The following is a 48,269-nucleotide window of genomic DNA, read 5'->3' as shown; positions in this document are numbered from 1 at the left end:
AACGAGGGCATGCCCCGCCGCTACGCCGACTACCTGCCGTCGGACGGGTTCACCACGCTGAACACGATCTCCACCATCGGTGCGTTCGTCCTCGGTGCCTCGACACTGCCGTTCATCTGGAACGTCTTCAAGAGCTACCGGTACGGCGAGGTCGTCACGGTCGACGACCCGTGGGGTTACGGCAACTCGCTGGAGTGGGCCACCACCTGCCCGCCGCCGCGCCACAACTTCACCGAACTGCCGCGGATCCGGTCCGAGCGCCCCGCGTTCGAGCTGCACTACCCGCACATGGTCGAGCGGATGCGCGCCGAGGCGCACGTCGGCCCCGGCCACGGCAGCAAGAGCGCCGTCCTCGAGGACGCGCACCAGTAGAACGCGCCCAGCCGCTCCGTGCGGCCGGTGCAGGAAGGCCCCGCCCGTCGACCGGGCGGGGCCTTTCGCGTGTGGAAACCCTACTTGGCACAATGGACGGCGAAATCCGTGGCAGCTGCCACGGGATGGAGGGAGATTCTCGGTGGGTTCGGATGCACAGTCGGCGACGACGGTTCTCGTGACCGTGACGGGCCGGGACCGCCCGGGCGTCACCTCGGTCCTGCTCGCCGCGCTCGCGCGCCATCACGTGAGCCTGCTCGACGTCGAGCAAGTCGTCATCCGCGGGAGGCTGACGCTCGGAGTGCTCGTCGAGTGCCCGTCGGATCCGGAGGCGCTGCAGGAGGCTCTCGAGGGCGCCATGGCGACCGTCGGCATGAACGTGGACGTCGAGATCGGCGCCGGTGCGGCCGAGCGGCCCGCGCCGTCCACGCACGCTGTCGTGGTGCTCGGCAGCCCCGTCACCGCCCGTTCGTTCAGCCGGATCGCGAGCGAACTCGCGAAGCAGGGCGCGAACATCGACTCGATCCGCGGGATCGCGGACTACCCGGTCACCGGCCTCGAACTGATGGTGACGGCATCAGACACGAGCGAGGAGACCAACGGGCGCCTGCGCACGGGCCTCTCCGAGCTCGCGATGGCCGAGGCCGTCGACATCGCCGTCGAGCGCGCGGGTCTCGCGCGGCGCGCCAAGCGGCTCGTCGTCTTCGACGTCGACTCCACCCTCGTCCAGGGCGAGGTCATCGAGATGCTCGCGGCCCACGCCGGCGTCGAGGACAAGGTCCGTGAGGTCACCGAGTCCGCGATGCGCGGCGAGATCGACTTCACCGAGTCGTTGCACCAGCGTGTCGCCACCCTCGCCGGGCTCGACGCCTCCGTGATCGACGAGGTCGCCGAGAAGCTCGAACTGACCCCGGGTGCCCGCACCACCATCCGCACCCTCCGCCGCCTCGGCTACCACTGCGGTGTCGTGTCGGGCGGTTTCCGTCAGGTGATCGAGGGACTGGCCCACGAACTCGAACTCGACTTCGTTCAGGCGAACACGCTGGAGATCGTCGACGGCAAGCTCACCGGTCGCGTCGTCGGCGACGTCGTCGACCGGGCGGCGAAGGCGGTCGCGCTGCGTCGCTTCGCCGACCAGGTCGGTGTGCCGATGGAGCAGACCGTCGCGGTCGGCGACGGTGCCAACGACATCGACATGCTCAACGCTGCCGGGCTCGGCGTCGCGTTCAACGCCAAGCCGGCGTTGCGGGAGGTCGCCGACACGGCGCTCTCGCACCCGTTCCTCGACGCGGTGCTCTTCATCCTGGGCGTGACGCGGCACGAGGTCGAGGCCGCGGACGCCGTCGACGGGCTGGTGCGCCGGGTTCCGCTCTGATGCTGCCCGACCCCGGATTCGCCGCCAGGCATGCAGTCCTTGCGGCGGGGTACGGCCACCGGCCCGACCCCGAGGATCCCGCTCAGGTGCTCGCGATGCCGATCGTGCTGCACATTCCGAAGGTCGACCCGCCGGCCCGGACCGCGGTGCTCGAAGCCGCTGCCGCGGCGACGGTCGCGCTGTGCCTGGACCCCCGGGTCGGCGTCGATGCCGACGGTGAGGCCGGTCCCTGGCAACGCGACTACCTGGCGTGGACGGACGCCCGGATCCGCAAGGTGGCGCGTCGGGCGCGGGGAGCGCAGTGGCTCGCCGTCCAGGACGTCGACGGCGTCACCGTCACCGTCGACGGCGCGCAGGCGCGGGCCTTCGTGCCGAGACCGGTCGGTGCGCTCGATCAGCGGGTCCGCAAGCTGCAGATCGGCGGCACCGACCTCGAACACGACGTTCCCGGAGAGGGCGATCCCGAGGTTCCGGTGCTCTGGCTGAACGCCGCACTCGGCATGACTGTAGGGAAGGCTGCCGCTCAGGTCGGGCACGCGGCGATGATGCTGGCCGGCGCGATGACGGTCGAGCAGGCCGCGTCATGGGCCGCCGACGGCTACCGCTGCGCGGTCCGTGACGCCGGCCCCGAGCAATGGACCGTCGCGACCGCGAAGGTCGCCGAGGGCACCGCGGTCGCGGTCCGTGACGCCGGGTTCACCGAGGTCGCGCCCGGGTCGATGACGGTCGTCGCGGTGGCGCCCGCCGGACGCTGACGGTCGGGCTCGCCGCGCACGTCGTCCCCCGAACGTCGGACATCCGCCGGTCCCGACACGCATCCGGGTCCGGGTGCACGGGATCGGCTTTCGTGAGAGAAGATGACTGCCGTGTCCGAACCTGATCCTGATCTGCTCATCGATTTCGACGACGTCCTGATCCGCCGGGGTGGCGTGACCCTGGTGGGTCCGGTGACATGGAAGGTGGAGCTCGACGAGAAGTGGGTGGTACTCGGCCCCAACGGCGCAGGAAAGACCTCGCTGCTGCGGATCGCGGCCGGGGAGGTGTTCCCCACGTCGGGTCACGCGAACCTGCTCGGCGAGACGCTCGGCCGGGTGGACGTCAACGAGCTGAAGCCGCGGATCGGGCTGTCGTCGTCGGCGCTCGCGAACCGCGTCCCGTCGGACGAGCTGGTGAAGGACCTCGTGGTGTCCGCCGGATACGCCGTGCTCGGTCGCTGGCGCGAGCGCTACGAGGACATGGACACCGAGCGCGCGGTCGAGATCCTCGAGAGCATCGGCGCCGAGCACCTCGCCGACCGGACCTACGGCACCCTCTCCGAGGGTGAGCGCAAGCGTGTCCTCATCGCCCGCGCCCTGATGACCGACCCGGAGTTGCTGCTCCTCGACGAGCCGGCGGCCGGACTCGATCTCGGCGGTCGTGAGGAACTCGTCGCCCGGCTCGCCGATCTCGCGGCGGACCCGGACGCACCCGCGACGGTCCTGATCACGCACCACGTCGAGGAGATTCCGCCGGGATTCACGCACGCGCTGCTCCTGAAGGAGGGCGAGGTCGTTGCGCAGGGCCTCGTCGACGACGTCATCACCGCCGAGAACCTCACGACGGCGTTCAGCCAGTCGATCTCGCTGGACCGCGTCGACGGGCGATTCTTCGCCCGCCGGACGCGCCTTCCGGGTCAGCACCGCCGCTGACCCACCACGACTCACCGGCTGAAGGTGGCCTTCGTGCGGTGGACGCGAACGAAGGCGACCGTGCCGCTCCCGTCAGTGGGAGGGGCGGTGTGGGCAGATCGTGAGGACGCGTAAGTTGCGTGACATGGATCTCAGCGAACTGCCCACCGACGTCCCGGTCAAGGACGCATCGACCGTCATCCTTCTGCGCGACGGCGCATCGGGTCCGGAGGTGTTCCTGCTCCGCCGCGTCGTGAGCATGGAGTTCGCGGGTGGAATGACCGTGTTCCCCGGTGGTGGCGTCGACCCCCAGGACGCGACCGCGGACGTCTCGTGGGCCGGCCCGTCGGTGTCGTGGTGGGCCGAGCGATTCGGTGTGGACGAGGCTCGGGCGAAGGCGCTGGTCTGCGCGGCGGTGCGCGAGACGTTCGAGGAGTGCGGCGTGCTGCTCGCAGGCCCGACCGCGGACACCGTCGTCGCGGACACCGCGCAGTACGCGGACGCCCGCAAGGACCTCGAGGCCCGGCAGCTGTCGTTCAGCGAGTTCCTCCGCCGCGAGGGTCTGGTGCTGCGCGCGGATCTGCTCCGCCCGTGGGCGAACTGGATCACCCCCGTGGGCGAGAGCCGTCGGTACGACACCCGGTTCTTCGTCGCCGCGGCACCGGCGGGTCAGGTCGCCGACGGCGAGACGTCCGAGGCGGCGTCGGTGGCGTGGCGGTCGCCTGCTGAGGCGCTGACGGACTGGCGTGGTGGCTACACGATCCTCCTGCCGCCGACGTGGACGCAGTTGAGCTCGCTCGCCGAGTTCGGCTCGGTGGCGGACGTTCTCGCCGCCGAACCGGATATCCCCGTCATCCTGCCGACGCTGTACCAGGAGGACGGACAGTTGCGGGTCCGGTTCCCGGGACAGGAGCCGTACTACGAAGCCGTGGTGCATCCGTGGAGCAAGAGGTAGCGCCTCGCTGACCGCCCCGGGCCGCCCGGTAACCTTCGGGTCATGGCTGAGTTCGTAACCCTCGAAGTGTCCGACGGCATCGGCACCATCCGTCTTGCCCGTCCTCCGATGAACGCCCTGAACCGTCAGCTTCAGGAGGAGCTGCGGGCGGCGGCCCGCGAGGCCACCGTCAACGACGAGATTGCGGCCGTCATCGTGTACGGCGGCGAGAAGGTGTTTGCCGCCGGTGCGGACATCAAGGAGATGGCGGACATGACGTTCGCCGAGATGGCGCCCATCGCCGGTGAACTCCAGTCCGCACTCGGCGCGATCGCCGACATCCCGAAGCCGACGGTCGCGGCGATCACCGGATACGCCCTCGGCGGCGGGCTGGAGATCGCCCTCGGTGCCGACCGCCGCATCGCCGGTGACAACGCGAAGCTCGGTGTCCCCGAGGTGCTGCTGGGCGTCATTCCGGGTGGCGGTGGCACACAGCGGCTGGCGCGGCTCGTCGGCCCCGCGAAGGCCAAGGACATGGTGTTCACCGGCCGTTTCGTCGGCGCCGAGGAGGCGCTGGCCATCGGTCTGATCGACGAGATGGTCGCACCCGACGAGGTGTACAACGCCGCCCGTGCGTGGGCGTCGAAGTTCGTCGGCGGCGCGGCGCGTGCGCTGGCCGCTGCGAAGGCCTCGATCGACCAGGGTCTCGACACCGATCTGAACACCGGCCTGAAGATCGAGGCGGCCCAGTTCGCGGCTCTGTTCGCCACCGAGGACCGCACCATCGGGATGGCCTCGTTCATCGAGAACGGGCCTGGCAAGGCCAAGTTCGTCGGTAAGTGACGTCGGATGTCCCGGGTGGCGCGTAGTCGCGTCACCCGGGATATTTTTATCCAGAACTAGAACTTGTTCCTTGCTTACCGCAGGGTAGGCTCTCCTCCATGACTGCAAGCCCCAACAACGGCGTCGATCCCGCACCGAACCCGCACGCCACGGCCGAAGAGGTCGAAGCTGCGCTCAAGGACACCAAGCTCGCCCAGGTCCTCTACCACGACTGGGAAGCGGAAACGTACGACGAGAAGTGGTCCATCTCGTACGACGAGCGGTGCATCGACTACGCCCGCGGCCGCTTCGACGCAGTCGTCGGAACCGACCAGGCGCTGCCGTACGAGCGCGCGCTCGAACTGGGCTGCGGCACCGGCTTCTTCCTGCTCAACCTGATGCAGGGCGGCGTGGCGAAGACCGGTTCCGTCACCGACCTGTCGCCGGGCATGGTCAAGGTCGCGCTGCGCAACGCCGAGGGCCTGGGTCTGCCGGTCGACGGCCGCGTCGCGGACGCCGAGCGCATCCCCTACGACGACGACACCTTCGACCTCGTTGTCGGGCACGCTGTGCTGCACCACATCCCCGACGTCGAGCAGTCGCTGCGCGAGGTCATCCGCGTGCTCAAGCCGGGCGGCCGTTTCGTGTTCGCCGGTGAGCCGACCACCGTCGGCGACTTCTACGCCCGCTGGCTCAGCCGGGCCACCTGGTACGCCACCACCAACATCACCAAGCTCGGTCCGCTGCGCGGCTGGCGTCGCCCGCAGGCCGAGCTGGACGAGTCCTCTCGTGCCGCAGCGCTCGAGGCCGTCGTGGACATCCACACCTTCGATCCGGCGGACCTGGAGAAGATGGCCCGTTCGGCCGGTGCGGTGCAGGTGCACGCCGCCAGCGAGGAGTTCACCGCGGCGATGCTCGGCTGGCCGGTGCGCACCTTCGAGGCCGCGGTGCCCGAGGGCAAGCTCGGCTGGAACTGGGGCAAGTTCGCGTTCGGCGGCTGGAAGGCGCTGAGCTGGGTCGACGAGAACGTCATGAAGCGCTTCGTGCCCAAGGGTTTCTTCTACAACGCGATGATCACCGGCGTGAAGCCCGAGCCCAAGGAAGCCTGATCCTCGAGTGGGTTACGAGTTCACCACGGAGGACGTCCGCTATCTGAGTCACGCTGCGGCGGATCTCACCGAGGTGGACCGACTGGATCTCTCCCCGAGCACGCACCTGGCCGACATCGGCCGGGTGCGTGCCCGTTTCGGCGACCGGTCGGGCGCGCTCGTCGAGACGGTCCTGTTGCGGCGTCGGGCGGAGGGCAAGCTCGCCGAGCGCGACTGGCTGCTGACCGATGATGCGCTGCAGCAGGCCACCCCGACCGTCGTGGCGCGGCACCGCGCCGCACGGCTCGCAGGTCGGGACGTCCACGACGTCACCTGTTCCGTCGGCGCGGACCTGTCCGCGCTCGTCGGGGTTGCGGGGGCGGTGCTCGGCAGCGACCTCGATCCGGTTCGAACGGCGATGGCGGCCCGGAACGTTCCGGGTGCCACGGTGATTCGGGCCGATGCGCTGGTTCCGTGCAGTCGGGGAACCGTCGTCCTGGCGGATCCCGCGCGTCGATCCGGAGGCAAACGCAGGCACGATCCGGCCGCGTTGATGCCGCCGCTGCCGGATCTGCTGGAGGTGTACGCCGGGCGCGACATCGCGGTCAAGTGCGCGCCGGGTCTGGACTACGACAAGCTCGGCTGGGGCGGCGAGGTCGAGATCGTTTCGCTGTCGGGCGGTGTGCGGGAGGCGTGCCTGTGGTCGCCCGGGCTCGCCGACGCCGGTGTGCGACGTCGCGCGACCGTCCTCGACGCCGACGGCGGTGGGTGGGAGATCACCGACGCCGAACCCGACGACATCCCGGAACGTGAGCCGGGGGAGTGGATAGTCGACCCCGACGGTGCGGTGGTGCGCGCCGGGTTGGTGCGGCACTACGCGGCACGCCACGGACTGTGGCAGCTCGATCCGCGAATCGCGTACCTCACCGGTGACGCGGTACCGGACGGTGTGCGCGGGTTCCGGATCCTCGCACAGCTCAAGTACTCCGAGAAGGCGCTCAAGCAGGAACTCGCGCGACTCGACTGCGGTGTCGCGGAGATCCTGGTCCGCGGGCTCGATGTCGACCCGGCAGTACTGCGTCCGCGGTTGAAGCTGCGCGGCAGCCGGTCGTTGAGCGTCGTCCTGACCCGCATCGGCCGCACCCCGACCGCCTTCGTCTGCGAGCCCGGCACCCGGGCCTGACAGTCCGCCGCTGTCACCGGCTGAACGTGGCGTTCATGCGGTTCAGCGGGATCAATGCCACGTTCAGTCGACGGCTGGGTGAGCCACGAGTTCGGCTGAACGTGGCGTTCGTGCGGTTGGACGAGATGAACGCCACGTTCAGCCATTGGCGGTAGGGCGGGGAGTGGGTCAGGCGGCGCGGGGGAGGGTGCGGCGGGTGAGCGCTGCGCGGTAGCGGTCGAGGACGACGTCGACGAGCAGCGGATGGTCGCCGATGACGTCGGCGCGCAGCGCGTCCGGCGCGGCCTCGTCCGCCTGGCGGTCGAGACGGTCGGTCAGCAGGCCCGGTGCGAGGAACCACGGGGCGACGACGATCTGCCGCGCACCCGACGCACGGAGACGCGAGACCGCCTGCGGCAGTGACGGTTCGGTGGTGGCGAAGCAGACCTCGACGCCCGCCCAGCCGGTACCGGCGAACAGACGCGGTGCGATGGCGGTGGTCCGTGAGTTCGCCGCGGTGTCGGACGATCCGACGGCCGCGAGGACGACGCCGACATCCGAACCCGCGGCACCGGTCGCCGCGACGCGGTCCCAGACCGCGTGGACGAGGCGGTCGTCGTCCCCGAGCACGTCCGCCTGGACGAGGTCGAGTCCCGGGTGGCGCGAGCGGGCCGCGGCGAGCAGTCCCGGCAGGTCGACCCGGGCATGAAAGGCGCTGCCGAGCAACATGGGTACGACGATCGCCGACGAGTGACCTTCCGCGGCGACGGTGTCGAGCACCTGATCGACGGACGGTGCGGAGAGGTCGAGGAAACAGAGCCGGACGTCGAGGTCCGGCCGGGTCCGACGAACCGCCGCAGCGGCAGCCGCGACCACCCGCGCGGAGCGGGGATCGCGACTGCCGTGCGCGACGAGAACGAGCGGAACGGAGTGCACGAGACTAGACGGGCTGGCCCAGCTCGATGGCGGCAATGGCGTCGCCGACGAGGCCGGCTGCCAGAGTGTTGCCGCCGGCCGGGTCGATCAGCAGGAAGCTGCCGGTGTGCCGGTTGACGCGGTAGTCGTCCGCGACGATCGGGTCCGCGACGCGCACCGAGATCTTGCCGATCTCGTTGAGCTCGAGGGTTTCCGGGCTCTGCTCGGTGGTGAGCTCCTGCTCGTCGAAGCGCTCGACGATGGCGCCCACGATCGCCTGCGTGGTGCGGGTGCCGTGCTTGAGCTGCAGGCGCGCACCGGGACGCAGCGGCTTCTCGGCCAGCCAGCACACGGTCGCCTCGAAGTCACCGATCGGCTCCGGAGCGTCCTGCGGGGAGGCGATGGTGTCGCCGCGGGAGATGTCGACGTCGTCCTCGAGCAGAAGCGTGACACTGCGACCCGCATGCGCGGAGTCGAGTTCGCCGTCGGCGGTGTCGATCCGGGTGACGGTGGTGCGGATGCCGGACGGCAGCACGACGACCTCGTCACCGGGACGGACCTCGCCCGCGGCGACCTGACCGGCGTAGCCGCGGTAGTCGGGGAACTCGGCGGTGCGCGGCCGAATCACGTACTGCACGGGGAAACGCAGACCGACGCGGTGCGGTTCGGCGTCCACGGGCACCGACTCGAGGTGCTCGATCAACGTCGGGCCGTCGTAGTACGGCGTGTTCTCGGAACGCACCGCGACGTTGTCGCCGTGCAGCGCCGACACGGGGATCTCCAACACGTCCTCGGACGCCCAGCCGAGCGACGAGGTGAGCGCGTTGAACTCGCGGGAGATGTCCGCGAACACCGTCGCGGGATCCTCGACGAGGTCGATCTTGTTGACCGCGAGAACCAGCTTCGGCACGCCGAGCAGGGCGAGCACGGCGGCGTGCTTGCGGGTCTGCGAGATGACACCCTTGCGGGCATCGACCAGCAGGATCACCAGCTGCGCGGTCGACGCGCCGGACACCGTGTTGCGGGTGTACTGCACGTGGCCGGGGGTGTCGGCGAGCACGAAACTGCGCTTCGGCGTGGCGAAGTAGCGGTACGCGACGTCGATGGTGATGCCCTGCTCGCGCTCGGCACGGAGGCCGTCGACGAGAAGCGAGAGGTCGGGGGTGTCGAGACCCTTGTCGACCGACGCGCGGGTGACGGCGTCGATCTGGTCTGCGAGAACGGACTTGGTGTCGTACAGCAGCCGGCCCACCAGGGTGGACTTGCCGTCGTCGACGCTGCCGGCCGTCGCCAGGCGCAGCAGATCACTCATCAGAAGTAGCCCTCTCGCTTGCGGTCTTCCATGGCCGCTTCGGAAACTCGGTCGTCGCCTCGGGTCGCGCCGCGCTCGGTGAGGCGGGACGCCGCGACCTCGGCCAGGATGGCGTCGTTGTCGGCGGCCTCGGACAGCACGGCGCCGGTGGTGGAGCCGTCGCCGACGGTGCGGTACCGCACCGACAGGGTTTGCACCTGCTCGTCCTCGCGCGGGCCGCCCCACACGCCGGACGTCATCCACATGCCGTCGCGCTGGTACACCTCGCGCTGGTGGGCGTAGTAGATGCTGGCCAGCTCGATGTTGTCGCGGGCGATGTAGCGCCAGATGTCGAGCTCGGTGAAGTTGCTCAGCGGGAACACCCGCACCTGCTCACCGGGAGAGTGCTTGCCGTTGTACAGGTTCCACAGTTCGGGACGCTGCTTCTTCGGATCCCAGCGACCGAAGGCGTCACGAAGCGAGAAGATGCGCTCCTTGGCGCGGGAGCGCTCCTCGTCACGTCGGCCGCCGCCGAAGATGGCGTCGAAGCGGTGCTCGGCGATCGCGTCGAGCAGCGGCACCGTCTGCAGCGGGTTGCGGACCCCGTCCGGGCGCTCGGTGAGCCGACCGTCGGCGAGGTAGTCCTCGACGTTGGCGACGTGCAGCCGCAGGTTGTACTTTTCGACGACGTGGTCGCGGAAGGCGAGCACCTCGGGCAGGTTGTGCCCGGTGTCGACGTGCAGCAGTGCGAACGGGATCGGCGCGGGCCAGAACGCCTTGATCGCCAGGTGCAGCAGGACGGTGGAGTCCTTGCCTCCGGAGAACAGGATCACCGGCCGCTCGAACTCGCCCGCGACCTCACGGAAGATGTGAATGGCCTCGCTCTCGAGCGCGGCGAGCGTGTCGAAGTCGGCGCCGTCGAGGACGGGACGGATGTCGGTCAGTTCAGCAGTCATGAGGCGTGCAACCCGCATTCTGTCTTGGAGTTGCCGGCCCATCGTCCGCTGCGCGGATCGGAGCCGGGTGCTGGCTTGGAGGTGCACGGTGCGCACCCGATGGACGGATAGCCCTCGTCGACAAGCGGATTGACGAGAATGCCGTGCTTGTCGATGTAGTTCTGCATGTCCTCGTCCGACCATGCTGCGATCGGGTTGATCTTGACCAGGCCGAACGCCTCGTCGAACGAGATCAGGGGCGCGTTGGCGCGGGTGGGCGCCTCGACGCGGCGGATACCGGTGACCCACGCCTTGTAGCCGGCGAGGGACTTCTTGAGCGGCACCACCTTCCGGAGGCGGCAGCACTCGCCGGGATCGCGGGCGAACAGGTCCTTGCCGAGCAGTGCGTCCTGTTCGGCGACCGAGTGCTCGGACTTCGCGTTGATCACGTTCACGCCGTAGACGGCCTCGACGGCGTCGCGGGTGCCGATGGTCTCGGCGAAGTGGTAGCCGGTGTCGAGGAACAACACGTCGACGCCGGGATGCACCTGCGCGGCGAGGTGGACGAGCACGCCGTCCTGCATGTTCGACGCGACGATGTAGTTGCTGCGCTGATTCCCCGTCGCTCCGCTCGCCGACCCGAAGGTGTCCTCGGTCCAGCGCAGCAGTTCCTCGGCCGACGCGCCGTCGAGCTCCGCTGCACCGCGGGCCGCGATCTCGCGCAGCTCCGCCTCGGTGACGGTGGAAAGGTCGAGACCCGAACTCATCGCAGATCCTCCTCGTCTGCCCGCACTGCCCATTCGGCGAACCGCTCACCCTCGTTGCGGTGCTTGACGAACTGGCGGGTCACCCGCTCGATGTAGTCGCCCAGTTCCTCGCTGGTGACCTTGTGCTGACGCAGCTTGCGACCGAACCCGGAGTCGAGGCCGAGGCTGCCGCCGAGATGCACCTGGAAGCCCTCGATCTGGTTGCCCTCGCCGTCGTCGACGAGCTGACCCTTGAAGCCGATGTCGGCGATCTGGGACCGGCCGCACGAGTTGGGGCAGCCGTTGATGTTCACCGTGATCGGCACGTCGAGGTCGTCGTTGACGTCCGCGAGCCGCTGCTCGAGTTCCGGCGCGAGCACCTGGGACCGCTTGCGGGTCTCGGTGAACGACAGCTTGCAGTACTCGATACCGCTGCAGGCGAGCAGGTTTCGGCGCCAGTGCGACGGACGGCCGTGCAGGCCGAGCGGCTTCAGCTCCTCGATCAGCCACTCGACCTTGTCGTCCGGGACGTCGAGGACGATCAGCTTCTGGTACGGCGTGAAGCGGACACGGTCGGAACCGACTGCGGCCACGGCGTCGGCAACCTTCTGCAGGATGGTGCCCGACACGCGGCCGGCGATGGGGGAGAAGCCGATCGCGTTCAGGCCGTTGCGGAGCTTCTGCACACCGATGTGATCGATGGGGCGCGCGGGCTTCTCGGGCGCGGGGCCGTCGATCAGCTTCCGCTTGAGGTACTCGGTCTCGAGCACCTCGCGGAACTTCTCGATGCCCCAGTCCTTGACGAGGAACTTCAGCCGGGCCTTGGTGCGCAGGCGGCGGTAGCCGTAGTCGCGGAAGATCGAGACGACCGCCTCCCACACGTCGGGGACCTCGTCGAGCGGCACCCACACGCCGACCCGCTGCGCGAGCATCGGGTTGGTGGACAGGCCGCCGCCGACCCAGAGATCGAGGCCGGGGCCGTGCTCGGGGTGATTGACGCCGACGAAGGCGATGTCGTTGATCTCGTGCACGACGTCCTGCTGACCGGAGATCGCGGACTTGAACTTGCGCGGCAGGTTCGAGTACTGCGGGTCGCCGATGTAGCGGCGGACGATCTCGTCGATCGCGGGCGTCGGGTCGATGATCTCGTCCAACGACTCACCGGCGAGGGGCGAGCCGAGAACGACGCGCGGGCAGTCGCCGCACGCCTCGGTGGTCTTGAGGCCGACGGCCTCGAGGCGCTTCCAGATCTCGGGGACGTTCTCGATCTCGATCCAGTGGTACTGGACGTTCTCGCGGTCCGACAGGTCCGCGGTGTCGCGGCCGAACTCGGTGGAGAGCTCGCCGATGGTCCGCAGCTGCGCGACGTTCAGCGCGCCGGCGTCGCAGCGGACACGCATCATGAAGTAACGGGCCTCGAGCAGGTCGATGTTCTCGTCGCCGGTGTAGGTGCCGTCGTAACCCTGCTCACGCTGGGTGTAGAGACCCCACCAGCGCATCCGGCCACGCAGGTCGGCCTTGTCGATGCTGTCGAAACCCTGCTTCGAGTAGATGTTCTCGATGCGGGCGCGGACGTTGAGGGGGTTGTCGTCCTTCTTGGTCTGCTCGTTCGCGTTGAGCGGCTCGCGGTACCCGAGGGCCCACTGGCCCTCGGAACGGCGCTTGACCGGGCGCGGTGCGCGCGCACGCGGTGCGGCGTCCGCCGCGGGAGGTGACGAGTCGACTGTCTGCGACATCAGGGGGCGCTCCAAGATCTTCTTCCGGATGGATCTTTATGGGCGCCGGTCTACGGAGGGCATGGCTGTCGAGGGGAGGGCTGTCCCCGCGTGCCCACATTCGAGACCGGCCGGGACTGGCGGGCTGCTGAGAATGCGTCTACGCAGAACAGGACAGACAGCAACAGCTACAGACACGCTTGAGATCGACATGGCGGCGAGCCACGAGCACAATCCCAAGTCCGGTCACGCCGACGATTGTGCCAGATCACATCCGCGATGCCGACACCTGCACGGATATTTCCCCCGAAATGCGGGGAAATGCGCAGACCAGTGGCCGGTGTGGGATGGATCACTTTCGGCTCGGTGGGACACTGGAGCCGTGAGTACTCGCGTGACCGACCGCACCGCCACTGTCTTCACGCTGCCCGACGCGGCACTGGACGGACTCGGCACCCGGCCGTTCGGCGTGTACATCCACGTCCCGTTCTGTGCCACGCGCTGCGGGTACTGCGACTTCAACACCTACACCGCAGGCGAGCTGGGTACCTCGGCGTCGCCGCAGTCGTGGCTGGAGGGTCTGCGCCGGGAACTGGACGCCGGCGCGGCGATGCTGGGACGCGACGGTCGGACCGTGCCCGCTACCGAGACGGTGTTCGTCGGCGGCGGAACGCCGTCGCTGCTCGGTGGTGACGGACTGTCGAACGTGCTCGCCGCCGTCCGGTCGAGCTTCGGGCTCGCGGCCGGGGCCGAGGTGACCACCGAGTCGAACCCCGAGTCCACGTCGCCCGAGTTCTTCGAGGCGATCCGCGGTGCGGGCTACACCCGGGTGTCCCTGGGCATGCAGTCCGCGGCGCAGCACGTGCTCCGCGTTCTCGACCGCACCCACACCCCTGGCCGGGCCGTCGCGGCGGCGAAGGAGGCCCGTGCCGCGGGCTTCGGGCACGTGAACCTCGACATGATCTACGGCACCCCCGGCGAACGCGACGAGGACCTCGACGCCACCCTCGACGCGGTGCTCTCCGCCGAGGTCGATCACGTCTCGGCGTACTCGCTGATCGTCGAGGACGGCACCGCGCTGGCTCGCAAGGTGCGGCGCGGGGAGCTGCCCGCACCCGACGACGACGTACTCGCCGCGCGTTACGAGCGGATCGACGCGCGGCTCGCGGAGGCCGGAATGGGCTGGTACGAGGTATCGAACTGGTCGAAGCCCGGCGCGGAGTGCCGCCACAACCTGGGTTACTGGGACGGCGGAGACTGGTGGGGTGCGGGACCGGGCGCGCACAGCCACGTCGGAGGCGTGCGTTGGTGGAACGTCAAGCACCCCGCCCGCTACGCCGACGAGTTGGCGGCGGGCGCGTTGCCGGTCGCGGACAGCGAGACGCTGACCGCCGAGGACCGGCACATGGAGCGAGTGATGCTGGTGCTGCGGCTGCGGACCGGACTGCCTCTCGCCGACCTGCAACCCGACGAGGTCGCGGCCGCCGAGCGGGTCGTCGACGAGGGATTGCTGCGCCGCGACGGCGACCGGGTCGTGCTCACCGACCGCGGCCGCCTGCTCGCCGACGGCGTCATTCGCGACATCCTGAGCTGAGTCGCCGAACCGGTGGTTTCCGGGATCGGTACTCGGCCGATGGTCCGGCAACCGCCCGTTCGGTGTGTGCCCGCGCCGATTCGCCTGGAATCGGCGTTGTCGCAGGTGAAGCGTTAAACCTGTGTTCCGTTGAGCGCGTCGTAGTCGAACAGCCGGGCATGCAGGACGGCCCGGTTGCGCAGCGCCGACCGGACGGCGTGGTGCACGCCGTCCTCGAGATAGATGACGCCGTGCCACAGCACCGCGTGCGGGAAGAGATCGCCGTAGAACGTGGAGTCCTCGGACAGCAACCGGTCCAGTTCGAGGACCTTGGTGGTCGTGACGATCTCGTCGAGGCGGACCTGGCGCGGCGGAATCTTGGACCAGTCGCGCATCGAGAGACCGTGGTCCGGGTAGGGCTTGCCGTCCCGGACACCCTTGAAAATCATCTGTGCACCCCGTCGGATGGTTCGGTCGGTGCGGTGGGCACCGACTGCGGTCGAGCGCCACCACAGTAAGGGCTGCACGGGCAGGGGTCACGAGACGACTAGAATGCGGGGGCACCCGACGGCAATGTGGGGGACCCGGTGGCTCGGGGCGAGCAGCTATGGAGGTGGCCGGCATGTCGAGTACCGACGAACGACGCTTCGAGGTCCTGCGCGCGATCGTCGCCGACTACGTCTCCACCCAGGAGCCCATCGGCTCGAAGGCGCTCGTCGAGCGCCACAATCTCGGGGTGTCCAGCGCCACGATCCGCAACGACATGGCGGTGCTGGAGGCCGAGGGATACATCACCCAGCCGCACACCAGCTCGGGCCGGGTGCCGACGGACAAGGGCTACCGGGAGTTCGTCGACCGGATCGCCGAGGTGAAGCCGCTCTCCCCGGCCGAGCGGCGCGCCATCCTCGACTTCCTCGAATCGGGTGTCGACCTCGACGACGTCCTGCGTCGCGGCACCCGACTGCTGGCGCAGCTCACCCGGCAGGTCGCGGTCGTGCAGTATCCGACGTTGTCGGCGTCGTCGGTGCGGCACCTGGAAGTGGTGGCCCTGACGCCGGCGCGACTGCTGCTCGTGCTGATCACCGATTCCGGTCGCGTCGACCAGCGGATCGTCGAACTCGGCGACGTGATCGGTGACGACGAGCTGTCGCGGTTGCGTGCGCTGCTCGGCGGTGCGTTGGAGGGCAAGCGGCTCGCGGACGCGTCGGTGGCGGTGTCGGAGTTGGCGGAGGGCGCTCCGGAGTCGTTGCGGGACGCGGTGGTTCGCACGTCGACGGTGCTCATCGAGACGCTCGTCGAGCACCCCGAGGAGCGACTGGTCCTCGGCGGCACCGCGAACCTGACCCGTAATGCGGCGGACTTCCCGGGCTCGTTGCGCTCGGTGCTCGAAGCCCTCGAGGAGCAGGTGGTCGTCCTCAAGCTGCTGGCCGCTACCGGTGCGCCGGGGTCGGTGACCGTACGGATCGGTGAGGAGACGCAGGTCGAGCAGATCCGCGGCACCTCGGTCATCACCACCGGGTACGGCGCGGGCGGCGCCGTCTTCGGTGGAATGGGTGTGCTCGGGCCCACCCGCATGGACTACCCGGGAACAATCGCGTCGGTCGCCGCCGTTGCCCGGTACATCGGAGAGGTGTTGGCCGAGCGGTGACGCGCGCCCGTCGCCGGGCGTGGGGTGGTCGTCGGACCCGAAATTCCGACGTGATGAACTTCTTTTCGAGTGGACAGACAACGAGGACGAGAGACGTAACGTGGCACGGGACTATTACGGACTGCTGGGTGTTTCGCCGAAGGCGACCGATCAGGAGATCAAGCGGGCGTACCGCAAGCTCGCCCGCGAGCTGCACCCCGACGTCAACCCCGACGAGGCCGCGCAGGCCCGCTTCAAGGACATCTCGACCGCGTACGAGGTGCTGTCCGATCCGGAGAAGCGTCGCATCGTCGACCTCGGCGGTGATCCGCTGCAGCAGGGTGGCGGCGGAGCGGGCGGCTTCGGCGGTGCCGGCTTCGGGGGCGGCCTCGGCGACGTATTCGAGGCGTTCTTCGGCGCGGCAGGCGGCACTCAGCGGCGTGGTCCGCGCGGTCGCGTGCAGCCCGGCGCGGATTCGCTGCTGCGCACGAAGCTGACGCTGGAAGAATGCGCGACCGGTGTCACCAAGCACATCACCGTGGACACCGCGATCCTGTGCGACCTGTGCACCGGCTCCGGAACCAACGGCGATTCCAAGCCCGTCACCTGTGGGACCTGTCAGGGTGCCGGTGAGGTGCAGTCGGTGCAGCGGTCCTTCCTCGGTCAGGTGATGACCTCGCGTCCGTGCCCGACGTGCCGCGGCGCGGGCGAGACCATCCCCGACCCGTGCCACAAGTGCGGCGGCGACGGCCGCGTCCGTGCGCGCCGCGACATCGCGGTCAAGGTGCCGGTCGGTGTCGGCAACGGCATGCGGATCCGGCTGTCCGCGCAGGGCGAGGTCGGGCCCGGCGGCGGCCCGGCAGGCGACCTGTACGTCGAGGTGATCGAGCAGCAGCACGATGTGTTCGTTCGCGACGGTGACGACCTGCACTGCACGATCCGGGTGCCGATGGTCGACGCGGCGCTCGGCACGACCGTCACCCTGGACACGATCATCGACGGCCCCACCGAGGTCACCGTCGACGCGGGCACGCAGCCGGGTTCGGTGGCGGTGCTGCGCGGCCACGGCATGCCGAAGCTGCGGTCCGGCGTCCGCGGTGACGTACACGCCCACCTCGAGGTCGTGGTCCCGACGAAGCTCGACTCCAAGCAGACCGCGGCCCTCCGGGAACTCAAGGACCTGCGCGATCGGGATCTCGCCGAGGTCGTCAGCAGCAGCACTCAGCAGAGCGGCGGCCTGTTCTCGCGACTGCGCGACGCGTTCAGCGGACGCTGACGAGGGACCGTCATGGCTGCGACCCTGTTCTACCTCGACCCGCTTCCGGCTGTCGGAGCGGTTGCCGTCCTCGACGGCAAGGAGGGCAGGCACGCCGCGACGGTGCGCCGCATCCGTGTCGGTGAGCACCTGGTGCTCGCCGACGGGCGTGGCGGTATCGCCCGCGCCGAGGTGGTCGAGGTGGGCAAGGACCGCCTGGACCTGACAGTCACCGCCCGCGACGAGCTGCCCGCAGCGAGTCCGGCAGTGACCCTCGTGCAGGCCCTGCCGAAGGCGGAGCGGTCCGAGCTCGCCGTCGAGCTGGCCACCGAGGCCGGCATCGACGAGATCGTGCCCTGGCAGTCCTCCCGCTGCGTCGCGAAGTGGCAGGGCCCCAAGGCGGTCAAGGGTGTGGCGCGCTGGCAGGCCGTCGCGGTCGCGGCGGCGAAACAGTCACGGCGAGCACATATTCCGCATGTCGCCGATCTGCACCGCAGTGCGCGGGTGCTCGCCCGGGTGCGGGAGATCGTGGCGTCGGGCGGTGTGGTTCTGGTGCTGCACGAGGCCGCGACTGCGGAGCTCGCGGCGCTGGATCTGCGGACGGTGCCGGAGATCGCGCTCGTCGTCGGCCCCGAGGGCGGCCTCGCCGACGACGAGGTCGCTGCGCTGACCGAGGCAGGCGCGTCCGCGGTCCGGCTCGGCCCGACCGTGCTCCGGACCTCGACGGCCGCTGCCGTCGCGCTGGGCGCGCTCGGTGTCCTCACCGACCGCTGGTCCGCGGCTCCGTTGGCCTAGCGGCTCAGCCACTCCTCGGCACGGTCGCACAGGTCGGTGATCACCGAGCGGGCGGTTGTCGGACCAACACTCGAGTGGAGCCGGCGACAACAGCCCGCTCGGAGTAATCACCGACCGCTGGTGTGCAATACCTCTCGCGTTGCGGGAGCGGGATGCACGGAGCGCCAGTGCTCCGCGATGTCGATCCGGCGCGTCACCCAGACGTCGTCCCGGCGCTGGATGTGGTCGAGGAACCGCTCGAGCGCTGCGGTGCGTCCCGGACGTCCCGCCAGGCGGCAGTGGAGCCCGACCGACATCATCTTCGCGCTGCCGCGTGACCCTTCCGCGTACAGGACGTCGAAGGTGTCACGCAGGTGCGTGAAGAACTGTTCCCCGCTGGGGAATCCGGCCGGCGACGAGAACCGCATGTCGTTGGTGTCGAGCGAGTACGGCACCACCAGGTGCGCGGTGTCGCCGACCGGCACCCAATAGGGCAGGTCGTCGGCGTACGAGTCGGAGTCGTAGGCGAAGCCGCCGTGTTCGACGACGAGGTCTCGGGTGTTCGGGGAGTCGCGGCCGGTGTACCAGCCGCGCGGCGCCGCGCCCGTCAGGTCGGTCAGGATCCGTACCGCCTCGGTGAGGTGGGCGCGCTCGGTCTCGCGGTCGACGTTCTGGTACGAGATCCAGCGCAATCCGTGGCAGGCGATCTCGTGCCCGAGTTCACCGAACGCGGCGACCGCTTCCGGGTTGCGTTGCAGTGCCCGTGCCACACCGAAGACGGTGAGGGGCAGCCCGCGGCGTTCGAACACCCGGAGCAGGCGCCACAGGCCGGCCCGCGAGCCGTACTCGTACAGCGACTCCATGCTCATGTGCCGGTCGGGGAACGCCTGCGCGGGCACCATCTCCGACAGGAACGTCTCGGATGCGAGATCGCCGTCCAGGACGCAGTTCTCGGCACCCTCCTCGTAGTTGAGGACGAACTGCACCGCGATGCGCGCACCGCCGGGCCACCGTGGGTCGGGTGGGTGCGGGCCGTATCCGACGAGATCCCGCGGGTACGTGGTCATCGTGCGGTCTCGTCGTCGTCGACGAGGGCGCCGTGCACGCGTAGCCGTGCCATGCCGCCGTCAGGGTGGATGTCGAGCCGGACGTCGGTGACGGGTTCCGGTGCGTCGACGAGGAACCGGTGCCGGCTGTCCGGCTGCAGTTCGGTGCGCGGCAGCAGGTCGTACCACTCGCCGTCCGGTCGTCGTCCTCGCACACTCGCGGAACCGGGGGCGTTGCCGAGGAAGTACGAGGTGTCGAGTTCGATCAGACGGACCAGACCTTTTCCTGCCAGCCGCACCTCCACCCAGTCGTTGCCGTCGTCGCGGCGCCGGCTGGTCTCCCAGCCTTCGCCCATCGTCCGGACGGGACCGGGGAACAGCAGGTTCTGCGGCGAGCCGTAGTACCCGTTCGAGCAGGCCGTCACCAGTGCACCGTTCTCCAGTGCCGCGAGATCCAGCGACCGGGTGTCGAGCAGTGCGAGGTCGGGCCTGCCCTCCCCGTGGACCCGCAGGCGCGCGACGCCGCCGTCGGGATGGATGGTGAGTTTGACGTGCGTCCACCGGGTTTCGGAGTCCACGGCGAAGTGGGTGCGGGTGTCACCCGCGACCGGGCTGCGGTCGACGATGAGATGCCAGTCCGCCTTGAGGAGGTCCTCGGGTGACGGGTGGCCGTCCTGGGCGGTGGCGTGCACGGTGATCTCGATGGGGTGATTGCCGGTGAACCATGCCGTGTCGACGACGATGCCGCGGACGACGCCGGGCACACCGAGCCGCACGATCGCCTCGTCGGAGCCCGGGACGCGCCGGCGCCGGGTTTCCCAGCCGTCGTAGACCTGGCCGCGAGGACCGAACGTCGCGGGACGGTGCCCGGCGTCACCCGGGAGGATCAAGTTCTCCTTCTCCGCGAAGGATTCGTCGTTCGCCCAGACGACGGCGCCGCCGAGGCTGCGCAGCGCGAGATCGGGAAGGGTGCAGAAGTCGGGTGCGGTCATGAGGTTCACCTATCGGTGTGGGTGACGGGCAGGGTGCGGTCGGCGAGGCCGTGCAGGATCTCGGACGTGCAGTCCGGGGCGAGGGCGAGGACGTCGGGCTCGGTGTACGCGCCGCATCCCAGTCCGCGCAGGACGATGGTGGCCAGGGCCTGTGCGGTGGCCGGTTCGTCGATCACCGACCCGCCGCGTCGCTGCAGGTAGGCCTGGATGCGCGGCGCGGCGGCAGTGAGTGCGCTGCGGTGGAACTGCAGGACCGCCGCCCAGCGGGTCACCAGATGTCCGGGATGCATGTCCCAGCCCTGGTGGTAGCCGCGTTCGAGGGCGCGGGTGACGAGGCGGAAGTGCCGAGCCAGCGCGTTTCGGATCTCCGCGTCGGTGCCCTCCGGCACGACCTGCGTGGAACCGTCGGAGACCCGGACCCCGGTCTGGGCGGCGGCGACGAGCATCACCGACTTCGCGTGGTCGGCGACCGGGTGGTCCGCCGACTGCTGCCGCGGCGCGATCCCGCAGGCGGCGCTGTAGTCGTAGGTGCCGTAGTGCAGTCCGGTGCAGCGACCGTCGGCGAGGTGCACGGCCCGCGCCACCTGAACCGTCCCGTCGGCGCCGATCACCGCCTGCGGACTCTCGATCTGGAGTTCGAACCGCAACGAGTGTTCCGGAAGTCCGTGTGCGCGTTCGATCTCCTCGCACAGCGCGACGACGGCGGGCACCTGTTCCGCGGCGCGCAGCTTCGGCACCGTGAACACGAATCCCGGCGGCACTCCGCCCGCCGCGTCGAGGACGAGTTCGAGGGTGCGGATCGCACGCCGGCGCTCGGTGAGGCCGAGGCCCTTCGGACGGATCCCGCACCAGTCGGGAGCGGCGTCGCCCGCAGCGGTGACGGCGCGCAGGGTTCGGCCCGCGCGGCGGGCGTCCTCGTCCTCGACGGCGTCCGCGCGCCAGCCGTAGCCGTCCTCGAAGTCGACGCGCAGGTCGGCGATCGGCCGCCGGGACAGGATCTCGTCGACGCGGGCGACCGTCGGCGCGTCCGTCAGCCCGGTGATCTGCTCGGTGTGCGAGGCGAGCAGGGTCCGTGCGGATGCTCCCCACTCCGTAGGCGTCCCGGAATGCGCCTGTGCCGCACCGACGTACACGGTGTGCACCGGCTGGTCGTCGATACGCGGGTCGGGGAACCGGGCGGTGAGCTCGGCGTCGACCGGGGCGAGAATCTCGTCGATCCGGTGCAGGACGTGGGCGTCGAGGGTGAGGGTGTCCATCAGCTGCCCCGGTAGGTCGAGTAGGCGAACGGCGACAGCAGGAGCGGTACGTGGCAGTGTCCGCCCAGATGGTCGAAGGCGACGACCACCTCCGGGTAGAAGGTGTCGCGGCCGCGGGCGGCGAACCAGGCGCCCGTGTCGAACGCCAGTCGGTAGCGCCCCGGCGGGATCGGGGACGGCGTGATCGCCCCGATCCGCCCGTCCGCGTCCGTGCTGCCCGCGGCGATCCGGGTGCCGTCGGCGTCCGTCAGCACGACCGCGACACCGGCGGCCGGTGTGCCGGTGACCGCGTCGAGGACATGCGTGCTCACCGTGGCGGTCATGCCGCACCCCGGGTCCAGGCCGGGCCGGCGTCGGGGGCGTCGGAGCGCTGCACGGTGGCCTGGATCAGCCCGTAGGGGCGGTCGTCGGCGTGGAAGACCTCGTTGGGGTTGTCCAGACCGAACGGGCTCAGGTCGTAGTCGAAGTGGTGCTTGTTGGGCGCGGCGAGCCGGACCTCGGCGATCATCGGGTACGCCTCCAGTGCCGCCTTGCCCATCTCGAACAACGTCTGCTGCAGGGCCAGGGAGTGGACCTCGGCGAAGCGTTCGACGAACAACGCCCGAACCCCGAGGTAGGTCGCCTCCCAGTCGACATCCGTTGTCGTGTAGCGCCATTCGGCGATCAGGGTGGTCGCCAGGATGCGGTCCTCGGTGGGGGTGAGGGTGGTGTACTCGTCGACGAGGAATCCGGAGAACGCGGAGCCGGTGGACTTGAGCAGCGTGAAGTCCTTGAGGCCGGCGGTCACCCAGGTGCGCTGCTCGTCGCCGGTGCCCTCCACCGTGACGGCTGCGGTCCGGACTTCCTGGCCCTGCCGGATCCAGGTGTGATCGTGTTCGCGGCCGTTGACCTGCGCGCGGGCCCACGCGTACTCCTCGACGTCGATCCGGGCGCAGCGCACCGGCTCCACGTCGTCGACGAAGTGGCGGGCCAGCTCGAGCCCGTAGCTCTCGATCGACTCGAGGCCGCGTTGCTTGGCGAAGGCGTACACGGTCTGCTTCTGCGTGTCGGTCGGCAGCACCGACGACTGGTCGCCCTGCAGATGGGCGGCGGCGAAGTCACCACGCAGGGAGGTCGAGACGCTGACGTCGCGGATCTCGTGCCGGTCGGTCTCGCGATAGATGCGGACCACGCGGTTCTCGGCCTTGCCGTACTGGTGCGGGCCGAGCACGATGTCGCCGGTGAGGTGGGTGGGGGCGGCCTGGGTGATCTGGGCGGTCATGGTATCGGTTCCCTCGTGTCTGGCGACTCGCCCCTCGGGCGCAAACATCTGCCGCAGTCGGTTTCGATTGATCTTGGCGAGTTCTTCTCTGGCGGTACGGCGTTCGGTCTCGGTGTCGTTGCCGATCCGGTTGCGGAGCACGTCGAGCAGTTCGGTTCCGGAACGCCCGGACGCGTAGACGAGGTACACCATCTCGTGCCTGCGTTCGTACTCGGCGCCGAGCGTCGCGAGCTCGGTGAGCGTCACCGCGTCCGAGCCGGCGACGCCCGCCTGCTCGCTACGGGACCGGGCGCGGTCGGTGCGTTCCCCGATGCGGGGATGTCCGGCGAGCGCGGCGTCGAACTCCGGGTCCGGGAGCGCGGTCAGCGCGGAGTCGGCGGCGTCGAGCAGTGCGCCGACGGTGCCGTGTGGCCGGGAGGCGGCGAGACCTCCCGCCCACACGCCGGATTCGCAGACCCGAAGAAGTGCGGCCTCGGCATCGTGGGAGTCGAGCGCGTCGAACTCGTCGATCCTCACAGCGCCGCCAGGGTGCGGATCAGGTCGGCCTCGTCGACGCGGGTGCTGTGGCCGTCACGGATCACGACGTCACCGCCGACGATCACCATGTCGACGATCCGGCTGGTTCCGGTGGTGAGGATGGCGGCACCCGGATCGCGGACGGGCAGGGTGGCGAAGTCGCGGTCGAACCGGATCAGCGTCAGGTCCGCGACGTCGCCGACCTGCACGCCCCCGGAGCGTGCCTGCAGGCCCAGCGCGGAATTGGCTCCACCCGAGGCGATGTCGAGCATCTGCTCGAAGCCGAACAGGTCGGCCTTGCGCCGGGCCGCCCGCTGCACGTACGCACCGGTGCGGAGAGACTCGAGCATGTCCTGGGTGTCGTTGCTGGCGGCGCCGTCCACACCGAGACCGACGGAGACGCCGTCGGAGATCAGGTCGGGCACCGCGGCGATCCCGCTGCCCAGGCGCATGTTCGAGATCGGGTTGTACGACACGGCGACACCGCGGTCTGCGAGGGTACGACGGCCCTCGGCGTCGAGCTCGACGCAGTGCACCGCGATCATCCGGTCCCACAGGAAGTCGTGGGAGGCGAGGTACTCCACCGCGCCCATGCCGGCGTGCTCGCGGCACATCAGGTCGTCGGTGGTGGTTTCGAGGAGGTGGATGGAGACCGTCATGTGCCGGGCCGTGGCGAAGTTCCGGATCGCGGCCATGCCCTCGGGCGTGACGGAACGCGGGTTCGGGACCGCCAATCCGACGGTGACGGTGGACCCCGCGGCATCCTTCGCCAGCTGCTCCGTGTGGTCGAGGACGTCGGTGAGCGGCTGCATGAGCCGCGGCTCGAAGCCCCACCTTCGGGAGGCGTCACCGCGATCGGCGACGCCACGACCGAGCACCGCGCGAATCCCGGTGTCCCGCAGTCCCCGCAGCACCGCCTCGTGGACCTCGGTGGACGGGTGCGGCCACATGTGCTCGACCAGTGCCGTGGTGCCGCTGCGCAGCGCCTCGAGCGATGCGGCGACGGTCGCGGCGTACGCCCGCTCCGGCGTGATGGCCACCGATTCCTCGCCCACCTGCAGCAGCCATTCGAGGAGCGGAACACCTTCGGCGATGCCCCGCATCAGCGACTGCTGCAGGTGGGTGTGGGTGTTGACGAAACCCGGGATCAGGTGGGCGCCCGATCCGTCGATCCGGCCGGCCGCAGGCAGTTCGACCTCGCCGTGAGCGCCGATGGCCGTGACGTGACCGTCCTCGACGAGCACGTCACGGCCGGTCAGCCACCGCCCCCCGGAGAACACCGACACGTCGGTGATCGCGGTGGTGGTCTGGGGGGTGGTGTCGGTCATGGTCGTTCCTCCGGGTGTTCGGGTGTTGCGGACTGCTGTGGCGTGGAGCGGATCAGCAGCTGGGGTTGTAGGGCAGGACTGTGTGGACGGCGCGGGCATCGGCGGCGAACACACCGATCTGGTGGCGTGCCCAGCGCAGCAGGGCGGTCATCCCGCCGCCTGCGCCGGCTGTGCCTTCGCCTTCGACGCCGAGTAGTTCGCCTCGACGCGCTGACGCAGGTAGTCCTCGGCGGTGATCGGCGGGTACTTGCCCTGCGGGCTCTCGATCAGGACGTCCCGGTTGGCCTGGGCGAAGAACGCGAGGCTGTAGCGGGCGCCACGGTGGTCGTCCGGCCCGGGTGACTTCACGCGGTGGAAGTTCGACGGCAGGAGGTCGTCGCTCCAGCGCATGAGCATGTCGCCGATGTTGCAGGTGATCGCCTCGTCGGACGGCTCGATCGGGGTCCATGCCTCGCCGTCCATCTCGCGACCGGGGCACACCTGCAGGCCGCCCTGCCCGTTGCGCTGGAACAGCAGCGTCAGGCAGTCGAAGTCGGTGTGGGCGCCGGCGCGCCAGACGTCGGGGGAGAGCGGTGCGTCCTCGGGCAGGGCGAAGTAGTGCAGCAGGCGCAGCGTGCTCTGGTAGCTGACTGTCTCGGGATCGTGTGCGCGGGTGAAGAAATCCCGGTCGAAGCCGAGGTGGTCCGCGAAGCAGGACAGCAGCTTCATCGCCAGCTCCCAGCAGCGCCGCTCGAAGTCGAGGACGGTCCGGCGGAAGCCGGGCAGGTTCTCCTCGCCGGGCCACAGTCCGTCCATGTGCGGGCGGGTGAGCTGGAACGACTCCTTCTGGTCGGGAGTGCCGATCGACGGTCGCACCTGGGTCATCGACTCCCATCCGGAGTTGAGGCCCTTCTTGAGCGGTGCCTCTCCCTTGACGGACTCCGGCAGCGCGAAGTACGCCTCGGCGGCGGCGAAGGCGCTCCGCACCTCGTCGAGGTCGATGCCGTGCCCGACGACCTGGAAGAAGCCGATGTCGGTGGCGGCTGCCCACAGTTCCTCGGTGATCTGGTCGCGCCGGTTGTCGAAGTCGGACAGGTCGATTCGGCGGACCTCGCGGTCGGTGGTGACGGTGCCGAGCGCGCCCATCCGGGACTCGCGCTGCAGTTCGGTCATGGTGTGGTTCATGGGTGGTCCTGTCGATCGGGGTGAGTCGCGGTCGTCACTCGATGCCGATGGTGGCGTCGGTGAACCGGTTCGTGAAGAGCTGCTCGGCGGTCAGGCCGGCGGGCAGGTTCGCGCCGCCCGCGGTGAGGACCGGCACGAGGTCGTCGATGTTGTGCTGGGCGCGGGCCTGGTCGTAGGTGCCGACCGAACCGTCCGCCTCGTTCGCGATCAGGCCGTCCGCGGCGAGCAGTTCCGCGCCTGCCGCTGCCTCACCGGCGCTGTACGGCGAGTACGCGACGTCCTGGGCGATGACGTCGACGATCTTCTCGTTCGCCGCGTCGGGGGAGGTGACGAAGTCGGCGCTCGACTGCTGGATGATCGGCACCAGCTTCTCCAGGCAGGACGACATCGCGTCCACCTTGTCGGCACGGACGACGATGTTCGAGGCGTAGATGTCGAACCCGGCGTCCTTGACGAGCTGGTACTCGATCGGCTTGTTCCAGGCCGGGGTGTCCTCCTGGTAGGAGTACGGCTCGGAGTTCGCGAAGCCCTGCTGCGCGATGGTGGGATCACCGACGAAGCGGGACGGTGCACCGTCGTAGGTGGTGTCCAGCTGGGAGGACTTGAGCATGCCCTTCGCGACGAGCCACTGCGGGAAGATCTGCTCCTTGGAGACGACGACGGTCGCGTCGGTCTTCCCGATGTCGCCGATGGACTTCCAGTCGGGGTGGCTGGCCGGATCCCACATCAGGATCGCCGGGCTGTACTTGAGCAGGGGAGTGACTCCGACGACCCGCTGGTTGCCTGCGGCGGCGATGAGCTGGTCGCCGTGCACGACGCCGAGGTCGATCGCGTCGTCCACGTACAGCTGCGAGGTCACCGACTGGAAGCCGATCGCAGGGCCGCCTGCCCGGAGGGTGATGTCGACACCGGTGTCCTTGCCGCCCGCCACCAGCGGCCCGGTCACCGACCGGTTCTCGGTGTCGACGGTGTAGCCCGGCCCGAGCATCTCGAACAGTGCACCCATGTCGGACTGCGGCTGCCACTGCAGCTGCACGTTCACGTTCTCGGGGCAGGCTCCGGCGAGCTGCTGTTCCTGGGCCGCGGGCTCGAGGGCGACGTCCGTCGTCTCCGCGGCGTCGCTGCTGGAGCACGCAGTCATGGTCAGCGAGGCGAGAGCGAGGACCGAGAGGCCGGCCCGCATGCGAATGGTGCGTGAAGTGGTCACTGTGCTCCTCGTGATTCTGCGCGTTGTCGCGCCGGAAAGGACATGGGGGAGAGTCGATGTGCGGCCGGGGAGAGTCACCGGTGCAACGCCGACAACTATCCACGACGAGTGATTACATGCAATATCTCGGATGTTTCGTCTGGGTTAACACCTCGAATGAGCGTCGTCAGGTCGATTCGGCCAGCTCTTGGGCGATTTGTTGATCGGACCGAAACAATCGGTCATTCGGCCGTCATACATGTAATCAATGATCTGACTCATCAATTCACGGGGTTCTGCATGTAGGAACTTATCCGGAGGTCGGAATGGCTCTAACGAACACGATGCGCGACGCGGATGCGCGCACGCTGACCAAGTCCACGGAGATGTCGTTCGACGGCGTTGTCAAGCGATTCCCCACGGGGACAACGGCACTCGACGGAATCGATCTGAAGGTCGGCCGCGGTGACTTCGTCGCGGTGGTGGGCCCGTCGGGGTGCGGCAAGTCGACGCTGCTGCGGATGGCGGCCGGCCTCGACACCCCCACCGAGGGCAACGTCGCCGTCGGCACCGAATCCGTCGGGTTCATCTTCCAGGAGCCCACCCTGCTGCCCTGGCGCACGGTCCGGCGCAACGTCGAGCTCACCGCCGAGCTCGGGCACCTGCCCAAGGGTGAACGGCGGGCACGGGCCGAGGCCGCGATCGCCGCGGTCGGCCTGGGCGATTTCGCCGACCAGCTGCCGCGCGCGCTCTCGGGTGGAATGAAGATGCGTGCGTCCCTTGCCCGTTCGCTCGCCCTCGCACCCGACGTACTGCTTCTCGACGAGCCGTTCGGCGCTCTCGACGAGATGACGCGCCTCGACATGCAGGTCGAGCTACAGCGGCTCTACGCGGAGAAGCGGTTCACGGCGATGTTCATCACGCACTCGGTGTCCGAGGCGGTGTTCCTCGCGAACCGGGTGGTCGTGATGACCGCGCGGCCGGGACGCATCGCCGAGGTCATCGACGTCGACTTCCCGTACCCCCGCGGACCCGAACTGCGCTACGACCCCCGCTTCACCGACCACGTCTCGCGGATCTCCGCCTCACTGCACGGAGGTGCACGTTGACCGTCCTCACTGCCCGGATGGCCACCGCCACGACCTCGCATCCGGTCGCCGGCTCGCGCGCACCCCGTAATTTCTTGCGAAACATGCTCGGCGGCATCATGGTTCCGCTCGCCTCGTTCGGTGTGGCCATCGCCGCCTGGTATGCCGTCACGTACCTTGTGCTCAGCCCCGAACGGCGCTTCCTGCTCCCGCCGCCGCACGCGGTGCTGACCAACTCGATCCTCGACTGGTCGCACCTGAAGCCGATGCTCGACGCCCTGCTCGTCACCACCCAGGTCGCGGCGATGGGCTTCGCGCTCGCCGCCGCGATCGGTGTCGGAGTCGGTGTTCTCATGAGCCGCGCCACGTGGCTCGAGCGAGCGATCTACCCGTACGCCGTTGTGCTCCAGGTCATCCCGATCCTCGCGATCGTGCCCCTGATCGGACTGTGGTTTGGCTACGGCACCTTCGCCCGCGTCCTGGTGTGTGTGCTGATCGCCGCGTTCCCGATCATCACCAACACCCACTTCGGGCTCCAGTCCGTCGACCGCGGGCAGCACGAACTGTTCACGCTCGCCCGGGCCTCCGCGTGGGACCGCCTCGTCAAGCTCGAGCTGCCGTCCGCCCTGCCGTCCATCCTCACCGGCATCCGCACCGCCGCCGGGCTCGTCGTGGTCGGCGCGATCATCGGCGACATGTTCTTCGCCAAGGGTGACCCCGGAATCGGCACCCTGCTCGACGTCTACCGCAGCCGCCTGCAGTCCGAGGACCTCTTCGCCGCGATCGTCCTCGCGTCCCTGCTCGGGGTGGCCGTGTTCATGCTCTTCGGTGCCCTGTCGAAGCTTCTGATCGGCAGCTGGCACTCCTCCGCCGACACCAGCAAGAAGTAGGAGCCACCACGATGCACGACAGCACCACCTCCTTCGAAGTTCCCACCGTCGACATCGGCCCCTATCTGGCGGACACGCCCGATCCGGCCGCCCGAGCCGAGGTTGCGGCGCAGCTCGACCGCGCCTGCCGTGATGTCGGATTCGTTCAGATCGTCGGGCACGGCATCCCGGACGGTGTGCAGGCCGATCTCGCGGCGGCCCTCGACGAGTTCTTCGCGCTGCCGATGGAGGCCAAGAAGGAGTACCGGCGGCCGGGCGAGAACCGCGGCTATGCACCGCCGAAGTCCGAGTCCCTCAGCATGAGCCTCGGGGTGGCGTCCGCCTCCGCGATGAACGACTTCTACGAGGCGATCACCATCGGCTCCGAGGCGTCCGAGTTCCCCGGGCTCGACCTTCCCGAGGCCAGCTACTCGCACAACACCTGGCCCGAGGCGGCTCAGTCGTTCCGTGAACCCGTGGAGGAGTACTTCCGTCGGGCGCAGGCACTCTCGCGCACGCTGATGATCGCCTTCACGGACGCGCTCGGGCTCGACGCCGGCTACTTCGACTCCCTCGTCGACCACTCGATCGAGGTGATGAAGATGAACAACTACGCGCTGCCGGAATCCGAGAGCGAGGTCGCAGGCGACCTCACCGGAATGGGCGCCCACACCGACTTCGGGATTCTCACGGTGCTGTGGGCAGACCGCGTGCCCGGACTGCAGGTCCTGGGCAGTGACGGGCAGTGGCACGATGTGCAGCCCGCCGAGGGTGCCCTGCTCGTCAATCTCGGTGACGCACTGGCGAGGTGGACGAACGACCGCTGGCGATCCACCATCCATCGTGTCGACCCGCCTGTCGTGGACGGCCGGATCATCCGCCGTCGGTCGGCCGCGTTCTTCTTCGACGGCAACCACGACGCGGTGATCGAGACGTTGCCCGGCTGCGTGGCCGAGGGCGAGACCGGCTACCCGCCGATCACCATCGCCGACAACATCGCCGCCAAGCTCGCCGGGATGAAGGGTGGCGTGGCGCCGGTCGGACTCCGGGAAGCGGAGCGTGTCCTCGCAGCGCAGCGAGCCTGACACCCGATCCAGGGAACGAGTAGTCTGCCACGTCCGCGTTACCGTGGGGCGTGGCCAACAGCAGCGGAGAAGCACAGATGACGACCACTGAACGCGAGTTGCTCGCGGAGTCGGTGCACGCCACGCTCCGGGAACAGATCTTCGCCGGTGAGCTGCTGCCGGGCACAGCGCTGTCGGTGCCGGCGCTGGCGGCGAAGCTCAACGTGAGCCGGACCCCGGTCCGTGAGGCCGTGCAGCAGCTCATCAACGACGGGATCGCGGTCTACACCCGTAACGCCGGCGCCAAGGTCGACGTCGTCGACGACGAGACGATCCGGGAGGTGTTCGCCGTGCGCGAGGTGCTCGACGGTCTCGCCGGCTATCAGGCGACACTGCGAGCAACGCACCAGCACGTCGAGGACCTCGTGGCGATGGTCGACGAGCAGCGGGCACTGCTCGACCAGCCTGCGGACCAGCGTCGGGACGCGAGGAACGATCTCGACTTCCACACCGCGATCCGCGACGTGGCTGCGAACAAGCCGCTCCGGGAGGCGCTGTTCCGGCTCGACGCGCAGGCGCATCTGTACCGCTCGGACATGTGGGCGCTGGAGGCGAACAGGCGGATCGCCGTCGACGAGCACGAGAGGATCGTCGCCGCGATCCGCTCCGGTGACGCCGACGGCGCCCGGGCCGCGTGCTGCGCCCACGTCGCGGGGCTGGCGGTGCGCATCCGGCGCCGGTGACCACACCTCGTCTCGGCGAGTAGGGGCGGGGCCGGGACAATGGCGTCCATGCCCCGCACCCGCATCGACTACGGCCCGCACCCCGCTCAGTTCGGGTACCTCTACACCCCGACAGGTGTCGACGGGCCGGTGCCGGTGGTGATGCTGATCCACGGCGGCTACTGGAGCGCCGACTTCCACCTCAACCTCGCCACGACGCTCGCGTCGGATCTGGCCAGGCGCGGGGTCGCGGCATGGAACGTCGAGTACCGCCGCGTCGGAGCGGGCGGCGGCTGGCCGGAGACCAGCGCCGACATCGAGACCGCGCTCGCCGCGACGGCGACGCTGCTGCCCGAGCAGTCCCCGGTGCCGCTCGACACCGCCGACGTACGGATCGTCGGGCACTCGGCCGGCGCGCAGCTCGCGGTATGGGTTGCAGGACAACGAGAGTGCCCGGTGCGGCCCACGCGAGTCGTGTCGCAGGCAGGTGCTCTCGACCTCGCGTCCCGCGCCGCCACCCGGAGCGGGGGTGCCGCACTCACGGCACTGTTCGGGGTGTCCTACGCCGACGACCCCGAGCTGTACCGGTCGGCGTCGCCGCTGCACCGCGTCCCGACCGGAGTGCCGACGGTCTGCATCCATGGCGTCGAGGACGTGCAGGTGCCGGTAGCGGCCAGTCGCGCCTACGTGGACGCGGCCCGCGCGGCCTGCGACCGTGCGGTGCTGTGGGAGGTACCGGGGGAGGGGCACAACGACTTCCTGGGCCGCACCACTCGCAGCTGGGCACTGACGATGGAGGCGATTCTCGGCGACGATCCCTGGGTGGGTTAGCGGGTCAGACGAACCGCTGACCCCGCGATCCGGTCGACCCCGATCAACGGCGCCGCCGGATGCTCCCGTAGCGCGACGTCCAGTCGTCCCGCCACGTCGACGGGATTCGTTCCCTCGGTGCTCAGAACCAGGTCCACGCACGTGAGCCCGCGCATGGTGGTGGCGAGCTCGTGCGCATGGTCGGCGAGCTCCTGCCGCCCCGACCAGGTTTCGGGCTCCCGGTCCAGCACCCGCCGTCGCACGGTGTCGGGTTCGGCGTCCAACCGCACCGTGACGTGTCTGTCGGCATCGATCGCCGCCGACAGTGCCTCGCCGTATGCGTCGTCCTCGATCGTCGCGGTGACGAGGAGGAGCGTGTGGCCGGCCTCGCGGTAGGAGCCCGCCAGCAGTGCCGCGTGCCGGAAGACGCGTGCGGTGTCCAGCGGTGGGTAGCTCCGCTCGAGTTCGTCCAGTTCGATCAGTGCGTTGGCGATACCTGCGTCGCCGAGGCCGTCGTGCAGTTCGGTGAGGACGGAACTCTTCCCCGCCCCGGGTGGTCCTGTCAGAAGCAGCGCGAACATGTCGGCCAGTCTGTCAGTTCGCACCCAGCCGTCGGCGAGCCTACGGCTACGTGCGGCGGACGTGTACGAGAGTCGGGCCATGACCATCGAGAAGATCGACGGACTCCCGGCAGGCACCCTCGGTTTCCGAGCGCTCGGGATGGTGACCTCCGACGACTACCGGACCGTCCTCGACCCGGCCATCGAGGCAGCCGTCTCCGCGCACGACCGCGTCAACCTCGTATACGTCCTCGGCGATGGATTCGACCGCTACTCGCTGGGCGCGATGTGGCAGGACACCAGGATGATCGGCGTCCCGCGCGACGTCTGGGGTCGGCTGGCGCTCGTCACCGACCACACCGGGTTGGGGGAGGCGGTTCATCTGTTCGCGTTCCTCTTCCCCGGTGAGCTACAGGTGTTCGCGACCGCCCGAGAGGCGGAGGCTGTCGAGTGGATCGCCGGCGGGTGACGTGACGGACCGGACACCAGGAACGCGAGAGACCGCGTCCCCGTGTCCACGCGTCAGGCCTCCTTGCGGCGTCCTGGCAGGATCACGGCCACCACGACGGCGCCGATCGCGAGCGCGAGACCGCCGACCAGGCTGGCGTGCCCGATCGCGTCCGCGAAGGCGGTGCTCGCCGCCTCGCGCAGTGGCTCGGCGTACGACGAGGCGAACGGGTTCGTCGCCATCTCCTGCGCGACCAGCGTTGCGCCGCCGACGGATTCGCGCGACACCTCCATCGCGTAGTCGGCCTGCGCGGCCAGGTCGCCGGTCAGCGTCGGCAGCGGAGCGGCGTCGAGGAATCCGGCGACCGTGCTCTGGTAGGTCGAGGCGAGAACCGAGCCGAGGATCGCGATGCCCAGCGATCCACCGAGTTCGATGGCTGTGTCGTTCAGTCCGCCCGCGGCGCCGAGGTCGTCCTCGGGGAACCGGTCCATGATCGCGTCGGTGGCGGGGGGCTCGGCGAGTCCGATGCCGAGTCCCAGCAGGACGAGAGGCACTGCGAACGCGAGGTAGCCGGCGTCGGCGTCGACACGTGCCATCAGCAGCACGCCCGCGGCGGCGAACAGCATCCCCGTCACCACGGTGCCGCGCACCCCGAATCGTGGCGAGATCCGGCCGCTGGCCAGGGCGCCGAGCGAGACCGCGGCGGCGAGCGGCAGCAGTCGGACACCCGTTTCGAGCGGGCCGTAGCCGAGGACGAACTGGAACTGCTGCGCGACGAAGTAGATCGCGGCGAAGGCGGCGAGGAACAGCAGGAGCACCGCCAGCGTCGCGCCGCCGATGGTCCGGTCGGTCAGCCGGCGCACGTCGAGGAGGGGAGCGGGGTGGCGCAGTTCCCACAACACGAACGCCGCCGTTGCGAGGGCGGCTACCGCGGCCGCCGCGATCGGTCCTGCGCTCCACCCGAAGTGGAAGCCGTTGATGATCGAGTAGACCAGCGCGCCGATCGCGAGTACCGACAGTGCTCCGCCGATCCAGTCGATGCGGCGTGCCACGGCCGCCTTCGACGGCGGTACCAGCATCAGGGCGCCGACGGCCGCGACGGCGGCGATCGGCACGTTGATCAGGAATGTGGCGTTCCACGAACGGGATTCGAGGATCCATCCGGCCAGCAGCGGTCCGAACGCGATGGCGAGGCCTGCGGTCGCCGCCCACGCCGCGATCGCGCGGGATCGTTCGGCGCGCGGGAACGTCGCCACGAGCAGCGACAGCGTCGCGGGCATGATGACGGCCGCGCCGATACCCATGACGATCCGGGCGGTGACGACCGCGGTGGTGGTGTCGGCGAGGCTGCCCAACACCGCGCCGGCTCCGAACACAAGCAGGCCCGCGAGGAGGGCACCGCGACGGCTGTAGCGGTCGCCGACGACTCCGAACAGCAGCATCAGCGCGGCGTACGGGACGGTGTAGCCGTCGATCACCCACTGCAGCTGCGAGCTGGTCAGCGCGAGATCGCGGGTCATGTCCGGTGCCGCGACGATCAGGGCCGTGTTGGCCATGACGACGATCAGCAGGGCCAGGCACAGCACGCCGAGGGCGGCCCACCGCCAGCGGTATGGAGTTCGGTCGTCTGTTACCGGTCGGGTGGCGAGAAGGGTCATGCCGGGCTCCGTTCCTCGAGTTCGCGACGCTGACTGCACACTGATGTGCAAGTTACGTTGATTGCACACTGTTGTGCAATGACGCTGTGATCGGGATCACCGGCGCGCGGAATGCCGGCTCGCTCCGTCGGGCGTGGAACACTGCGTGAGGTGGAAGGCGGTGCAGTCGTGGGCAACGAATCGGTCAGGCCGCGGCGCCGTCAGGCCCGCGCGAACCGATCGCGCATCATCGAGGCCGCGATCAGCGAGTTCGCCCGCAACCCCGACGCGAGCATGGACGACGTCGCCCGCGCCGCAGGTGTTGTCCGACGGACCGTCTACGGGCACTTCCCGAGCCGGGACGCGCTCATCGAGGGCCTCGTCGACGAGGCGTCGTCCGCGCTGCTCGCAGTCCTCGACGAACTGCCGACGATGCCGGATCGTCCCGACCTGACGACGGCTGTCATGGCGCTGCTGAGCTGGCCGATCGGTGATCGTTTCCGGGTCCTGCTCACCTTCGCGCGGGCCGAGATCGGCGAGGACCGCATCCGGGACCTCCTCGTTCCGGCGCGAGCGCCGAGCATCGCTCTCGTCGAGCGCGGTCAGGCCGACGGGGTGTTCTCCACGTATCTGCCGGCATCCGTGCTGGTGGCGATGACCGAGGCCGTCACCCTCGCCCTGTTCGAGGAGGCGAACCACGGCACGATCGCCGACGACGGCGACTCGTTCGCCCTCGCGTCGCTCGTCCTGCTCGGGGTCGAGGCGGGCCGGGCCGCCGACGTCGTCGCCGAGGCGTGGGACCTGCTGCGCGCGAGGCCCGCGACGCCGGGAGCGTGAGGACGCCACCGTCGGCTGCGGTGCTGGTTACTCGGTGGGAAGGCGCCGGCGTGCGCGATAGACTGCATACGTCACCGCCGTCGGATCAGGAAAGCAGGCCATAGCTACCACGTGAGTGCAGACAGCATGGGTGGGACGTCGTCCCCCGTCTCCCGGTCCGGTTCCTCGGCGCGGACGGTCGACGCGCAACAGCGCCCCGCGCAGCGCTCGGTGCGATCGAGCATGGAGATCCCGCCAGACGCGATGTTGCCTCTGCTCGGTTCGACGGACGAGAACCTCAAGGCACTCGAACGCGCGCTCGCCGCCGACATCCACGCCCGCGGCAACACCGTGACCTTCACCGGCGCCGCCGCGGACGTCGCGCTCGCCGAGCGGGTCGTCAGTGAACTCGTCGCCCTGGTCGGCAAGGGTCAGGCCCTCACCCCCGATGCGGTGCGCCGCAGCATCTCGATGATGACCGACGGCGCAGGCGAGTCTCCCGCCGAGGTGCTCAGCCTCGACATCCTGTCCCGGCGCGGCAAGACGATCCGCCCGAAGACCGTCAACCAGAAGCGGTACGTCGACGCGATCGACGCGAACACCATCGTGTTCGGCATCGGTCCCGCGGGTACCGGCAAGACGTATCTGGCAATGGCGAAGGCCGTGCAGGCGTTGCAGAGCAAGAACGTCAGCCGGATCATCCTCACCCGCCCCGCCGTCGAGGCGGGCGAGCGGCTCGGCTTCCTGCCCGGCACCCTGCACGAGAAGATCGACCCGTACCTGCGGCCGCTGCACGACGCGCTGCACGACATGATGGATCCCGAGGCGATCCCGAAGCTGATGCAGGCGGGCGTGATCGAGGTCGCGCCGCTGGCATATATGCGTGGCCGGACGTTGAATGATGCATTCATTATCCTGGATGAGGCGCAGAACACGACCGCCGAGCAGATGAAGATGTTCCTCACCCGTCTCGGATTCGGGTCGAAGATCGTCGTCACCGGCGACGTCACGCAGATCGACCTCCCCGGCGGGCAGCGCTCCGGCCTGCGCGCGGCGAGCGAGATCCTCACTGAGATCGACGACATCCACTTCGCGGAGCTGACCAGCGCCGACGTCGTCCGGCACCGGCTCGTCTCCGACATCGTCGACGCCTACGACCGCTTCGAGTCGGAGCGGAGCGACGACGTACCACTCGGCAACCGGGCGCAGCGCCGCGCGGCGGGTGGCCGCCCCGGGCGTCGGTGACCGGGCATCCGCCCCGGACCGCATTACAGTTGAATCCCCAGACAATCGCAGGACGCCACGGCGCGATCGCCACACGCCGAGAACGGTCCCGAGGAGAAACGCACACATGAGCATCGAGGTATCCAACGAGTCCGGGATGGACGTCTCCGAACCGGAGCTCGTCAGCGTCGCCCGGTTCGTCATCTCCCGCATGGACGTGCACCCGGCGGCCGAGCTGTCGATGGTGCTCGTCGACCTGGACACCATGGCGGACCTTCACATGCGGTGGATGGACCTGCCCGGCCCCACCGACGTGATGTCGTTCCCGATGGACGAACTCGAGCCCGGCGGCCGCCCCGACGCGCCCGAGCCCGGTCCGGCGATGCTCGGCGACATCGTCCTGTGCCCGGCGTTCGCCGCCGACCAAGCCGCGAAGGCCGGTCACTCCACGGCGCACGAGCTGGCACTGCTTACCGTCCACGGCGTGCTGCACCTGCTCGGCTACGACCACGCCGAGCCGGAGGAGGAGAAGGAGATGTTCGGCCTGCAGAACAGCCTCCTTGCCGAGTGGTACGACGACGTGGCGCGTCAGGAACGCGAAGCCGAGCTCGCCGCCCGCGACAGCAGGCTCCTCGGCAAGACCGGGTTCGTCGACCGGCCCGAGTCGTGACACCCGGCGCGGCCCGAGCGGAGAGCGAGCGCCCGTGACCGGCGCCGCCGCTCTGCTCATCCTGTTCGCTGTACTCCTCGCACTGCTCGGTGGCGTGTTCGCCGCCCTCGATTCCGCACTGAACACCGTCTCTCCCGCCCGGGTCGAGGAGATGGCGAAAGACGAACGTCCCGGCGCGAACCGGCTGCTCGCCGTCGTCGAGGACCGGCCCCGGTACGTGAATCTGACGGTGCTGCTGCGCATCGCCTCCGAGATCAGCGCGACCGTCCTGCTCGCGGCGGGACTGCTGACGATGCTCTCGACCGGATGGGCGCTCGCGATCACCGCCGTAGTGATGGTGCTCGTGAACTACGTCGCCATCGGCGTCGGGCCGCGCACCATCGGAAGGCAGCACGCCTACTCGATCGCTCTCGGCGGTGCGCTGCCGGTGCAGGCACTCGGTGTCCTGCTGAGCCCGATCAGCCGGCTGCTCATCCTCATCGGCAACGCACTGACCCCGGGCAAGGGATTTCGCAACGGCCCGTTCGCATCCGAGATCGAACTGCGCGAACTCGTCGACCTCGCGCAGGAACGTGGCGTCGTCGCCGACGAGGAACGCCGCATGATCCAGTCGGTCTTCGAACTCGGCGACACCCCCGCACGCGAGGTGATGGTGCCGCGGCCGGAGATGGTGTGGATCGAGGCCGACAAGTCCGCGGGCCAGGCCACGTCGCTGGCGGTGCGTAGCGGGCACTCCCGCATCCCCGTGATCGGGGAGAACGTCGACGACGTCCTCGGCGTCGTGTACCTCAAGGACCTGGTGGACAAGACGTACCACTCCACCGACGGCGGCCGTGGTGTCACCGTCGCCGAGGTGATGCGTCCCGCCGTGTTCGTCCCGGACTCCAAACCCCTCGACAGTCTCCTCGCCGAGATGCAGCGCGACCGCAACCACATGGCGCTGCTCGTCGACGAGTACGGCGGCATCGCCGGACTCGTCACCATCGAGGACGTCATCGAGGAGATCGTCGGCGAGATCGCCGACGAGTACGACACCGACGAGATCCCGCCCGTCGAGGACCTCGAGGACGGGCGCTACCGACTGTCGGCGCGGCTGCCGCTGGAGGATCTCGCCGAACTGTTCGACATCGAGATCGACAGCGACGAGGTCGACACCGTCGGCGGGCTCGTCGGCTACGAGCTGGGTAGGGTGCCGCTGCCCGGCTCCGAGGTCGTGGTCGCCGCGCGCGACGCTGCGGCCACGGGCCGAGACGCACCGACGGAGAGCATCGTGCTGCGCGCCGAGGGCGGCGGCGACATGCGCGGGCGTGTCCGCATCACCACGGTGCTCGCCTGGCGCGCACCCCACACCGACGAGAACGACACCCAGGAGTCCGCATGACCACAACCGAGTTCCGTTCCGGCTTCGTCTGTTTCGTCGGCCGGCCGAACACCGGCAAGTCGACGCTGACCAACGCGCTCGTCGGCAGCAAGATCGCGATCACGTCGTCGCGACCACAGACGACGCGGCACACGATCCGCGGCATCGTGCACCGCGCGCACACCCAGCTGATCCTGGTGGACACCCCGGGACTGCACCGTCCGCGCACGCTGCTCGGGCAGCGACTCAACGACCTGGTCCGCGACACCTATTCGGAGGTCGACGCGATCGGTCTGTGCATCCCCGCGGACGAGAAGATCGGGCCCGGTGATCGCTGGATCCTCGAGCAGGTCCGGCAGGTCGCGCCGCGCACGAAGCTGATCGGCATCGTCACGAAGATCGACAAGGTGACGAAAGACCAGCTCGCACACCAGCTGATGGCGGTGTCGAAGCTGCTCGGCCCGGACACCGACGTGGTGCCGGTGTCCGCCAGCTCGGGTGAGCAGGTCGAGGTGCTCGTCGACGTCCTCGCGTCGCACATGGAGGAGGGGCCCGCCTTCTACCCGGACGGCGAGCTCACCGACGAGCCCGAGGAAACCCTGATGGCCGAGCTGATCCGCGAGGCCGCGCTCGAGGGCCTCGGCGACGAACTGCCTCACTCACTGGCCGTGGTGATCGAGGAGATCACCGAGCGGGAGGGTCGCACCGAAAAGCAGGGTGAGCTCCTCGACGTGCACGCCCTGTTGTACGTGGAGCGACCCAGCCAGAAGGGCATCGTGATCGGCAAGGGCGGTACCCGGCTGCGCGAGGTCGGCACCCGGGCCCGCACCCAGATCGAGAAGCTGCTCGGCGTCAAGATCTACCTGGACCTGCACGTAAAGGTCGCCAAGGACTGGCAGCGCGACCCGAAGCAGCTGGGCCGCCTCGGCTTCTGACGCGGCCGCGAGCTGTACGTGATCTTTACCCGGTGGGGTGAAGACCACGCACAGGTGCGTACGTGCACGCGGTCAGCGGGGCAGGACCAGGCGGAGGATCGCCGCCGAGACGTCCTGCGGCACACCGGTTGCCACGCGCCTCAGTTGCAGACCCGCGATCGTCGCGACGAGGGTGGACGCGACGGTGCGGGCGTCGGGTACGCCGAGCGCCTCGAGGATCGTCACCGTCAGCGTGTCGTACGCGGCGAAGCACTCGCCTGCCGCGGCCTGCAGGGAGGGGTCTCGTCCGGCCTGGATGTACAACTCGAAGGGGGCGAGACGTTCGGCGGACCACCCCAGGTCGCGGACCACCTGCTGGGTGAGCGACGCGGCGTCGGCGACGCTGAGCCCGCGGTCCCGGTAGCTCTCGGCAAGTTCGGTCAGTCGCGCCGTTTCGTCGGTGACGAACCCGAGCATCGCATCGCGGAGCATGTCGCTCTGGGTGGGGAAGTGGTACGTGATCGAGCCGAGGGACACCTCCGCCTGTGCGGCGATGCGGCGGTTGGTCACCGCCGCGACGCCGTCGGAGCCGATCACCTGCAGCACCGCCTGCAGGATGCGTTCCCGTGCGGGCGCGACGACGGCGGGCTCGCTCATGTCACCACCACCGGTCGGGGACGGCGGTGTCCCAGCGCAGTTCGCGTTCGAGCTGCGCCGCGAGCGAGACGAGAAGCGGTTCGCTGGACTCGTGACCCATCAGCTGCACGCCGCGGGGGAGGCCGTCGTCCGTGAACCCGGCGGGAACGTTGACACTCGGCCAGCCGAGCACGTTCCACGGCCAGGCGTAGGGGCAGGCCGCGGTGATCACCTTGTCGGTGGCGTAGTGGCCGATCCCGTCGATGGCGTCGACGAGGGGCGGCGGTGTCGCCGTGGTCGGGGCGAGGACGACGTCGTACTCGGAGAAGATCGCGCCGACGCGGCGCCGGATCCGCGGTTCGGCGGCACGGGCGGCGCGCAGGGGCAGGCCGCCGAGCATCCGCCCGGTTCTCGCGTTGGCGAGGGTGCGGGGATCGAGCAGGCCGGGGTCGGGTACCCGTCCGCGCCAGTCCTCCAGCCCCGCCATCGAGCGGGGAAGGAAGTTGGCGCCCAGCAGAATTCCGTAGTCCGGGTCGGCGACGGTCACCTGGTGCCCCAGCCGGCGGAGCGTGTGCGCGACGGCTCCGAGCGCGTCCCGCAGTTCCGGGTGCAGCGCCGTCGGGGTCGCGGTGAACGGCAGCTTCGTCGACAGCGCGACCCGAAGTGGTCCGGGTTCGCGGTCCACGGCGTCACGTACCGACACCGGAGCGGGCGTGTGCAGATCGCCGTCGTGGGCACCCGACACCAGGTCGAGGAGCAGTGCCGCGTCCGCGACGGTGCGGGCGAGCGGTCCGAACACGGTGATGCCGTTGAACGCCTCCGCGTCCGGCCACGTGGAGATGCGTCCGCGCTGTGGCTTGATGCCGACGAGGTTCGTCCACGCTGCGGGGATGCGGATGGATCCGGCGCCGTCGGAGCCGAGGGCAGCCGGGACCAGTCCGGCCGCGACGGCGGCCGCGGTGCCGCCGGAGGATCCGCCGGGCGTCCGGTCCCGTGCCCACGGGTTGCGGGTGTGACCGAAGCTGCCGCCGGTGAAGGGCCACTGCCCGAGTTCGGGGCTGTGGGTCTTGCCGACGATGACCGCGCCCGCCGCGCGGAGCCTGCGTGTGACCTCGGAGTCGGTGGTCTTCGCGGGGAAGTCGCCGGCGCAGCCGAAGGCGGTCGGTTCCCCGGCGACGTCGACGTCGTCCTTGACCGCGATCGGTACGCCGAGCAGCGGGAGTCGCTCGCCCGCGGCGAGTCTGCGGTCGGCCTCCTCGGCCTCGGCGAGCGCGGCGGCGCGCCGGACCACCTTGAACGCGTTCAGTGTGGCCTGGCTGGCGTCGATCGCGTCGAGGCTGCGGGTGACCATCGCGACGGAGGTGGTGTCCCCAGCCGCCAGGGACCGCGCGCATTCCGCGAGCGTCGGCCAGGTTGTGGTGTCTCCGGTTCGGCCGGACCCCTCGTGCGCGGCCGCACCGGGTTCGTGCGCCCCCTGTTGACCCGTGTCAACGCTCATGTCGGTTCCCCTGTTCGTTCGAACGAACAGTAACGCGTTTCATGCGGCGCGGTGTGCGGTTTTCACGGATGCGGCGTCCCGATGCGACATGGAGGCCGGCGTCACCGGGGGAGTCGGTGCCGCGTGGGACAATCACGTCGTGAGGTTGTACCGGGATCATGCTGTGGTGCTCCGCCAGCACAAGCTGGGCGAGGCCGATCGCATCGTCACCCTCCTCACCAGGCAGTACGGGCTGGTCCGCGCCGTGGCCAAGGGAGTTCGCCGAACCAAGTCGAAGTTCGGGGCGCGGCTCGAACCGTTCGCCCACGTCGACGTCCAGCTCTATCCCGGCCGCAGCCTCGACGTGATCACCCAGGTGCAGACGCTCGATGCGTTCGCCACCGACATCGTCGACGACTACGGCCGCTACACCACCGCCTGCGCGATCCTGGAGACCGCGGAGCGGCTGTCCGGGGAGGAGCGCGCGCCCGCGCCGCGCCTGCACCGGCTGACGGTCGGTGCGCTGCGCGCGGTCAGCGACCAGGTCCGCCCACCCGAACTGGTCCTCGACGCGTTCCTGCTCCGGGCGATGGGGTTCGCCGGCTGGGCGCCCGCGGTCGACGAGTGCGCCCGCTGCGCCGCCCCCGGCCCGCACCGCGCGTTCCACGTCGCAGCGGGCGGCGCGGTGTGCGTGCACTGCCGTCCGCCCGGCGCGGCCACACCGTCCCCCGGCGTCCTCGACCTGATGGCGGCCCTGGAGCGGGGAGACTGGGTGTTCGCCGAGTCCGTCGCATCGGGTGTGCGGTCACAGGCGTCCGGTCTGGTCGCCGCGCACCTGCAGTGGCATCTGGAACGGCAGTTGCGGACGTTGCCGTTGATCGAGCGGGCGCGGCCGCATGCCGCCGTCGATGAGACCGTCGGGCAGGATGAAGGGCGTGATCCGACGACGCGCACCGCAAGCCTCGCCTGACCGGGAGATCCGTCCCCCCAGCCCGCACCCGTCCGGGGCGCGAGCGCCGATCATCCAGCCCGAGCTGATTCCCCGGCACGTCGCGCTGGTCATGGACGGCAACGGCCGGTGGGCGCAGGAGCGTGGCCTGCCCCGCACCGCGGGCCACGAGCGCGGCGAGGCGGTCCTGATGGACTCCGTCGAAGGGTGCATCGAGGTCGGGGTGAAGTGGCTGTCGGCGTACGCGTTCTCCACCGAGAACTGGAAGCGCAGCCCCGAGGAGGTCAAGTTCCTCATGGGGTTCAACCGTGACGTCATCCGCCGCCGGCGCGACGAGATGCACGAGATGGGTGTCCGCGTTCGCTGGGCGGGCCGCCGTCCGCGGCTGTGGGCGTCGGTGATCAAGGAACTGGAGATCGCCGAGGAGCTGACGAAGGACAACGACGTCATGACCCTCACGATGTGCGTCAACTACGGGGGTCGCGCCGAGATCGCCGACGCCGCACGGGAGATCGCGCGCCGGGTCGCGGCGGGGGAGATCAACCCGGAGAAGGTCACCGAAGCCACGGTCGCGAAGTACCTCGACGAGCCCGACATGCCGGACGTGGACCTGTTCCTGCGGCCTTCGGGTGAGCTGCGCACGTCGAACTTCCTGATCTGGCAGTCGGCCTACGCGGAGATGGTGTTCCAGGAGAAGCTGTTCCCCGACTTCGACCGCCGCGACCTGTGGGCCGCCTGCGTCGAGTACGCCTCCCGCGACCGCAGGTTCGGAGGGGTCAAGTGAGCGAGGAGTCGGCTGCCGCGTTGCAGGTTCGGGCGCAGGCGGCGCTCGCGCCGTTCGTCGAGGTCGCCGAAACCAGTGACGGTTCACTGGGATTCGAGTACGCGGGCGCGTTGTGCTCGATGCGAGCGGTGAACCTCGCGCCGGGGTTGGACGTGCTGTCGCTGACGGCGGTGCTCGCCTGGGATCGTCCGGTGAGCACGACACTGCACAAGAAGGTCGCGGCGAAGAACGACCTGCTGCAGTTCGGCCTGGTCTCGGTGATCACGCGTTCCCGCTTGGCCGACGTCATCCTGCGCTACACGTTCCCGGCGGCGGGACTGGAGGACGAGGCGCTGACCACCATGCTGCTGTTGGTGCTGGCAGGTGTCGAGGACAGCAGGCAGGGACTGATTCCCTGACGGCCGGCTCTGTGATGTGTGGCCCTGTCGCGACGTGCGAATCGCTGTTAACATTCCGGCAGCGGTCAGGGGGTGGTCGCTGCAGGGTCCACTTCGCCGGCCTAGGGGGCAACGTCCATGAAAACGCTCAGTCGGGTGCTCGACTACGAGCTGAAGGTCTCGGAGATCCTGGGGATCCTGATCCTGGTGGGGATCCCGTACTTCGTGGTCGGGGTGATCTGGACCGTCACCCACACGGACCATCTGAGTGACATGAGCGGCCTCGACGTCGTGATCTCGTTCCTCGGATCGATCGTGTGCTGGCCGGTGCTGCTGTTCTCGAACGTGTGCATGACGTGACCTGCCACGACGCAGTCGAGGGGGCGTGCCGATGATGGTCCTGGTCCGATTGATCGACGTCGTCGTCACGCTCCTGCGCATCCTCGGCGGGACCTACCCCGCTCCGGCGTGGGTGCGCGCGCTCGCGTGGGTCGCACTCGCGTCTCTCGTACTGTTCGGACTCGGAGTCGCGGTATTCGTCGTGGTGCATCTGCTCGACATCATCGAGGCGATCACCGGGGAGACCTACCGCTGACCTGTCGACGGTGTCTCCGCACGTGAGCCTGTCGGTTGGTGCGGGTCAGTCGTATCGTGAAGCTGATCCCATGACCCGAGTCGAGCCGAGGTGGCCGCTGTGGGAATCGATCAGAGCACCGAAATCCTTCCGGAACGGACGGCCGAATCCGTCGTCGCCGGCCTGCGAGCGACGTTCGCGTCCGGGCGCACGAAACCCCTGGACTGGCGCCTCGCACAGCTCGACGGAATCGAGCGGCTGGTCGTCGAACAGGAGGACGCGATCGCGGACGCGCTCGCTGCGGATCTCGGGCGGTCGGCCTTCGAGGCGTCACGCAGGCCCTGCTGGCGCAGGGCGTCGACCACTGCCTCTTCACCGGCGGCACGGACATCGGCCGGAAGATCATGGCAGCGGCCGCACCTCATCTGACTCCTGTGACGCTCGAACTCGGCGGCAAATCGCCTGCGATCGTGGCGGCCGACGCCGATCTGGACGTGACGGCACGTCGGATCGCCTGGGCCAAGCTGCTCAACTCGGGGCAGACGTGCATCGCTCCCGACTACGTGCTCGTCGAACGGTCGGTGCGGGACGACCTGGTCGAGCGGCTCACGTCCACGATCGCAGAGTTCAGATCCGACGCCACGCGGCCGGGCATGCGGATCGTGAATCGACGTCAGTTCGATCGGCTCACCGAATGCCTCGCTGCGACTCGCGCAACGGTCGCGGCCGGAGGCGGAACGGACGTGTCCGAACTCGCCGTCGAACCGACGGTTCTCGTCGAGCCCGCGGCCGACGAACCGGTCATGACGGAGGAGATCTGCGGGCCCGTCCTGCCGGTGGTGACGGTCGACTCGATCGACCGGGCCGTCGAGTTCGTGACGGCCCGGCCGAAACCGTTGGCGGCCTATCTGTTCACCCGGTCGAGCAGGGTCCGACGGCAGGTGCTCGACCAGGTGACCGCCGGCGCGGTCGTGGTCAACCACCTGATCTATCACTATGCGGCGCAGCAACTCCCGTTCGGCGGTGTCGGGGCCAGTGGGATGGGTCGCTACAACGGGCGGTGGGGCTTCGACACCTTCAGCAACCGGAAGGCCGTTCTGGTCAAGCCCTTCACTCCCGATCTCCGCTTCGCCTACCCGCCGTACACCGAGCGCGCGCAGGCGATCATGCGGCGACTGTTCTAGTCGCTCTTCGGTGCGAGCGCGGCGAGAGCAGCGGCGAGGTCGGACTCGAATTGCTCGCGGTCCACGCCTGCGGCGTTCAGCGGGCCGTCGCCGTTCTCCGCCTCGAGCAGGGCCAGCAGGACGTGCTCGGTGCCGATGTAGTTGTGGCCCAAACGCAGTGCCTGCCGGAAGGTCAGTTCCAGGGCCTTGCGCGCGTCCGCGTCGTAGGGGACGAGGTCGGGGGCTTCGTCGGCAGCTTCGGGTAGTACCGCGGTCGCGGAGGTGCGAAGCGTGTCGGCGTCGACGGACTGCCGCGCGAGGAGGACGAGCGCCAGCGACTCCGGCTCGCCGAGGAGGCCGAGCGTGAGGTGTGCGGTCCCTACCTCGGCGCTCCGCGCGGCCTTCGCCTCGTTGTGAGCGGCGGCGATGACATTCCGCGCCCGCGGGGTGAACTGGTTGAAGCCCTGGTTCGGGTCGAGGCCGCCGGGATCCTTCGGGGTGAAACGCTTCTGGGCGGCCTGCTTCGTGACCCCCATGCTGCGGCCGATGTCGGTCCAGGATGCGCCGGTGCGGCGCGCCTGGTCGACGAAGTGGCCGATCAGGTGGTCGGCGACGTCGCCGAGGTGGTCGGCGGCGAGAACCGCGTCGGAGAGTTGCTCCAAGGGGTCCGTGTGAACCGTCTTGATCGCGTCGATGAGGTCGTCGAGGCGGATGCGGGGGCTGAGCGGAGTCGGTTCGGTCATGCGTCAACCCTAGGTTGACGAATCGCGATCGTCAACCGTTGGTTGACGATGTCAGGATGCGCAGTTGCGGCACGTCCCGAAGACCTCGACGGTGTGGCTGACGTCCGTGAAGCCGTTCTCCTCGGCGATCGAGTGCGACCACTGTTCGACCTCGGGGCCGTCGACCTCGACCGTGTACCCGCACGACCTGCACACCAGGTGATGGTGGTGTCCCGACGAGCAGCGCCGATAGACCGACTCGCCGGAATCGGTTCGGAGCATGTCGACCGCGCCGGCCTCCGCGAGTGTCTGGAGCGTTCGGTACACGGTGGTCAGGCCGATACCCTCACCCCGCCTGCGCAGCACGTCGTGCAGTTCCTGGGCGGATCGGAACTCGTCGATCTCGTCGAGCAACGCCGAGATCGCACTGCGCTGCTTGGTAGCGCGGACACCCACTGCGACGGGGGTGCGGGGCTTGTCGGGCACGCGGTTTCCTTCCTCGGTACTGGCGCTCATCAGTGGCCTTCCTCGGCGTGGGCGACGGCGTCGATCACGATGTGTGCGAGGTGGTCGTCGACGAGTCGGTAGACGACTTCGCGACCGGACCGGTCCCCGCGCACCACGCCCGCCGACTTGAGAACCCGCAGGTGCTGACTGATGAGCGGCTGGGTGACGGCGAGCGCATCGACGAGTTCGTGTACGCACCGCGGTGCGGCCCGCAGTTGCAGCACGATCGCGATGCGCACGGGCGCCGCAAGGGCGCGGAGGATGTCGCCCGCGGCGGTGAGTGTGTCGCGATCGGGCATCGCTGCGGGCGGTGCGGACGCGTCGTGCGCGGCGGTGTGGCCGCGCAGGTCGTCCGCGTCGGTGATGCTCACGAGTGCGTGCTCCTCACGATGCCGCGTCGGTGATGCCGAGATCGGGCTTATTGCAAATCATATCCATTTTGATATGCGCGAGTATGCATGTCAAACGGCGAATTGGGTGCAGTCACCCGTCCCGATAGGCTGGATGGGCAGATTCCTATCCACACGGCATCTATTACCCAGATGGAGAGCTTCCCCAGTGGCACCCAAGTCCAAGGTCGAAACCGTCGCCAACCTCGCCAAGCGTCGAGGTCTCGTCTTCCCCTGTGGTGAGATCTACGGCGGCACCAGGTCCGCCTGGGACTACGGGCCGCTCGGCGTCGAGCTCAAGGAGAACATCAAGAAGCAGTGGTGGCGGTCGATGGTCACCGGCCGCGACGACGTCGTCGGCCTCGACTCCTCGGTCATCCTGCCCCGCCAGGTGTGGGTCGCCTCCGGTCACGTCGGTGTCTTCAACGATCCGCTGGTCGAGTGCCTGAACTGCCACAAGCGGCACCGGCAGGACCACCTGCAGGAGGCATACGCGGAGAAGAAGGGCCTCGACAACCCGGACGACGTCGCGATGGACCTCATCGTCTGTCCCGATTGCGGCACCGTCGGTCAGTGGACCGAGCCCCGCGACTTCAACATGATGCTCAAGACCTACCTCGGTCCGGTCGAGTCGGAGGAGGGCCTGCACTACCTGCGCCCCGAGACCGCGCAGGGCATCTTCGTCAACTTCGCGAACGTGCTCACGACCTCGCGCAAGAAGCCGCCGTTCGGCATCGGCCAGATCGGCAAGAGCTTCCGCAACGAGATCACCCCCGGCAACTTCATCTTCCGCACCCGTGAGTTCGAGCAGATGGAGATGGAGTTCTTCGTCAAGCCCGGTGAGGACGAGACCTGGCACCAGTACTGGATCGACACTCGCCTCGCCTGGTACACGGACCTCGGTATCAACCCGGACAACCTTCGTCTGTTCGAGCACCCCGAGGACAAGCTCTCGCACTACTCGAAGCGCACCGTCGACATCGAGTACCGCTTCGAGTTCCAGGGCAGCGAGTGGGGCGAGCTCGAGGGCGTCGCGAACCGCACCGACTACGACCTCCGCGTACACGAGGAGTCGTCGGGTCAGGACCTCAAGTACTTCGACCAGACGACCGGCGAGCGCTACACGCCGTACGTCATCGAGCCGGCAGCCGGCCTGACGCGGTCGCTGATGGCATTCCTCGTCGACGCCTACCAGGAGGACGAGGCGCCGAACGCCAAGGGCGGTGTCGACAAGCGCACCGTGCTGCGCCTCGACCGCAGGCTCGCCCCGGTCAAGGCCGCGGTGCTGCCGCTCAGCCGCAACGAGGCCCTGTCGCCGAAGGCCCGTGATCTCGCCGCCCAGCTGCGCAAGCACTGGAACGTCGAGTTCGACGACGCCGGTGCCATCGGACGTCGCTACCGTCGCCAGGACGAGATCGGTACCCCGTTCTGCATCACCGTCGACTTCGACACCCTCGACGACCAAGCCGTCACGATCCGTGAGCGCGACACCATGGAGCAGGAGCGGGT

Annotated in this window: 50 protein-coding genes and 3 pseudogenes; 30 read left to right on the top strand and 23 right to left on the bottom strand. The window is 69.3% G+C overall.

The features are described from left to right. From ACFSJG_RS13430 to ACFSJG_RS13395, 8 genes and pseudogenes are all read left to right on the top strand, one after another. A pseudogene (locus tag ACFSJG_RS13430) lies at positions 1-372 on the top strand (cytochrome ubiquinol oxidase subunit I); the annotation flags it as partial. Positions 373-514: 142 nt separating this feature from the next. Then, complete coding sequence (gene serB / locus ACFSJG_RS13425; protein ID WP_378485703.1) at positions 515-1,747, top strand: phosphoserine phosphatase SerB; 1,233 nt, start codon at positions 515-517, stop codon at positions 1,745-1,747. Beyond that, positions 1,747-2,502, top strand: a complete 756-nt coding sequence (locus ACFSJG_RS13420) for a peptidyl-tRNA hydrolase (protein WP_378485702.1) — start codon at positions 1,747-1,749, stop codon at positions 2,500-2,502. The genes serB and ACFSJG_RS13420 overlap by 1 nt, the downstream gene beginning before the upstream one ends. 102 nt (positions 2,503-2,604) lie before the next feature. Further along, positions 2,605-3,435, top strand: coding sequence for an ABC transporter ATP-binding protein (locus tag ACFSJG_RS13415; protein WP_378485701.1), 831 nt, complete (start codon positions 2,605-2,607; stop codon positions 3,433-3,435). Between the two features lie 124 nt (positions 3,436-3,559). After that, positions 3,560-4,369: an NUDIX hydrolase gene (locus ACFSJG_RS13410; RefSeq protein ID WP_378485700.1), complete on the top strand. Its 810-nt coding sequence runs from the start codon at positions 3,560-3,562 to the stop codon at positions 4,367-4,369. Positions 4,370-4,411: 42 nt separating this feature from the next. Beyond that, positions 4,412-5,191, top strand: a complete 780-nt coding sequence (locus ACFSJG_RS13405; RefSeq protein WP_378485699.1) for an enoyl-CoA hydratase/isomerase family protein — start codon at positions 4,412-4,414, stop codon at positions 5,189-5,191. 98 nt (positions 5,192-5,289) lie between these two features. After that, a complete protein-coding gene (locus tag ACFSJG_RS13400) occupies positions 5,290-6,279 on the top strand; it encodes a class I SAM-dependent methyltransferase (RefSeq protein WP_378485698.1) in 990 nt (329 codons plus the stop codon). Between the two features lie 7 nt (positions 6,280-6,286). Then, positions 6,287-7,441, top strand: coding sequence for a THUMP-like domain-containing protein (locus ACFSJG_RS13395; RefSeq protein WP_378485697.1), 1,155 nt, complete (start codon positions 6,287-6,289; stop codon positions 7,439-7,441). A 168-nt stretch (positions 7,442-7,609) separates the two neighbouring features. Here the strand turns inward: ACFSJG_RS13395 and ACFSJG_RS13390 are convergent, their stop codons facing one another. The 6 genes from ACFSJG_RS13390 to ACFSJG_RS13365 form a co-directional block, all read right to left on the bottom strand. After that, positions 7,610-8,356, bottom strand: coding sequence for a sirohydrochlorin chelatase (locus ACFSJG_RS13390; RefSeq protein WP_378485696.1), 747 nt, complete (start codon positions 8,354-8,356; stop codon positions 7,610-7,612). A 4-nt stretch (positions 8,357-8,360) separates the two neighbouring features. Beyond that, positions 8,361-9,647, bottom strand: a complete 1,287-nt coding sequence (locus ACFSJG_RS13385; protein WP_378485695.1) for a sulfate adenylyltransferase subunit 1 — start codon at positions 9,645-9,647, stop codon at positions 8,361-8,363. Next, positions 9,647-10,582, bottom strand: coding sequence for a sulfate adenylyltransferase subunit CysD (cysD, locus tag ACFSJG_RS13380; RefSeq protein WP_378485694.1), 936 nt, complete (start codon positions 10,580-10,582; stop codon positions 9,647-9,649). Before cysD ends, ACFSJG_RS13385 begins: the two co-directional genes overlap by 1 nt. Beyond that, on the bottom strand, positions 10,579-11,328 hold the full coding sequence (locus ACFSJG_RS13375) for a phosphoadenylyl-sulfate reductase (protein WP_378485693.1): 750 nt from the start codon (positions 11,326-11,328) through the stop codon (positions 10,579-10,581). Before ACFSJG_RS13375 ends, cysD begins: the two co-directional genes overlap by 4 nt. After that, positions 11,325-13,043 carry a nitrite/sulfite reductase gene (locus ACFSJG_RS13370; protein WP_378485692.1) on the bottom strand — a complete coding sequence of 573 codons (1,719 nt, stop codon included), beginning with the start codon at positions 13,041-13,043 and terminating at the stop codon, positions 11,325-11,327. The genes ACFSJG_RS13375 and ACFSJG_RS13370 overlap by 4 nt, the downstream gene beginning before the upstream one ends. A 139-nt stretch (positions 13,044-13,182) precedes the next feature. Then, complete coding sequence (locus tag ACFSJG_RS13365) at positions 13,183-13,254, bottom strand: Ms4527A family Cys-rich leader peptide (protein ID WP_378485978.1); 72 nt, start codon at positions 13,252-13,254, stop codon at positions 13,183-13,185. Between the two features lie 150 nt (positions 13,255-13,404). Between ACFSJG_RS13365 and hemW the strand changes: the two genes are divergently transcribed. Continuing rightward, positions 13,405-14,616 carry a radical SAM family heme chaperone HemW gene (hemW, locus tag ACFSJG_RS13360; protein ID WP_378485691.1) on the top strand — a complete coding sequence of 404 codons (1,212 nt, stop codon included), beginning with the start codon at positions 13,405-13,407 and terminating at the stop codon, positions 14,614-14,616. A gap of 113 nt (positions 14,617-14,729) precedes the next feature. On the opposite strand, the gene ACFSJG_RS13355 is transcribed toward hemW, so the two are convergent. Further along, positions 14,730-15,044 carry a type II toxin-antitoxin system VapB family antitoxin gene (locus tag ACFSJG_RS13355; RefSeq protein WP_378485690.1) on the bottom strand — a complete coding sequence of 105 codons (315 nt, stop codon included), beginning with the start codon at positions 15,042-15,044 and terminating at the stop codon, positions 14,730-14,732. Between the two features lie 173 nt (positions 15,045-15,217). Between ACFSJG_RS13355 and hrcA the strand changes: the two genes are divergently transcribed. The 3 genes from hrcA (at position 15,218) to ACFSJG_RS13340 (ending at position 18,272) form a co-directional block, all read left to right on the top strand. Further along, positions 15,218-16,243, top strand: a complete 1,026-nt coding sequence (hrcA, locus tag ACFSJG_RS13350) for a heat-inducible transcriptional repressor HrcA (protein ID WP_378485689.1) — start codon at positions 15,218-15,220, stop codon at positions 16,241-16,243. 100 nt (positions 16,244-16,343) lie between these two features. Next, positions 16,344-17,498: a molecular chaperone DnaJ gene (gene dnaJ / locus ACFSJG_RS13345; protein ID WP_378485688.1), complete on the top strand. Its 1,155-nt coding sequence runs from the start codon at positions 16,344-16,346 to the stop codon at positions 17,496-17,498. A 12-nt stretch (positions 17,499-17,510) separates the two neighbouring features. Continuing rightward, positions 17,511-18,272, top strand: coding sequence for a 16S rRNA (uracil(1498)-N(3))-methyltransferase (locus tag ACFSJG_RS13340; protein ID WP_378485687.1), 762 nt, complete (start codon positions 17,511-17,513; stop codon positions 18,270-18,272). 107 nt (positions 18,273-18,379) lie between these two features. Here the strand turns inward: ACFSJG_RS13340 and puuE are convergent, their stop codons facing one another. From puuE to ACFSJG_RS13295, 9 genes and pseudogenes are all read right to left on the bottom strand, one after another. Next, positions 18,380-19,318 (bottom strand): allantoinase PuuE, encoded by a 939-nt coding sequence (gene puuE / locus ACFSJG_RS13335; RefSeq protein WP_378485686.1) that lies wholly within the window; start codon positions 19,316-19,318, stop codon positions 18,380-18,382. After that, on the bottom strand, positions 19,315-20,289 hold the full coding sequence (gene alc, locus ACFSJG_RS13330; RefSeq protein ID WP_378485685.1) for an allantoicase: 975 nt from the start codon (positions 20,287-20,289) through the stop codon (positions 19,315-19,317). Before alc ends, puuE begins: the two co-directional genes overlap by 4 nt. A 5-nt stretch (positions 20,290-20,294) precedes the next feature. Beyond that, on the bottom strand, positions 20,295-21,545 hold the full coding sequence (locus ACFSJG_RS13325; RefSeq protein WP_378485684.1) for a DUF6986 family protein: 1,251 nt from the start codon (positions 21,543-21,545) through the stop codon (positions 20,295-20,297). Next, positions 21,545-21,868, bottom strand: a complete 324-nt coding sequence (gene uraH, locus ACFSJG_RS13320; protein WP_378485683.1) for a hydroxyisourate hydrolase — start codon at positions 21,866-21,868, stop codon at positions 21,545-21,547. The genes ACFSJG_RS13325 and uraH overlap by 1 nt, the downstream gene beginning before the upstream one ends. Next, complete coding sequence (gene pucL / locus ACFSJG_RS13315; protein ID WP_378485977.1) at positions 21,865-22,806, bottom strand: factor-independent urate hydroxylase; 942 nt, start codon at positions 22,804-22,806, stop codon at positions 21,865-21,867. The genes uraH and pucL overlap by 4 nt, the downstream gene beginning before the upstream one ends. Before the next feature lie 63 nt (positions 22,807-22,869). Then, a pseudogene (locus tag ACFSJG_RS13310) lies at positions 22,870-23,322 on the bottom strand (2-oxo-4-hydroxy-4-carboxy-5-ureidoimidazoline decarboxylase); the annotation flags it as partial. Beyond that, entirely contained in the window at positions 23,319-24,650 is a 1,332-nt protein-coding gene (locus tag ACFSJG_RS13305; protein WP_378485682.1) for an amidohydrolase family protein, read from the bottom strand. The pseudogene ACFSJG_RS13310 and the gene ACFSJG_RS13305, both read right to left, overlap by 4 nt. A gap of 147 nt (positions 24,651-24,797) precedes the next feature. Beyond that, the gene (locus ACFSJG_RS13300; RefSeq protein WP_378485681.1) at positions 24,798-25,814 is read right to left on the bottom strand and encodes an isopenicillin N synthase family dioxygenase; all 1,017 of its coding nucleotides are present in this window, start codon (positions 25,812-25,814) and stop codon (positions 24,798-24,800) included. A 34-nt stretch (positions 25,815-25,848) separates the two neighbouring features. Next, positions 25,849-26,997, bottom strand: a complete 1,149-nt coding sequence (locus ACFSJG_RS13295; protein ID WP_378485976.1) for a substrate-binding domain-containing protein — start codon at positions 26,995-26,997, stop codon at positions 25,849-25,851. 329 nt (positions 26,998-27,326) lie between these two features. Here ACFSJG_RS13295 and ACFSJG_RS13290 point away from each other — a divergent pair, with 329 nt between their 5' ends. From ACFSJG_RS13290 to ACFSJG_RS13270, 5 genes are all read left to right on the top strand, one after another. Continuing rightward, positions 27,327-28,109: an ABC transporter ATP-binding protein gene (locus ACFSJG_RS13290; protein ID WP_378485680.1), complete on the top strand. Its 783-nt coding sequence runs from the start codon at positions 27,327-27,329 to the stop codon at positions 28,107-28,109. Positions 28,110-28,126: 17 nt separating this feature from the next. Then, positions 28,127-28,978, top strand: coding sequence for an ABC transporter permease (locus ACFSJG_RS13285; protein WP_378485975.1), 852 nt, complete (start codon positions 28,127-28,129; stop codon positions 28,976-28,978). An 11-nt stretch (positions 28,979-28,989) separates the two neighbouring features. Then, positions 28,990-30,042, top strand: a complete 1,053-nt coding sequence (locus ACFSJG_RS13280) for an isopenicillin N synthase family dioxygenase (protein WP_378485679.1) — start codon at positions 28,990-28,992, stop codon at positions 30,040-30,042. A gap of 77 nt (positions 30,043-30,119) precedes the next feature. After that, a complete protein-coding gene (locus ACFSJG_RS13275) occupies positions 30,120-30,764 on the top strand; it encodes a GntR family transcriptional regulator (protein WP_378485678.1) in 645 nt (214 codons plus the stop codon). A gap of 48 nt (positions 30,765-30,812) precedes the next feature. Then, positions 30,813-31,574 carry an alpha/beta hydrolase family protein gene (locus ACFSJG_RS13270; RefSeq protein ID WP_378485677.1) on the top strand — a complete coding sequence of 254 codons (762 nt, stop codon included), beginning with the start codon at positions 30,813-30,815 and terminating at the stop codon, positions 31,572-31,574. Here the strand turns inward: ACFSJG_RS13270 and ACFSJG_RS13265 are convergent. Then, positions 31,571-32,134: an ATP-binding protein gene (locus ACFSJG_RS13265; protein ID WP_378485676.1), complete on the bottom strand. Its 564-nt coding sequence runs from the start codon at positions 32,132-32,134 to the stop codon at positions 31,571-31,573. The two genes, ACFSJG_RS13270 and ACFSJG_RS13265, sit on opposite strands and share 4 nt — an antisense overlap. A gap of 79 nt (positions 32,135-32,213) precedes the next feature. Between ACFSJG_RS13265 and ACFSJG_RS13260 the strand changes: the two genes are divergently transcribed. After that, the gene (locus ACFSJG_RS13260) at positions 32,214-32,582 is read left to right on the top strand and encodes a SpoIIAA family protein (RefSeq protein WP_378485675.1); all 369 of its coding nucleotides are present in this window, start codon (positions 32,214-32,216) and stop codon (positions 32,580-32,582) included. A gap of 53 nt (positions 32,583-32,635) precedes the next feature. Here the strand turns inward: ACFSJG_RS13260 and ACFSJG_RS13255 are convergent, their stop codons facing one another. Continuing rightward, positions 32,636-34,219 (bottom strand): MFS transporter, encoded by a 1,584-nt coding sequence (locus ACFSJG_RS13255; RefSeq protein ID WP_378485674.1) that lies wholly within the window; start codon positions 34,217-34,219, stop codon positions 32,636-32,638. A 168-nt stretch (positions 34,220-34,387) separates the two neighbouring features. Between ACFSJG_RS13255 and ACFSJG_RS13250 the strand changes: the two genes are divergently transcribed. From ACFSJG_RS13250 to era, 5 genes are all read left to right on the top strand, one after another. After that, complete coding sequence (locus ACFSJG_RS13250) at positions 34,388-35,035, top strand: TetR/AcrR family transcriptional regulator (protein WP_378485673.1); 648 nt, start codon at positions 34,388-34,390, stop codon at positions 35,033-35,035. A gap of 222 nt (positions 35,036-35,257) precedes the next feature. Beyond that, entirely contained in the window at positions 35,258-36,259 is a 1,002-nt protein-coding gene (locus tag ACFSJG_RS13245) for a PhoH family protein (protein ID WP_378485974.1), read from the top strand. Positions 36,260-36,365: 106 nt separating this feature from the next. Continuing rightward, complete coding sequence (gene ybeY, locus ACFSJG_RS13240) at positions 36,366-36,908, top strand: rRNA maturation RNase YbeY (RefSeq protein ID WP_378485672.1); 543 nt, start codon at positions 36,366-36,368, stop codon at positions 36,906-36,908. Between the two features lie 34 nt (positions 36,909-36,942). Further along, positions 36,943-38,289 carry a hemolysin family protein gene (locus ACFSJG_RS13235; protein ID WP_378485671.1) on the top strand — a complete coding sequence of 449 codons (1,347 nt, stop codon included), beginning with the start codon at positions 36,943-36,945 and terminating at the stop codon, positions 38,287-38,289. Further along, positions 38,286-39,203 (top strand): GTPase Era, encoded by a 918-nt coding sequence (gene era, locus ACFSJG_RS13230; protein ID WP_378485670.1) that lies wholly within the window; start codon positions 38,286-38,288, stop codon positions 39,201-39,203. The genes ACFSJG_RS13235 and era overlap by 4 nt, the downstream gene beginning before the upstream one ends. Positions 39,204-39,275: 72 nt before the next feature. Here the strand turns inward: era and ACFSJG_RS13225 are convergent, their stop codons facing one another. Beyond that, entirely contained in the window at positions 39,276-39,839 is a 564-nt protein-coding gene (locus tag ACFSJG_RS13225; protein WP_378485669.1) for a TetR/AcrR family transcriptional regulator, read from the bottom strand. A 1-nt stretch (position 39,840) separates the two neighbouring features. Continuing rightward, a complete protein-coding gene (locus tag ACFSJG_RS13220; protein WP_378485668.1) occupies positions 39,841-41,316 on the bottom strand; it encodes an amidase in 1,476 nt (491 codons plus the stop codon). Between the two features lie 139 nt (positions 41,317-41,455). Between ACFSJG_RS13220 and recO the strand changes: the two genes are divergently transcribed. From recO to ACFSJG_RS13190, 6 genes and pseudogenes are all read left to right on the top strand, one after another. Continuing rightward, positions 41,456-42,265 carry a DNA repair protein RecO gene (gene recO, locus ACFSJG_RS13215; protein ID WP_378485667.1) on the top strand — a complete coding sequence of 270 codons (810 nt, stop codon included), beginning with the start codon at positions 41,456-41,458 and terminating at the stop codon, positions 42,263-42,265. After that, entirely contained in the window at positions 42,222-43,028 is an 807-nt protein-coding gene (locus ACFSJG_RS13210) for an isoprenyl transferase (protein WP_378485666.1), read from the top strand. Before recO ends, ACFSJG_RS13210 begins: the two co-directional genes overlap by 44 nt. Beyond that, positions 43,025-43,426 (top strand): hypothetical protein, encoded by a 402-nt coding sequence (locus ACFSJG_RS13205; protein WP_378485665.1) that lies wholly within the window; start codon positions 43,025-43,027, stop codon positions 43,424-43,426. Before ACFSJG_RS13210 ends, ACFSJG_RS13205 begins: the two co-directional genes overlap by 4 nt. Before the next feature lie 117 nt (positions 43,427-43,543). Then, on the top strand, positions 43,544-43,765 hold the full coding sequence (locus tag ACFSJG_RS13200) for a hypothetical protein (RefSeq protein ID WP_378485664.1): 222 nt from the start codon (positions 43,544-43,546) through the stop codon (positions 43,763-43,765). Positions 43,766-43,796: 31 nt separating this feature from the next. Then, positions 43,797-44,000 carry a hypothetical protein gene (locus tag ACFSJG_RS13195; RefSeq protein WP_378485663.1) on the top strand — a complete coding sequence of 68 codons (204 nt, stop codon included), beginning with the start codon at positions 43,797-43,799 and terminating at the stop codon, positions 43,998-44,000. Between the two features lie 99 nt (positions 44,001-44,099). Then, positions 44,100-45,163: pseudogene (locus ACFSJG_RS13190) on the top strand (aldehyde dehydrogenase family protein). Here ACFSJG_RS13190 and ACFSJG_RS13185 read toward each other — a convergent pair. Genes ACFSJG_RS13185 through ACFSJG_RS13175 form a run of 3 tightly spaced genes read right to left on the bottom strand, consistent with a single transcriptional unit; the run spans position 45,160 to position 46,742 of the window. Next, entirely contained in the window at positions 45,160-45,885 is a 726-nt protein-coding gene (locus tag ACFSJG_RS13185; protein WP_378485662.1) for a Clp protease N-terminal domain-containing protein, read from the bottom strand. The pseudogene ACFSJG_RS13190 and the gene ACFSJG_RS13185 overlap by 4 nt on opposite strands. A 51-nt stretch (positions 45,886-45,936) precedes the next feature. Next, the gene (locus ACFSJG_RS13180) at positions 45,937-46,380 is read right to left on the bottom strand and encodes a Fur family transcriptional regulator (protein WP_378485661.1); all 444 of its coding nucleotides are present in this window, start codon (positions 46,378-46,380) and stop codon (positions 45,937-45,939) included. After that, entirely contained in the window at positions 46,380-46,742 is a 363-nt protein-coding gene (locus ACFSJG_RS13175; RefSeq protein WP_378485660.1) for an ArsR/SmtB family transcription factor, read from the bottom strand. Before ACFSJG_RS13175 ends, ACFSJG_RS13180 begins: the two co-directional genes overlap by 1 nt. A 187-nt stretch (positions 46,743-46,929) precedes the next feature. Between ACFSJG_RS13175 and ACFSJG_RS13170 the strand changes: the two genes are divergently transcribed. Continuing rightward, a partial coding sequence (locus ACFSJG_RS13170) for a glycine--tRNA ligase (RefSeq protein ID WP_378485659.1) occupies positions 46,930-48,269 on the top strand: 1,340 nt, incomplete at its 3' end.

The sequence above is a fragment of the Rhodococcus gannanensis genome, assembly GCF_042681175.1.
In the GTDB taxonomy this organism is placed as follows: Bacteria; Actinomycetota; Actinomycetes; order Mycobacteriales; family Mycobacteriaceae; genus Rhodococcus_G; species Rhodococcus_G gannanensis.
This window is presented reverse-complemented; position numbering and strand designations above follow the sequence as displayed.

Bases quoted from the DNA above. Each gene is read 5' to 3' on its own strand.
- ACFSJG_RS13255 (WP_378485674.1), bottom strand. From the start codon at position 34,219: ATGACCCTTCTCGCCACCCGACCGGTAACAGACGACCGAACTCCATAC.
- puuE (WP_378485686.1), bottom strand. From the start codon at position 19,318: ATGACCACGTACCCGCGGGATCTCGTCGGATACGGCCCGCACCCACCC.
- ACFSJG_RS13405 (WP_378485699.1), top strand. From the start codon at position 4,412: ATGGCTGAGTTCGTAACCCTCGAAGTGTCCGACGGCATCGGCACCATC.
- ACFSJG_RS13285 (WP_378485975.1), top strand. From the start codon at position 28,127: ATGGCCACCGCCACGACCTCGCATCCGGTCGCCGGCTCGCGCGCACCC.
- ACFSJG_RS13340 (WP_378485687.1), top strand. From the start codon at position 17,511: ATGGCTGCGACCCTGTTCTACCTCGACCCGCTTCCGGCTGTCGGAGCG.
- ACFSJG_RS13220 (WP_378485668.1), bottom strand. From the start codon at position 41,316: ATGAGCGTTGACACGGGTCAACAGGGGGCGCACGAACCCGGTGCGGCC.
- ACFSJG_RS13210 (WP_378485666.1), top strand. From the start codon at position 42,222: ATGAAGGGCGTGATCCGACGACGCGCACCGCAAGCCTCGCCTGACCGG.
- ACFSJG_RS13420 (WP_378485702.1), top strand. From the start codon at position 1,747: ATGCTGCCCGACCCCGGATTCGCCGCCAGGCATGCAGTCCTTGCGGCG.
- era (WP_378485670.1), top strand. From the start codon at position 38,286: ATGACCACAACCGAGTTCCGTTCCGGCTTCGTCTGTTTCGTCGGCCGG.
- ACFSJG_RS13295 (WP_378485976.1), bottom strand. From the start codon at position 26,997: ATGCGGGCCGGCCTCTCGGTCCTCGCTCTCGCCTCGCTGACCATGACT.
- ACFSJG_RS13410 (WP_378485700.1), top strand. From the start codon at position 3,560: ATGGATCTCAGCGAACTGCCCACCGACGTCCCGGTCAAGGACGCATCG.
- ACFSJG_RS13325 (WP_378485684.1), bottom strand. From the start codon at position 21,545: ATGGACACCCTCACCCTCGACGCCCACGTCCTGCACCGGATCGACGAG.
- ACFSJG_RS13400 (WP_378485698.1), top strand. From the start codon at position 5,290: ATGACTGCAAGCCCCAACAACGGCGTCGATCCCGCACCGAACCCGCAC.
- alc (WP_378485685.1), bottom strand. From the start codon at position 20,289: ATGACCGCACCCGACTTCTGCACCCTTCCCGATCTCGCGCTGCGCAGC.
- ACFSJG_RS13375 (WP_378485693.1), bottom strand. From the start codon at position 11,328: ATGAGTTCGGGTCTCGACCTTTCCACCGTCACCGAGGCGGAGCTGCGC.
- ACFSJG_RS13225 (WP_378485669.1), bottom strand. From the start codon at position 39,839: ATGAGCGAGCCCGCCGTCGTCGCGCCCGCACGGGAACGCATCCTGCAG.
- ACFSJG_RS13265 (WP_378485676.1), bottom strand. From the start codon at position 32,134: ATGTTCGCGCTGCTTCTGACAGGACCACCCGGGGCGGGGAAGAGTTCC.
- cysD (WP_378485694.1), bottom strand. From the start codon at position 10,582: ATGACTGCTGAACTGACCGACATCCGTCCCGTCCTCGACGGCGCCGAC.
- ACFSJG_RS13260 (WP_378485675.1), top strand. From the start codon at position 32,214: ATGACCATCGAGAAGATCGACGGACTCCCGGCAGGCACCCTCGGTTTC.
- ACFSJG_RS13305 (WP_378485682.1), bottom strand. From the start codon at position 24,650: ATGACCGACACCACCCCCCAGACCACCACCGCGATCACCGACGTGTCG.
- ACFSJG_RS13185 (WP_378485662.1), bottom strand. From the start codon at position 45,885: ATGACCGAACCGACTCCGCTCAGCCCCCGCATCCGCCTCGACGACCTC.
- ACFSJG_RS13245 (WP_378485974.1), top strand. From the start codon at position 35,258: ATGGAGATCCCGCCAGACGCGATGTTGCCTCTGCTCGGTTCGACGGAC.
- uraH (WP_378485683.1), bottom strand. From the start codon at position 21,868: ATGACCGCCACGGTGAGCACGCATGTCCTCGACGCGGTCACCGGCACA.
- ACFSJG_RS13415 (WP_378485701.1), top strand. From the start codon at position 2,605: ATGACTGCCGTGTCCGAACCTGATCCTGATCTGCTCATCGATTTCGAC.
- ACFSJG_RS13300 (WP_378485681.1), bottom strand. From the start codon at position 25,814: ATGAACCACACCATGACCGAACTGCAGCGCGAGTCCCGGATGGGCGCG.
- ACFSJG_RS13370 (WP_378485692.1), bottom strand. From the start codon at position 13,043: ATGTCGCAGACAGTCGACTCGTCACCTCCCGCGGCGGACGCCGCACCG.
- ACFSJG_RS13270 (WP_378485677.1), top strand. From the start codon at position 30,813: ATGCCCCGCACCCGCATCGACTACGGCCCGCACCCCGCTCAGTTCGGG.
- pucL (WP_378485977.1), bottom strand. From the start codon at position 22,806: ATGACCGCCCAGATCACCCAGGCCGCCCCCACCCACCTCACCGGCGAC.
- ACFSJG_RS13385 (WP_378485695.1), bottom strand. From the start codon at position 9,647: ATGAGTGATCTGCTGCGCCTGGCGACGGCCGGCAGCGTCGACGACGGC.
- hrcA (WP_378485689.1), top strand. From the start codon at position 15,218: ATGTCGAGTACCGACGAACGACGCTTCGAGGTCCTGCGCGCGATCGTC.
- ACFSJG_RS13195 (WP_378485663.1), top strand. From the start codon at position 43,797: ATGATGGTCCTGGTCCGATTGATCGACGTCGTCGTCACGCTCCTGCGC.
- ACFSJG_RS13200 (WP_378485664.1), top strand. From the start codon at position 43,544: ATGAAAACGCTCAGTCGGGTGCTCGACTACGAGCTGAAGGTCTCGGAG.
- ybeY (WP_378485672.1), top strand. From the start codon at position 36,366: ATGAGCATCGAGGTATCCAACGAGTCCGGGATGGACGTCTCCGAACCG.
- ACFSJG_RS13290 (WP_378485680.1), top strand. From the start codon at position 27,327: ATGGCTCTAACGAACACGATGCGCGACGCGGATGCGCGCACGCTGACC.
- ACFSJG_RS13275 (WP_378485678.1), top strand. From the start codon at position 30,120: ATGACGACCACTGAACGCGAGTTGCTCGCGGAGTCGGTGCACGCCACG.
- ACFSJG_RS13355 (WP_378485690.1), bottom strand. From the start codon at position 15,044: ATGATTTTCAAGGGTGTCCGGGACGGCAAGCCCTACCCGGACCACGGT.
- ACFSJG_RS13180 (WP_378485661.1), bottom strand. From the start codon at position 46,380: ATGAGCGCCAGTACCGAGGAAGGAAACCGCGTGCCCGACAAGCCCCGC.
- ACFSJG_RS13280 (WP_378485679.1), top strand. From the start codon at position 28,990: ATGCACGACAGCACCACCTCCTTCGAAGTTCCCACCGTCGACATCGGC.